This is a genomic window from Cerasicoccus frondis (assembly GCA_031296915.1).
Lineage (GTDB): Bacteria > Verrucomicrobiota > Verrucomicrobiia > Opitutales > Cerasicoccaceae > Cerasicoccus > Cerasicoccus frondis.
This window is the reverse complement of record JAVDPC010000020.1, coordinates 1-57,671: the sequence shown is the minus strand read 5'-3', so window position 1 is coordinate 57,671 and position 57,671 is coordinate 1. Positions and strand designations below refer to the sequence as shown.

30 protein-coding genes and 1 tRNA gene (1 of these 31 running past the window's edge) are annotated in these 57,671 nt (G+C 56.1%); 21 read left to right on the top strand and 10 right to left on the bottom strand.

Going from position 1 to position 57,671, the window contains the following annotated elements:
• Positions 1 to 905: the 5' portion of a LacI family DNA-binding transcriptional regulator gene (locus RBB63_RS15560; protein WP_309385889.1), read on the bottom strand. It extends 115 nt beyond the left edge of the window; the window shows 905 of its 1,020 coding nt (coding positions 1–905); the start codon lies at positions 903 to 905; its stop codon lies beyond the left edge, outside the window.
• Positions 906 to 970: 65 nt separating this feature from the next.
• Between RBB63_RS15560 and RBB63_RS15555 the strand changes: the two genes are divergently transcribed.
• The 3 genes from RBB63_RS15555 to RBB63_RS15545 all read left to right on the top strand — a co-directional run bounded on the left by RBB63_RS15555 (position 971) and on the right by RBB63_RS15545 (position 7,478).
• Complete coding sequence (locus RBB63_RS15555; RefSeq protein ID WP_309385888.1) at positions 971 to 3,829, top strand: FAD-dependent oxidoreductase; 2,859 nt, start codon at positions 971 to 973, stop codon at positions 3,827 to 3,829.
• A gap of 66 nt (positions 3,830 to 3,895) precedes the next feature.
• Positions 3,896 to 5,320 carry an MFS transporter gene (locus tag RBB63_RS15550; RefSeq protein ID WP_309385887.1) on the top strand — a complete coding sequence of 475 codons (1,425 nt, stop codon included), beginning with the start codon at positions 3,896 to 3,898 and terminating at the stop codon, positions 5,318 to 5,320.
• A gap of 55 nt (positions 5,321 to 5,375) precedes the next feature.
• The gene (locus tag RBB63_RS15545; RefSeq protein WP_309385886.1) at positions 5,376 to 7,478 is read left to right on the top strand and encodes a beta-galactosidase; all 2,103 of its coding nucleotides are present in this window, start codon (positions 5,376 to 5,378) and stop codon (positions 7,476 to 7,478) included.
• Positions 7,479 to 7,488: 10 nt separating this feature from the next.
• Here the strand turns inward: RBB63_RS15545 and RBB63_RS15540 are convergent, their stop codons facing one another.
• The 4 genes from RBB63_RS15540 to RBB63_RS15525 form a co-directional block, all read right to left on the bottom strand.
• Entirely contained in the window at positions 7,489 to 8,361 is an 873-nt protein-coding gene (locus tag RBB63_RS15540; RefSeq protein ID WP_309385885.1) for an alpha/beta fold hydrolase, read from the bottom strand.
• 6 nt (positions 8,362 to 8,367) lie between these two features.
• The gene (locus RBB63_RS15535; protein ID WP_309385884.1) at positions 8,368 to 9,075 is read right to left on the bottom strand and encodes a hypothetical protein; all 708 of its coding nucleotides are present in this window, start codon (positions 9,073 to 9,075) and stop codon (positions 8,368 to 8,370) included.
• A gap of 28 nt (positions 9,076 to 9,103) precedes the next feature.
• The gene (locus RBB63_RS15530) at positions 9,104 to 12,481 is read right to left on the bottom strand and encodes a hypothetical protein (RefSeq protein ID WP_309385883.1); all 3,378 of its coding nucleotides are present in this window, start codon (positions 12,479 to 12,481) and stop codon (positions 9,104 to 9,106) included.
• A gap of 327 nt (positions 12,482 to 12,808) precedes the next feature.
• A tRNA-Phe gene (locus tag RBB63_RS15525) sits at positions 12,809 to 12,884 on the bottom strand.
• 122 nt (positions 12,885 to 13,006) lie between these two features.
• Between RBB63_RS15525 and RBB63_RS15520 the strand changes: the two genes are divergently transcribed.
• From RBB63_RS15520 to RBB63_RS15480, 9 genes are all read left to right on the top strand, one after another.
• Positions 13,007 to 13,168 (top strand): YqaE/Pmp3 family membrane protein, encoded by a 162-nt coding sequence (locus RBB63_RS15520; RefSeq protein WP_309385882.1) that lies wholly within the window; start codon positions 13,007 to 13,009, stop codon positions 13,166 to 13,168.
• A 51-nt stretch (positions 13,169 to 13,219) separates the two neighbouring features.
• Complete coding sequence (gene typA / locus RBB63_RS15515) at positions 13,220 to 15,058, top strand: translational GTPase TypA (RefSeq protein WP_309385881.1); 1,839 nt, start codon at positions 13,220 to 13,222, stop codon at positions 15,056 to 15,058.
• A gap of 196 nt (positions 15,059 to 15,254) precedes the next feature.
• Complete coding sequence (locus RBB63_RS15510) at positions 15,255 to 16,301, top strand: hypothetical protein (RefSeq protein WP_309385880.1); 1,047 nt, start codon at positions 15,255 to 15,257, stop codon at positions 16,299 to 16,301.
• Positions 16,302 to 16,522: 221 nt separating this feature from the next.
• Positions 16,523 to 17,884: an efflux transporter outer membrane subunit gene (locus RBB63_RS15505; RefSeq protein WP_309385879.1), complete on the top strand. Its 1,362-nt coding sequence runs from the start codon at positions 16,523 to 16,525 to the stop codon at positions 17,882 to 17,884.
• Complete coding sequence (locus RBB63_RS15500; RefSeq protein WP_309385878.1) at positions 17,839 to 19,065, top strand: efflux RND transporter periplasmic adaptor subunit; 1,227 nt, start codon at positions 17,839 to 17,841, stop codon at positions 19,063 to 19,065. The genes RBB63_RS15505 and RBB63_RS15500 overlap by 46 nt, the downstream gene beginning before the upstream one ends.
• Positions 19,065 to 22,181: an efflux RND transporter permease subunit gene (locus tag RBB63_RS15495; protein WP_309385877.1), complete on the top strand. Its 3,117-nt coding sequence runs from the start codon at positions 19,065 to 19,067 to the stop codon at positions 22,179 to 22,181. Before RBB63_RS15500 ends, RBB63_RS15495 begins: the two co-directional genes overlap by 1 nt.
• 229 nt (positions 22,182 to 22,410) lie before the next feature.
• A complete protein-coding gene (locus RBB63_RS15490; protein WP_309385876.1) occupies positions 22,411 to 33,426 on the top strand; it encodes an MBG domain-containing protein in 11,016 nt (3,671 codons plus the stop codon).
• Positions 33,427 to 33,439: 13 nt separating this feature from the next.
• Positions 33,440 to 34,078 carry a hypothetical protein gene (locus RBB63_RS15485; RefSeq protein ID WP_309385875.1) on the top strand — a complete coding sequence of 213 codons (639 nt, stop codon included), beginning with the start codon at positions 33,440 to 33,442 and terminating at the stop codon, positions 34,076 to 34,078.
• 72 nt (positions 34,079 to 34,150) lie between these two features.
• The gene (locus RBB63_RS15480; RefSeq protein ID WP_309385874.1) at positions 34,151 to 34,951 is read left to right on the top strand and encodes a sulfotransferase family protein; all 801 of its coding nucleotides are present in this window, start codon (positions 34,151 to 34,153) and stop codon (positions 34,949 to 34,951) included.
• A 26-nt stretch (positions 34,952 to 34,977) separates the two neighbouring features.
• Here the strand turns inward: RBB63_RS15480 and RBB63_RS15475 are convergent, their stop codons facing one another.
• From RBB63_RS15475 to RBB63_RS15455, 5 genes are read right to left on the bottom strand one after another with little or no spacing between them, the layout of a single operon-like run.
• On the bottom strand, positions 34,978 to 38,133 hold the full coding sequence (locus RBB63_RS15475) for an efflux RND transporter permease subunit (protein ID WP_309385873.1): 3,156 nt from the start codon (positions 38,131 to 38,133) through the stop codon (positions 34,978 to 34,980).
• 10 nt (positions 38,134 to 38,143) lie between these two features.
• The gene (locus RBB63_RS15470; RefSeq protein WP_309385872.1) at positions 38,144 to 39,343 is read right to left on the bottom strand and encodes an MFS transporter; all 1,200 of its coding nucleotides are present in this window, start codon (positions 39,341 to 39,343) and stop codon (positions 38,144 to 38,146) included.
• Positions 39,340 to 40,587 (bottom strand): efflux RND transporter periplasmic adaptor subunit, encoded by a 1,248-nt coding sequence (locus tag RBB63_RS15465; protein ID WP_309385871.1) that lies wholly within the window; start codon positions 40,585 to 40,587, stop codon positions 39,340 to 39,342. The genes RBB63_RS15470 and RBB63_RS15465 overlap by 4 nt, the downstream gene beginning before the upstream one ends.
• 4 nt (positions 40,588 to 40,591) lie before the next feature.
• Positions 40,592 to 42,088 carry an efflux transporter outer membrane subunit gene (locus RBB63_RS15460; protein WP_309385870.1) on the bottom strand — a complete coding sequence of 499 codons (1,497 nt, stop codon included), beginning with the start codon at positions 42,086 to 42,088 and terminating at the stop codon, positions 40,592 to 40,594.
• Complete coding sequence (locus RBB63_RS15455; protein WP_309385869.1) at positions 42,081 to 42,728, bottom strand: TetR/AcrR family transcriptional regulator; 648 nt, start codon at positions 42,726 to 42,728, stop codon at positions 42,081 to 42,083. Before RBB63_RS15455 ends, RBB63_RS15460 begins: the two co-directional genes overlap by 8 nt.
• A gap of 195 nt (positions 42,729 to 42,923) precedes the next feature.
• Between RBB63_RS15455 and RBB63_RS15450 the strand changes: the two genes are divergently transcribed.
• The 9 genes from RBB63_RS15450 to atzF all read left to right on the top strand — a co-directional run bounded on the left by RBB63_RS15450 (position 42,924) and on the right by atzF (position 57,039).
• Positions 42,924 to 44,654: a sensor histidine kinase gene (locus RBB63_RS15450; RefSeq protein ID WP_309385868.1), complete on the top strand. Its 1,731-nt coding sequence runs from the start codon at positions 42,924 to 42,926 to the stop codon at positions 44,652 to 44,654.
• A 263-nt stretch (positions 44,655 to 44,917) separates the two neighbouring features.
• Entirely contained in the window at positions 44,918 to 45,742 is an 825-nt protein-coding gene (locus RBB63_RS15445; protein WP_309385867.1) for a hypothetical protein, read from the top strand.
• A 76-nt stretch (positions 45,743 to 45,818) separates the two neighbouring features.
• Positions 45,819 to 47,090 carry an urea ABC transporter substrate-binding protein gene (urtA, locus tag RBB63_RS15440; protein ID WP_309385866.1) on the top strand — a complete coding sequence of 424 codons (1,272 nt, stop codon included), beginning with the start codon at positions 45,819 to 45,821 and terminating at the stop codon, positions 47,088 to 47,090.
• Positions 47,091 to 47,195: 105 nt separating this feature from the next.
• Positions 47,196 to 48,890, top strand: a complete 1,695-nt coding sequence (gene urtB, locus RBB63_RS15435; protein ID WP_309385865.1) for an urea ABC transporter permease subunit UrtB — start codon at positions 47,196 to 47,198, stop codon at positions 48,888 to 48,890.
• Positions 48,891 to 48,911: 21 nt separating this feature from the next.
• Positions 48,912 to 50,042, top strand: coding sequence for an urea ABC transporter permease subunit UrtC (gene urtC, locus RBB63_RS15430; protein WP_309385864.1), 1,131 nt, complete (start codon positions 48,912 to 48,914; stop codon positions 50,040 to 50,042).
• A gap of 18 nt (positions 50,043 to 50,060) precedes the next feature.
• Positions 50,061 to 50,870 (top strand): urea ABC transporter ATP-binding protein UrtD, encoded by an 810-nt coding sequence (urtD, locus tag RBB63_RS15425; RefSeq protein WP_309385863.1) that lies wholly within the window; start codon positions 50,061 to 50,063, stop codon positions 50,868 to 50,870.
• A gap of 32 nt (positions 50,871 to 50,902) precedes the next feature.
• Positions 50,903 to 51,598 carry an urea ABC transporter ATP-binding subunit UrtE gene (urtE, locus tag RBB63_RS15420; RefSeq protein ID WP_343218961.1) on the top strand — a complete coding sequence of 232 codons (696 nt, stop codon included), beginning with the start codon at positions 50,903 to 50,905 and terminating at the stop codon, positions 51,596 to 51,598.
• Positions 51,599 to 51,604: 6 nt separating this feature from the next.
• Positions 51,605 to 55,207: an urea carboxylase gene (gene uca / locus RBB63_RS15415; RefSeq protein ID WP_309385862.1), complete on the top strand. Its 3,603-nt coding sequence runs from the start codon at positions 51,605 to 51,607 to the stop codon at positions 55,205 to 55,207.
• A gap of 62 nt (positions 55,208 to 55,269) precedes the next feature.
• On the top strand, positions 55,270 to 57,039 hold the full coding sequence (atzF, locus tag RBB63_RS15410; RefSeq protein WP_309385861.1) for an allophanate hydrolase: 1,770 nt from the start codon (positions 55,270 to 55,272) through the stop codon (positions 57,037 to 57,039).
• Positions 57,040 to 57,671: the final 632 nt, after the last annotated feature.

The window sequence follows — 57,671 nt, the reverse complement described above, 5'->3', positions numbered from 1 at the left end:
GAAATTGAATTCTCAGCCAAGGTCTCGGCCTTCATGTCAAAGCCGGCGCAGTGCTTGGGATTATCCTTGGCATAGCTTTTCCAGGAAAGCAGGGAAAAGCCGATGTCCTGGGGCATTTTTAATTTGGTTTTCCGCAGTAACTGGTAGGTATCGGCCTCAGCCATGACCAAGTCGAGCTTGTGCTTTCGAATCCATTCCAACAACTCTGCGGGCTTGGTGATGTGCTTGCTGAGGATGGGGATGCGCGGTGATTTATTACTGACCTGATCGTAGAGATAGGCGCCGTGCAGCAGGCCGTGTGTGCGTTGGCTCAGGCTGCTGGGCAAGTGTAGGCCGATGCGCCGGTAGCCTCGCTGCCTTAAAATCTGCAGGTGCCGGGTCATGTTGGTGAAGTGATCCTGAACGGCGCGATTGAAATTTGGACTTTGCACCGAATAGCCAAAGGCGACGCAAATCCATTGCTTCCAGTCATCGTCGAGTTCGCTGCCGGCTTTGCCAAAAGAGCCAATCAGCACGCCTTTCAAGCCGCAATTCCACCAGATGGAGCGAAGGCGGTTTAAAGTAATGCCTTTCTCATTCAGATTATAAAACTGTAGGTTGTAGCCTAGCTTGGCCGCTTGGTCGTGAGCGTGTTTAAAGACCATTCCGCCAAAGGCGTCACCGAGTGGTTTGTCGCTCAGGTAAGCTAAGCCGCTGCGAATCGGGTGTGGTCGATTGGCTTCGCGATAAGCGCACAAGGCTTTGAGTGAGGCATTGGGCACATAGCCCAATTTATCCGCAATGACTTGAATGCGCTCCTTCGTTGCCGGGGAGAGTCGGGGATCGTTGCGGAGCGCAAGCGACACCGTGGAAAAATGTACGCCAGCCTCTTTGGCGATGTCTTTGATCGTCACGTTTGCGGCCATTGCAAATGTTTGAATAGCAAGTAGGCTGACGTCAAGCGTGTTGCTGCTAGAGTAGGTAGATTGTTATGATTTCACTTTCCTACCCACCGATAAAATCCAATTCGCTTATCCCCGATCTGTATGCAGAGTCTTTTGACGTTGTGGTCAATGGAGCAGGCTACATTGGCTTTGCTGCCGCCGTAAAACTCGCCGAGTCAGGGCGGAAGGTTCTCCTGTGTGACGCAGGAGGTCAGCTCCTTTGGGAGTCCACGATTGCGTTGGAAAATACATTGGTGGATGGCTCATTCGGTTCCGATTGGGAGCTCTTTTTGCAGAAGCTAAAAAGTCAATCTGCAGTCACGGACACATGTCTTGACGCAGCTTGCGCGGAAATATTCGCCGCGCGCTTACTAACGCAAAGTGACACGATCACGACTCTGCTTTACGCAATGCCAGTTGCCGTGCAATACCAGGATGACGCGTTGGCAGCGGTGATTTACGCCACCAAGGAAGGCTTTAGAAGAGTGCGCGCCAGCAGCTGGGTGGACGCCACTGAGGACGGCTCGCTTTTGGGCTGTCTGCCGCAGTCCAGCGAGGCTCCAGTGCGCGCGCCGAGCTGTGGCTATAGTCGCATCGTATTACAGTCCACGCATTGGGATGAGTTGGACGGACGCTATGCCAGCTTTGCCGAAGCTCGCGGCATGCGCTGGCTGAAGGCTGTTCGTTCGACGGAGCGTCAACTGGTTTGGGAAGACGCGGGAGAGCCTTGGCACAACGCAGTCCTCTCGAGACTTCGTGATTTGCGTGAGAACGTCGTGGCGGATCATTGCCCACTCATCAGCCATACTTCAGTGACGCCATTCCTCACTTATGAGAGCCAGGAGCAATCGCTACCTGATGGTTTGCCGACCAATCTGATGGTGCTGAGTCCCGCATTCACTGGCGTTGCACTTGGTGGGATTGCAGAGCGTCATCAGTGGGGCGCGAGTTCTGTGCTCTCGATCAAGTCCGGCATTGGCCGGGATAAGCTTGCCATACTTAAGGACATAAAGAGCGCCGCGTTGCCGGTTCAGCAGCAGATGCAAAGTGACGTCCTCGTGGCAGGCGCGGGAACGGCTGGTTCGCTGGCAATTCTGTCCGCCGCGTCTCAGGGGGCCAACACTTTGGCCTTGGAGTTTGCGCCGCTGCCTGGAGGCATTGGCGCTGGGGGAGGCATTACTGGTTATTTTTATGGTCTGCCTGGAGGACGGCAAGAAGAGCTTGGCGCGCGGACTTCGACACTCACACAATTATTTCTGGGCGACAGCTATGTCGATGATGGCAGGTCGTGGCATCATGAAGCCAAGAAAATCGCGATCCTCAATGAGTTCGATGAACTGGGCGTTCAATTCTTTGGCAACGCTTTACTTTGCGATGCAGAGTTAAATGAACAGTCTGTTGAATCTGTGCTCGCCGTAGTGAATGGCAAGCTAACGCGCATTCAGGCCAAGGCTTATGTAGACAGTACGGGCGATGGTGATTTATGTTCCTATGCCGGCGCCAGCTTCACCGCAGGCCGGGTCGGGGACAGTCGCACCTTGGCCTTTTCACAAGCGGCGTTTACCTTGGTCTGGGAGAACGAGGATCTGACGTTGCGCGCTCGGAATTTTGATGCGGGCTGGGTTAATGCAACGGATGCGTGCGACCTCTCCCGGGCGCGACTCATCGGCATCACCCAATACCATCAAGAGCAATGGAATGAGTCGATGCTGCCCCTGTTTTTCGCCCCTTTGTTGGGCATCCGCGAATCACGCCATATCGCCACGGATTATATCCTGGAAATGGATGACCTGATCACGCAACGCCAGTTTGACGATAGCATTGGCCGTGCGGGCGCCCACGCGGATACGCATTCGGTTGATTTCGAATTCGAAGACGACGAAACAATCTTCTTCTACTGGGTGTGTCGACTGTTTCGCTATCCACTGCGGGCAGAGTTGCCCTATCGCATGTTGCTTCCGCGCAGCCTTGCTAACGTATGGATTGCCTGTCGTGCGGCGGGCATGCGCGCCAATGTTTTTTATGGTATTCGGATGCAGCGTGATATGCAGCGTCTGGGTGAAGCGGCGGGCATTGCCGCAGCGCTTTCAGTGAAGGATGGGGCCGAGGGTAAGTCCCGCAATGTGAGCATGGAGGAGTTGCGCATGGCCATGGAAGGCGCACCGCAATGCCCGGAGGATAATCCTGTGACACGGAGCGTTGAAGATCCCTTGAAACACTTGGCTTCAGGTGAATCAGGTGTGCCGTTGTGGTTGATCTTTCGTGATCCTGAGCAATACCGTGAGTCGGTGATCAAGCTGTTGGATTCACCCACGTCCAATGCGTCGTTTTACGCCGCCTGCATCTTGGCCATGTGGCGTGATGAGCTGGCGGAGTCGCGCTTGATCCAGGCCATTGACGTTCATGAAATCGGTGATACCGATCCATCGGAAAACATGGGCGCCTACGGTCAGGAAATTGACATCCCGTTTTGGCTGTTGTCTATCATCCTGCTCAGGGTGTGTGGGAGTGCGCGATGCGTTTCAGCACTGGTAAAGACGGCGAAGCAACCTGATAATATTTTAAACGTGCGCAGCGCATTGGCTTTGACGCTCGAGCGTTTGGTCGAGCGTGAAGTTGTTTCCAAAGACGATGCCATCACGATCATAGACCATCTATCGACGCCGCTGACGGACAGCATGCTCACGCCCTCGCATTCCATCGCGCGCACCCTTCGCAAGCAAAAGCAAAAGCGACTGACCAACCACTATCTTTCACCGATACGTGATGAGCATGCCTGGCAACTTCACCTCGTGCTGTGCCGCGTGCGGTTAAGCTTGGGACTGGAGCCGCATGACGAGGCGCTGGCGTATCTGCAGGACAAGCGAAACTACGTGCGCCAAGCCTTTGCGGCCATCGGCGTTTAGGCGCCCCCGAGACCACGCGGAGGATCATCTACGCTGGTTGTTTTTCATTCCTCGTTTCTATTCTTTATGTCTCGTAAAGTTAATATCCCCGAAGCGGATCGGATTCCGTTTGGACAAAAAATCGCATTTTCCATTGGCGGGAAAATGGATTACTTCGCCACCACGGTTACAGTTAGTATGTTGTGGATGCCCTACTTTAATATCGGACTGAAAATCAGTCCAATGTTGGTTGGTCTGGCCTTGATGATCCTACGCGCCTGGGATGCTATTTCGGATCCGTTGATGGGTAATATTTCAGATAATGCCCGCACTCGCTGGGGACGACGACGGCCGTTCATGTTCGTTGGCGCCATCCTGACCGCCTGCATTTATCCATTCTTATGGCGTCCGCCGGAAGGGTGGAGTGAAATGGGGATGTTCTTCTACCTGCTGTTTGTTGGGTGGCTGTTCTTCACGTCGTTTACCTGCTGGTCGATGCCATACTATGGCATGCAGTTGGAGCTGACTCCGAACTACGACGAACGAACCCGCCTGACTGCCTGGATGTCCTTCTTCGGAAAGCTGACTGCGCTGGGTGGCGGGTGGATCATGGCGATTGTCACTGGCCCATGGTTTGCCAATCCAGAAACGGGTGAGCCGGATTTGGTCAATGGCGTCCGTGCGTGTAGTTGGGCGATGGCGATCCTCATTGCCTGCTTCGGTTTGCTGCCTGCGTTGTTCGTCAAAGAGCGCTTTTATGAGAAGGAGGTTAAGCACCAGACCAAGGATCCCTTCTGGCAGAGCATCCGGGAGACCTTTCGTTGTAAGCCGCTCTGGATATTGATTGGGGCGTCGTTCTTTTTGTCATTGGGCAATGCCTCTGTGGCCAGCCTGGGACAGTATGTGAATATTTTTCTGATTAACGATGGAAAGCTGGACGAGGCGTCCATTGTCGACGGATGGCGCTATACCACGATGGTGGCGGTTGGCATTCTTTCACTGCCGTTGCTTACCTGGCTCAGTGAGAAATATGACAAAAAAATCCTGGTGGCGAGCGTGCTGATCATCGCCATGGTTGGGCACTTGCTTTATTACTTCTGCCTGGTGCCAGAGATGCCTTACCTGCAGTTGATTCCTGCCGCGATGCAGGCCGGTGGTTTTTCTGCATTCTGGCTGTTCTTGCCATCGATGAAAGCTGATGTCGCCGATTATGATGAAATGGATACGACGCGTCGACGTGAAGGCGCGCTCAATGCTTTTTACTCCTGGTTTCTGAAAGCTGCGAACACTTTGGCCATGGGCATGGGCGGCGTGATGCTGGAAATATCGGGCTTTGATGTGATGCTTGAATCGCAACCAATAGAAGTGCTTGAGCGCATGAAGTGGCTTTTCCTTTTTGTGCCGGTGATCATCTGGTTTTTCTCTCTCGTGCTGATTCTTTTCTATCCGCTCAACCGGGAGAAACTAAGCGACATCCGCGTGATGTTGGAAGATCGACGCGGAAAGCTTTAGCAGGGCGCTTTCAATTAACTAAGCAAACCGAACAGCATCCTCGGAACTCATTTTTATGTCTGTTAGCCGTAGCGTCGAATCACTGCCGTTAAAATGTCTGCCGGTCGGAGCAGTTTTGCTGATCGAGCGCAATGTGCCGTTGGCAGAGTTACGCCGCGATTTGGAGAACATGGTTAAGCTGGGTTTCAATACCGTCGTCGTCTATCCCAGTGTGAGTCGCTGGGAAGCGCCATCGCCCGGACAGACTGCTTTTGGCGCAATTGATGCGGTTATGGATTGCTGTGCGGAGCTCGGTCTGAAGGTTGTGCTCGAACTGCAAGGCCAGGTGATGCAAGACGCCGATGCGCCAGAATGCTTTGGCTATGCACAATCTGTTGATTATCGGGAGAACGGATTTCACCAGCCGCAGAAGGAAGCCTTGGTGGAGCAGTATCTGCGCGAAGTCAGTATGCATTTCAAGGGACATCCTGCGTTGATGGCTTATGATATTTTTAATGAGATTGGCAACTGCTCGCGCTCGCCAGAGACCATTCAAGCTTTTGTGCGTTACCTTGAGCGACAATACAAAGGCGATATTCAGCTTTTGAATGCGGCATGGGCGACATACTTTGCTTCTTTTGACGACATCAATCGAACGCCTCCAAACTATCGAGTGTGGTCATGGTCTTCCGTGGTCGCGGAGCGAGACTGGCAACGGTTTCGCTCGGTTGATTTTACCGAGCAACTGCACTGGTGGCGTTCCATCATCCGCGAGATTGATCCTGATACTCCGTTGTTTGCCGATGTGCTGGGGAGCGATGTGCTTCACAATCGAACGGGCGACTATTTCGGCGCAAGTGATTGGGATGTCGTGGCCGCGAGCGATGTGCACGGGCTGTCTTGCTACGCCAATATGTTGGGTAAGCGCTGGTGGGAGAGTGACGCTTGGTTGTGGCCTCAATTTTGGCGTCACGCATTGAGTGTCGCTGATGGCAAGCAGACGATCATCTCTGAGTTAATGACGCAGAACCGTAGTCTGTTTCCCACCGAAAATTCATCCATGACGGATGAGCTAGGGCTCTGGAGTTATCAGGCAATATTCCACGGAATCCAGGGGCTCATCTATTGGAAATACCGTCCATTTCGACGCGGACGCCAAGTCGCCGGACGGGGGTTGACGGACTTTGACGGCACTCCAAATCATTTTGCGGAACAGGCAGGTGCGGTTGCTGAGTTTATGCAGAAGCATGCTTCGGTATTGGCAGAGTCGACACCGGATGATTCAGGATGCGGCATTGTTTTCGACCCGGATGTCGAGCGGCTGCTCACAGCGATTGGCGATGGTGAGGCGACGACCCCGCCCGGAACGCGTTACACCGATGATCATCGTGGTTGGTTTCACGCGTTTTGGCGTGAAGGCGTTTGCCCACGTTATCTAGCGCCTCAATGCATTGCTGAATCGGGCATACCGACTGACATGAAAGTATTGGTCGTGCCTTGCCTTCCTGCTTTGACTGAGCGTTTTGCTAATTCATTGAAAGCGTTTATGCAGCACGGCGGCATTGTGGTGTCCGATGCGCGCTTTGGCGTACTCGATATCGATGGCAATCTTCAATGCCGCGTTCCGGGTTTTGACCTGCATGATTTGTTGGGGATTGAAGAGCGCGACTTTGTGTGCCGGGGCAAACGGAGCGTGACAGTTTCGGATGAATTGCTGGTCTTGGACGATGATTATTTTCAGGCGATGCAGTGTGAGTCGCGCGTAGAAATTATACTGCGAACAGACGATGGTCTGCCGGCTTTAATGCGTGCAAAAGTTGGCAATGGATACTACGTGCATGCACCGTTTTTGTTGGGACATCAAGTGGAGCAATCCGAGTGCAACAATGCAGCGTTGGCTTACTTCAAAATCCTCTTTGATTTGCTGCGGCCAGCGCTCAGTCCCACGATTCAGATTTTAGAGAAAGGCCCGCTGACGGACGTGTCTGTGTTGCTGAATTCAGAGGGTAAGCCTTGGCATGTCGGCATCACCAATTTTAGTCCAAAGGCTGATCGAATTCGGCTTACGTTGCAGACTGGGCAATCGCTCGTGATGGCGAATCAGCGGATCGAAGAGCGTGATGATCAAGTCTTCGTTTCGGTGAAGGGGCGTAGCAGTCTATCGCTGTTAGTTGAGTGATCCTGATTGCTTAGAGGTTGGTCTCTAAGAATTCAAACACCACGGGGCGCAGGTCCATTTCCTTCGGCTGCAAGTCGAAGCTGTGGGGGGCGTCTTCAATTTCCACAAAGGTGTAGGTCACGCCTAGTTCCTCGAGTTGAGAGGCGAGTGCTCGGGATTGCTTTACCGGTACGGTTTTATCTGCATCACCATGTAGGATGAGGATGGGAGCGAGCCCGGAGCTGAGATGGTTCTTGGGCGAGGAGACCGCCCAGAGCGCTTTTTTCTCATCCCAAGTCGCGCCCATGATTGGCGAAAGCGGTTGGGAATCCGTATCGTAGGGGCCGTATAAATTGATCATGCATGCGACATCGTTTGACTGGTCCGTGTAAAGGCCGCCCTGATTTAAATCGGCGTCATCGGCAGTGGACCACAGCATCATCGCCAGATGACCACCGGCCGAGGCCCCCATTAACGCGATACGATTCGGATCAACGTCGTATTGGTCAGCATGAGCGCGAATGAAGCGCAAGGCCGATTTACAATCGTATAAATTTTGAGGCCACGCCAGATAGCTAAGAGTGTATTTATTGGTGTCTGGATCGCGCGACCCAACGTTCAATTTATAGTTAATTGAAAATACCGCGTAGCCTTCATCAACGAGTGTTTCCGCGATGGACTCCATTCGCTGCGAAGCTTTGTCTCCATGGGCCCAGCCGCCGCCGTGAATTAAAAGTATGGCTGGCGCTAGTTTGCCCTGCCGATTGGAAGGCAAGTAAACATCCATTTTCTCATCTCGGTCGGGCCCCAGATAGGCAACATCTTTGTCGGCGCCGAAGGCATGCAGTGAGGTGAGCGCGCTGCCCAATGTGAGGCAGGCAATGAAGCAGGTTGTCTTGAACATAGTAACTTATTGATTGGGCGCAGACAGTGTCACCGGCTCAACGTCGACGATTTGATAATACTTGCGAATGCTGGGTCTGGACCCCGTTTCCTGATACACAAACACCCATGCGCGACGATGTCCCGGAGCAGCCCACCTGGATTGATAGATGAGGGACCAATTCGTGTTGTCGGGGTTCGAAGCCATTTGCACGTCGACATTTTTAGAATCGTTTTCAGAGAGCTGAAGCACCTTATTCGCACCAGGCTTGAGCTCGAATTGTGAGCCGCCAATGCGGACGGCCATCCTGGCGTCAGTCAGGTTATAGAAGTTCATGGCATTCGCGCCAAAGCCATTGGCATTGTCGTCCAAGGGAAGTATTTTATAGCGTGGCCCGCTGTCTGGTGATTGTGTGGGGAGGAAAAGCAATAGGCATTTACTGAGCCCTTTACTTAGCTTGACGGATGAGCTGAGTTGGTAGCTTGCTTGCGCATCTTCACCAAGGTGCTTGGTGTAAAAGCCGAGGGTAGGGGGGCCAGTGTATGTTTGCGTTGAACTCGGAGCGCCATTGGGCACAAAAATTTTAACTGGCTGACCGCTATCGAAATAATACAGGTCCTGAATTGATTGCTGCCAAGATAAGGTCTGAAATTGCAGCGTGATTGTTTCTTCTTCTTGTGCCGCGCACGGTTGAGATGTGGCGACTAACAGGGCCAATAGACCGCTTCGCCACATTAATTGAAATGAATGAAAAATATTTGAATTAAACATCGTCGTTGTTCAGCCAGCGAAATGCGATCACTCTAAATTGCCGCCCAAACTCAGTTGGTGGATTGGCAAGCTCGGAGCGGGTTGGCGTTGAGGTGTTGATTACCGGGTCGGGAATACGCTGAACAATCGCTTCGCACCAGGCTTGTGATTCGATTTCGCCGGTCAGCGGGTTGGCGTGGTCTCCGTAGGCGCGCACGCGGAAAGTGTCTGAGCGCACTGTCATGAGCGGGGCGAGGGGTTGCAAGAGGTCACCTTGCATGATCCACCCAGGCATGCCCATTCCGGCGGCGTCTTCATCATTGAAAACATCGGTGGCGAAGGTTGGCGTCGTCAGCGCAGTCCCACGTTCCGAGCCGATGAGGTCTTCACTCAAGCGCTGGTTGACTGATTTATCCAATGCTGCTTGCAGGGCGCCGCGGCGTCTTTGCTCCGGATCACTTGAGCCGGGGCGGCGGTTAATGAAATCGCCCATGGATGAGAATGGCCCGCGTGTTTGAACTTCATCGACAACGGCTTGCGCTAAGTCTGTCAGCTCAGCATCGGTAAGCCGCCGATAGGCATTCCAGAAATTCTGGCCATTTTCCTCGGTCGCGAATCCGGTGTCGTAGGAGACTGGCGTGCGGAAGAAGACGGCGCCGCTCTCTGACTCATGCGACGCAATGGCCTGCGTCTCGGGATTATACACCGGCACGGCCAAATGCGAATTGCTGGCGAGAAACGCTTTCCACGCATCCACCGATGTGGAGTTGACGTTGAACATACCGTCGGCGAACAGGAAGGCGGCGCTTAAATTGGCGGTGTCGGTTGCGGACTCGTCAGTGAGCAACGTTGCGAGGCCAGCATTGTCCAATTCGAATCCGGCGGGCGAATGCAACGCAAAGCGTGAATTCGGCAAGGTGTCGACGTTGGCGTTGAGGTCGTCGATTGCTTCTTCGGCGTCATCGGCTGATTGCGGAATGGTCGAAAAGAAATAGCTGTCCCACACTGCGTTGTTGATGGCGTAAGACCAGTCGTAGGCGTAGCGCGTTCGGGAACCTTCGGTGTAGGTCGATTCAGTTTGATCGGAAGGGATCTTGGAAATGGCGTAGCTGTTGCCGAAGATATAAGCCGGGTCGCGCGTATAGCGACTCAGGCCAGCGTGTTGAAAACTTCCCAGGGATATCAGCGGCTCACGCGGTATGTGAAAGAGGACCACCGAGGCGCCTCCCAGCGCGCCACCGCTTGAGATGTTACGGGTGTTGCCCCAGAAGCTTGAAAAGCGATCCAGGTCGGAGACGATTGGCTCCGGCGCCGCGCCGGGCGCATAATCCCGAATGATCCAGCCAGAATATGTGGAAAGGCCATTGCCGCTGCGAAAGCCTTCTTCTTTGCCCGACATCATGATGGGACGTGGGTTGGAGTCGATGAGCTGTCGGTGGGCTTCATGCGAGTCTTCCGTTGTGCGGAGGCTGAACTCGACGGCCGTAATCGTGAAGGGGCCGGCCGATAGTTGCGTCAACGGCGAGCTCCAATTAACTTCCGGCGGGCGCATTTCATCGACGTATTCTTGAAAGTAGCTATCGCCCAATTGCGAGGCTTGGTTGGAATCGCCAATGGGACCCGTCCGCATGTAAAAGGCGCCATGCGGGGACTTGTAGGTTTCGCCTGCCACATTAATTGGCTCGTAGCTGATTTGCACTTGCACGTTGATGTCGCCGGTCGATTCGCCATCGCCTAGTGTAACCGTCAGGTTATCCAGCTCCTCAGCGGTAAAGCCGAAGCGATCACTCTTGGCGCTGGAGGAAGTGCTGCGCGTCGATTGATGGGAATAGGGCGAGGCCGTGTTGCCGTTCTGCAAGGCGGTTACGATGTGGCTCGATTGCGTTAGATCCACGTAGTAAGCCCCGTCTTCATTCCAATCCGCCTCCATTTGGGCGAAGTCACTATTGGAAGTGGAATCGACTACTGCGTAAGGCTGGTCCAGTGAGTAGTAACGCGTTTCGCCCGGCAGCAATTCCGTATCGTTTTCAATGCGCCAACGAAACAGCGAACCATAGGCGCTCGATTCAGGAAGCGTCTCCTGCATATTAAACGTCACCGTTGGCTGTCCACCAACCGTGATGCTAATTGTTGGCTTAAACTCCCAATTGTAATTGTACTGCGTCGCGTTCAATTTCACATCGTAGGGATTATAGAGCGCGATGAGCGGCTTATAATGAATGATTGGTCGGTAAGTGGTAATGCTTTCGCCGCTGTTGTCCGTATCCAGAGTCGCTTGAAACTCCAAGGCCACACTGAGCCCGAGCATGGACGTGACCGCGTGGACGGGTTGGTTATAGTGATAGATCTCGTCAGCATCGTAATAGCTGACTGCGCTTGCGGCGGCCCCGGATACGTTCGGCAGCGGCGGCGTTGCCGTGAAGGCGCCGTTGTCGACGTCTTCATAAAGCCGATAATAAGAAGCGAGCGTGCCCCAATTAGGCGAACCGTAGGGGAAGGCATAACTGTTGTCGTAGGCGCGAAAGGCGTATGGCTCATCCCAATTGCCGATGGGGGATTGGGTCGGGCTTACCCCGAAGTAGCGCTCGAAGGCCGCGTCATTTTCGAGGAGGTGGGTGAGGTCGGTTTTCAAACCGCCGTTTTTCGCATCCGTCATGATGCCCCGCGCGTGAAGGGAAAGATCGTGGAAATACCGCGTGCCGACCGTGCTATTCGACGCTAGGTTGTTGAGGTTTTCCAGCGATGTTAGGATTTTCAGTCGGGCGTCGTTTGGTTCCAGGGCCTCGAAGGCAGAGTCCAGGTTGACGAAGCCGGTGTAGCGCGGCGCGGACAGATTGATGTCAGTTGCGTCGACTGCTTCAGGGACGGGGAAATTAATGCGGGCCTTCGTGTTTTCTTCGCCAATCCAAAACGCGTAGTGATTGTAATCGTCGAGAGGCAGTCTGCCGACGGCAACGGCGTCGGCCCCCGCAGCATTGTCCACCGATCCGGCGCCGACGATTTGCACCCAATTTGAATTGGAGGCAACGAGATCGATATTGTCGCTTTGGCTTTCGCCGTAGACATTGGTAACGCCGGTTGGCAGCGAGACCAGCCACCCTTCAAAGTCGGTTGCGTTCGCGCCGCCTTCGCTGCCCGACTGCCAAACGCCGGTCCAATGGCCTTTGCCCAGCACGGCGTTGTCGATGTTCGCCGGCGCGGTAATGCGCGTATCGGCTCCAGCCAGCTTTTGCAGTTGCCCCAATGCGAGGTTCAAGCCGAGTAATGCATTTTGGCGAGCCGTGTCCTTATGCAGTTGTTGTGACGCCGTCGCTGTCTCGATTCGCACCAGTGTGCTCAAGCTTAACATCAGTAGCATGATAAACGCCATGAGCGCGAGCGCGACAATCAAGGCGAATCCTGGGCTTTGCTGATGGGATTGCCGAGATTTCTCAGCTCTCCGGGAGAGTTCTCGGGTAGGTGTGAGTTGGGTAACCAAGTGACTGCGAAAATTATTCAGCCAAGGCGCCAGCGATCTTCTCGAAAGCCCATGCATCCTGACTGTAAAGTTGAGGGGTGCGTTATGCTTATTCGCCCTCTATGCTGTCGACAAACCATTTTTTTGCAATGGGCGGGTTATTCAAACATTTGAAACCGGTAAGGGCAGGCAGCGGGAGCAGATTTTGACTCGATGAAACAAAAAAACCGCCAGCCGTAGACTGCGCGGTTTCTTTGAAAATGGTGGCCAGACCGTGAATCGAACACGGGACACAAGGATTTTCAGTCCTCTGCTCTACCAACTGAGCTATCTGGCCAATTTGGGAAAGAGGGCGATAATTGCACTCAATCAATTCGGGTCAAGGCGTTTTTCGGCAAATTTTTCTTATTTTTATCGAGAATGGACAACGGCTGGTTTTGTGCTATGTTGGTTCCTACCATGAGCTTACTCGAAATTCTACTATGCATTTTCCTGCCGCCAGTAGCTGTCGCGATGAAAAAAGGCGCTGGCGTCGATCTGATCATCAACATCCTGCTTTGGGTGGTCCTATTCTGGTTAGGAGGCGTGATTCACGCTTTTTGGGTGCTAAATCAAAAATGAATCTCGCTTATTAGCGAAAATTTGTCAGCGTGACGCGCTATTTTTCTTTTTATGAGCGCGCTCGCAGAACCAACACGCACTGCGGAGAAGATCCGCAACATCGCAATTATCGCACACGTTGACCACGGCAAGACCACCTTGGTGGACTGCTTGCTGCAACAATCCGGGACTTTCCGTGAAAACCAGGAAGTGCAAGAGCGCGCCATGGACAGCATGGATCTGGAGCGCGAAAAGGGCATTACCATTAAGGCCAAGAACACCGCCATCCAGTGGAACGGCTATACGATTAACATCGTGGACACCCCCGGGCACGCCGACTTCGGCGCCGAAGTGGAGCGTGTGATGAAGATGGTTGACGGCGTGCTGCTGCTGACCGACGCCGTGGGCGGCCCGCAGGCCCAAACCCGCTGGGTGCTCCGCAAGGCGCTCAGCCATGGCCTCAAGACGATTTGCGTGATTAATAAGGTGGACCGCGACACCGCGCGCCCCGAGTGGGTGCACGACAAGGTGCTGGAGTTGTTCCTCGACCTCGAAGCCGACGAAGACCAGTTCAACGCGCCTTTCCTCTACGCATCCGCCAAGAATGGCTTTGCTGACCGCGAGGAAGACGGCCCGCGCGAGAACATGACCGCGCTGTTCGAAACCATCGTGGAGCGCATTCCGGCGCCCGTCGTCGAAGAAGGCGACTTCCGCATGCTCGTTTCCAACATCGACTGGGACGCCTTCGTCGGTCGTTTGGCCATTGGCCGTATCCTCTCGGGTAAGATCGAGAGCGGCGCCACGATCCACGCGCTCCGCAAGGACGGCAAGGTCGACCGCGTGAAGATCACCAAGCTAATCCGCTTTACCGGCCTCGGCGTGCAGCCCGTTGAATCCTGCGAAGCAGGTGACATCGTGGGCATCGCCGGCTTTGAAGACGTCGACATCGGCGACACGCTCGCGGCCAATAAGGACGCCGAGGCGCTGCCGTTCATGGAAATCGACCCGGCCACCGTGCAGATGGAATTCCACGTCAACGATGGTCCCCTCGCCGGCAAGGATGGCAAGAAGGTGACTTCCCGCCAGGTCCGCGATCGCCTGATCCAGGAAACTAAGGCCAATATTTCAATTAAAGTCGCTGACACCACTGAAGGCACCCGCTTCCTCGTCAATGCCCGTGGCGCGATGCAGATCGCCGTTCTCGTGGAAACGATGCGCCGCGAAGGCTACGAAGTGATGGTTTCCCGCCCGACGGTGCTCTTTAAGGAAATCGACGGCAAGCAGTGCGAGCCTTTCGAGCAGGTTTGGGTGGAAGTGCCCGAAAGCATGATGGGCGCTGTCATGGAAAACCTGTCCAACCGCAAGGCGCAGATCACCAACATGGAGCACCACCACGCTGGCGTGACCATCGAGGCGACGATCTCCACCCGCGGCTTGATCGGCTTTGAGAGCGACTTGACCACGCTGACCAGCGGCCATGGCGTTTGCTCGCACATGTTCCTGGAATACCGTCCGAAGGGCGCCGAGATCATCACGCGGAACACGGGCACACTCTGCTCGGTGGCGACTGGCCCGGCTATGGGCTATGCGCTGAACATGATCCAGGCGCGCGGCAAGCTGTTCGTGGCCCCCGGCGACGAAGTTTACAACGGCCAGATTGTTGGCGAATGTCCGCGCAAGGAAGACCTCCCAGTCAACCCCTGCAAGGCCAAGCAGCTCGACAACATGCGCTCCTCCGGTAAGGACGACAATGTGCAGTTGGCGCCGCCGATCCGTTTTTCCCTCGAGCGCGCGATCGAATACATCGCGGCCGATGAGCTGGTTGAAGCGACGCCGAAGTTCCTGCGCCTCCGCAAGCGTGTGCTCGACTCGGAAGAGCGTCGCCGCATCGCCAAGCGTGGCGCCAAGTAAGCACGGCAAGCAGCATTATTTTTCGACCGGCGGTTCCATATGGAGCCGCCGGTTTTGGTTACGAAGATCACGATTTATCGGATCAGTGTATCTTTTAGGCGTATTGAGGGGGAGGGTTCCTGCTTTCTGGTTCGCAGAAAATACGGCAAACTGGAGATGTTTGAATTTACTCCCCAACGAAAACCGAAAGATCTCGATGAAATCTGTTTCCTTCATGCTCCTTGCGCTGGCGCCGCTTTGCGTGCGCGCCGAAGAAACGCTGAACGTTTACTTTATCGGCAATAGCCTGACTGCCAGCACGACGCTTGACCGCGTGCGCACGCTGTTCGGTGAGCGGGGGATTGATCTACAATTCGGCTCGCAGCTCTCGGGCGGTAAGTCGCTGATCCGCCACTGGAATTATAAAGACGAGCCCAGCCAGAAGTGGATTGCCTGGGAAACGAATGTGCCTAGCGGCGACACGTTCACTGTTGACCCGAATCCCTACGACAAGCTGGAGAACCCGCGCTTTGGCCGCTACGAAACCGGTCTGACTGAGCATCAGTGGGACGCGCTTGTGCTGCAGCCCTTCCTCAGCAAAATCAAGGACACCTACGCCGGCGCGTGCAACTTCATCGACCTAGCGCTGGAGCATAAGGCGACGGATACGTTTTATGTCTATGCAACTTGGCCGCGGCGAGACCGGGAGAAGGGCACGAAAAGGCCGCTGAATATCGATTACCCTGCTGCTTGGGAAGCACGCTACACGGCTACGCTTGAAGACGATGACTGGACAGCCGCTAAGAGCGCCGCATCGCGCGACTTTTATGGCCAACTCTTGGATTACCTGAACGCCCAATATCCACAACTTAAGTCGCCAGTGCGCTTGATTCCCGTCGGCGAAGTGCTCTTTGAGCTGGATAAAAAGATCAAGGCGGTCGAGCTGCCTGATTTGCAAAAACTAGCCGATCAAGATCCGGATTGGTTGCCCGGCCTGGACGAGGACACGGACTTTGCCGATGGCGTGAACGTGCTCTATGCCGATGCGATTCACCTGAATCCAATACCGCACAAATCTAGCACGCTGGGCATTTTTGTGTCAGGCTCGACAATCTTTACGGTGCTGAGTGGGCAGAATCCCGTGGGCATGTCTGCGGAACCTTATGGCTTGGACAAGCCCGAGTATGCAGAACTCGTCCGCGTTGTGCAGCAAACGATATGGGATGTCGTAAGCCGTGATCCGCGCACGGGCGTGCAGCCGTAAAATAAGGAAAAATAGTTGACCGCCCTTGCTTGATTTTTTGTTGACTTTGTCTATCGTTCGCAGCGTCCCTTACTGGGCAACCACGCTGCATGCATTCAGATGAATCACAACGAAAAAGCCAGTTTCGTGCTAACCGATGGGTTCGGTTAAGCGCCTGCTTGTTGGGAGTATGGTTCTTGCCGGGTTGCGTTACGGAAACGGAAATTACGCCGCCGGTGCAGATGCCGACGGCGTTTAGCGACACTGGCTCCGTAGTCATACCAGACAACTGGTGGACGGCTTTTGGCGATGAAGCGCTCAATGATCGCATGGAGCGCGCGCTGTCTTTTAACCTCAGTCTGGAAGCGGTCTGGCTGCGACTCATGGAGGCGCAGGCAGTGATCACGCGTGAATCGGCGTCGCTGTATCCAAGCGTCGATGCATTTTTCGAAGGAGCGGCTGGATCAGGTTCTGGGGGGAGCTCTAGCTTTCAGGAATTTGGCGCTGGGCTAAACGCATCCTACGAAGTGGATTTGTGGGGGCGCATTCGCTCGCTGGTCGATGCCGAGCGCTTTCGTGCGGAGGCGACGTTTTATGATTATCAGACTGCCGCGCTCACGCTCACGGCGCAGGTTGCGGTGACTTATTATCAGTTGGTGGAAGCACAGAATCAGCGGGACCTGTTGCTCGAGCAAATCAAGGTCAACGAGCAGGTGTATGGCTCACTGAAAGCGCGCTTCAGCAGTGGCTTGATTCGTAGCGCTGACCTTATCCGGCAGCAGCAATTAATCGAAGCCACGCGCGAGCAAGTGATTGTTGTTGAGGCGCGGATTGGCGTTTTGGAAAATGCGCTCGCCGTGTTGGAGGGCAAACCGCCGGAAGTGGGTGAACCGGTTGCCGACGAACGATTGCCTGAGCTGCCGCCTATGCCGTCAACCGGCGTGCCCGCCGCACTGGTGCAACGCCGACCGGATGTGCAAGCCGCCTATTTCGTGGTCAAGGCGGCGAATGCGGATTTGGCCGCCGCCATCACCAACCAATACCCACGTCTGTCGCTGGATGCGGCGATTTTCACCGTGGGCGAAACGCCGTCTGATTTGTTTGGCTCATGGATTCGGTCCATCGCGGGGCAGATTGTCGCGCCGGTCTTTGACGCCGGGCGTCGCGCAGCCGAAGTCGACCGCAACCAAGCTCTGCAGCAACGCCGTGTAATGGAATACGGACAAGTGGTGTTAGACGCCTTTCAGGAAGTAGAGGACGCGCTGGTGCGGGAGCAAAAACAGGTCGAGCGGATTGCGAGCATTGAAGAGCAACTGCGCCTTGCGCGCATGTCGTATCAGCGTTTACAGATCGAATATTTTAATGGCGTCACCGAATACCTCGACGTGCTCACCGCGCTTATTGAAGAGCAGCGTTTACAACGTCAGCTTTTGGAGGGCCGCCGCACGTTGATCGAGTTCCGCATTGCGCTTTACCGGGCATTGGCGGGCAGCATCGAGACGGACCGCGAGGTCGTCGCCGCACTTATTCAGGAAACCGAAGACGAGGAATACGCAACATGGCTAAGCAGGCAGAGACCGGGGAACCCAACCAGAAATCAATAAACTGGAAGCTGACCCTTTTCCTATGTGGACTGATCGCGCTAGCGGCCATCGGATTGACCGCGTTTATTCGGTCGACGCAGCCCAAGGCGCAGCGCACCGGCGCCAGTAAGAAAACGGCCATGTTGGTCGAAGTGATCGATGTGGAGCGTGGAGACTTCAGCCCGGAAATCGTCGTGATGGGACTCGTCCGTGCGCGTGACGATGTGATGCTGAGCCCGCGCGTGAGCGGCGAAGTCATTGAGCGTTCGTCCAATTTTTCTTCAGGCGCGCTGGTGAGCAAAGGCGAGGTGCTGCTCAAGCTGGACCCAGCGGATTACGAGAATGCGGTTGCCCAACGGCAGAGTGCGTTGCATCAGGCTGAGGCGGATTTACAGATCGAAATGGGGCGACAAAACGTTGCGAAGCTCGACTACGAGTTGCTCGATAAGGACATTGTCGCTGGTAATGAAAATCTGGTGCTGCGCAAGCCTCAGCTTAGCGCTGCACAGGCGGATGTCGAAGCGGCGCAAGCAATGCTGGATCAGGCTAAGTTGGACCTGGAGCGGACCACGATTCGTGCGCCGTTTGATGCGCAAGTCTTGTCGCGCCGGGTGTCGGTTGGTTCGCAGGTTTCGCCCGGTGATGACCTCGGTCGGTTGGTCAATGTACACCGATATTGGGTGACTGCGACGGCGCCATTGGACAAGATTCCCTATATTAACTTTGCATCGCAAAGTGAAGGCGCAGGTGGCTCAGCGGCTGAGTTTCGCAATCGGACCTCGTGGCAGTCAGGCGTTTATCGCGAAGGCGCGGTGGATAAACTCATTGGCGCACTGGATGAAGGCACGCGACTGGCGCGCATCAATATTTCCGTGGAGGATCCCTTGGCCTTGGAAGAAGCCAATGCGGGCAAGCCGCCGTTGATCATTGGATCGCTGCTCGAAGTGACGATCCACGGGAAGCCGATTGAAAATGTGTTGCGTCTGGATCGCGCCTATTTGCGTGAAGACGACACGGTGTGGATCATGGAAGATGGCTTGTTGAAGATCACTCCGGTGGCGGTTGTCTTTCGTGATGCACAGTACGCCTACATCAGCGATGGTTTATCCGAGGACGCCAAGGTTGTGACGACGAGCTTGAGCTCAGTTGTCAATGACGCGCCGTTACGCACCGAAGGCGAAGCGAAGGAGGCAGCGAAGTGATGCGTGACGCCCAGACGCCAAACGAAGGCGGCGCGATCGGCTGGATGGCGCGCAACTCGATTGCGGCGAATCTTCTGATGGCGATCCTGCTCATCGGCGGCATTTGGACGGCGTTGACGATGCAGAAGGAAGTTTTCCCGGAGTACGAACTCGACGTCGTTTCCGTGAGTGTGGGTTACCCTGGCGCCGCGCCAGCCGAAGTGGAGCAGGGAATATTGCTGCCAATCGAAGAAACGGTTCGTGGCGTGGATGGGATTAAAGAAATTACCTCTGTCGCACGCGAAGGCTCGGGCTCGGTTTCGATTGAGCTGGTGGTGGGGACGGACCGCATGCGCGCTTTTCAAGACATAGATCAGGCCGTTAGTCGCATTCGCACTTTTCCTGACGACATCGAAGAACCGGAGGTCAGCCTGCAATCTCAGCAGCGCGAAGTGCTGGAAGTTGTGTTGTACGGCCATGTGGATCATTGGGTTTTACGGAAGCTGGCGGAACAGTTGCGCGACCACATGCTCAGCGATGCGCGCGTGACGCAGATCGAGCTTGGACGCGCGGCGGACTACGTGACGCATGTGGAAATATCCCGCGCCAAACTCCGGGAATATAAACTCACCCTGAGCGATGTGGCGGACATCATTGAGCGATCCAGTGACGACGTTGCCGCAGGCGTCGTGGAAACGCGCACGGGCGAAATCCTACTTCGCGTGAAAGAGCGCAAGCAATGGGCTGACGAATTCGGCGACATTGAAATTCTCGCCACGTCGGAGGGCGCCAGCGTACGGCTGGCGGACATCGCCGAGATTCGCGATGGCTTTGAGGAAGGCAGCTTTCATTCGCAGTTTAATCAGACGCCTTCGATGGAGTTGAATGTCTACCGCATCGGCGATCAGTCGCCACTGGAAATTGCGGAAGCGGTCGAGGATATCATGGCGGATTTTGAGACCACGCTGCCGCCGGGCGTGGATTGGCGCATTGATAACAATGCGGCTGAAGAATATCGTCAGCGGCTTTCTTTGCTCGTGGAAAATGGGGTTATGGCTGCGGTGATCGTGTTGTCGATTCTCGCGCTGTTTCTGGAGTTTCGCTTAGCGTTTTGGGTGATGATGGGAATGATTATTTCGTTCATTGGAGGCATCATGTTCCTACCACTCATCGATGTGAGCATCAACATGGTTTCGATGTTTGCGTTCCTCGTGGTGCTGGGGATCGTGGTGGACGACGCGATTGTTGTCGGCGAAAATATCTACGAATATCGTCAGCAGGGCATGGACTTCATGACTGCGGCGGTGCGGGGCGTGCGCGACATTACCGGGCCGGTGGTCTTCAGTATTTTAACCAACATTGTCGCATTCATTCCGCTTTTGTTTATCCCGGGGACGACGGGTAAATTTTGGTGGCCGCTGCCAGCGGTGGTCATCATCGTGTTGACGGTTTCACTTTTCGAGGCGGTCTTTATTTTGCCTGCGCACTTGGGACACGCGAAAGAGGGGGGGCATGGGAACAAGCTTGGAGCGAAGCTGCACGACATGCAGCAAGCATTTTCACGCGGTTTCACCTGGCTGATTGATAATTACTTTCGGCGATTGCTGGACTTGAGTTTACGCTTCCGCTACGTGACGATTGTCGCTGCGGTTGCGTTGTTGATTGTCGTGGGCAATTACGCGACAAGCTCGCACATGGGGATGATCAATATGCCCGAAGTGGCGGCAGATGAGATTGAGGCGGGCATTCGTCTGCCGGTTGGCATTACGCCGGATCAGGCGGCGCGCATGGCTGAAGATGTGACGGCGTCTACGCGTCGTATGTTTGATGAGTACAACCTCGAAACGGTTGCGGAGGGAATTAAGACGAACGTTCGCCGCGGCAACTTCATCGATGTTGAAATTGTGATGCGTCCGCCCGATGAGCACAACATGACCGCAGCGGAAATTATCCAACTCTGGCGTGATGAGATAGGCGACATTCCCGGGGTGAGCCAAATTACGTTTGAGGCGGAGAGCGGGCCAGGTGGCCATCGACAGGACATCAGCATCGACCTTAGCCATAACGATATCGAGGTGTTAGAACGTGCGAGCAAGGCCTTTGTCGAGCGCGCCGAAGCATTTGAAAACACGCTCGATGTGAGTGATAATTACAACAAGGGCAAGAAGCAGATTGACTTCAAGTTGCGTCCTGAAGGCCGTGCGCTGGGGCTCACTTCCGAAGATGTCGGACGGCAGGTGCGCGATGCTTTTTACGGCGCACTGGCCAAGCGGCAACTGCGGGGCACAAACGAAATTGAGGTGCGCGTGAAGCTGCCGTTGCATGAGCGCAAGGACCTGCATAATCTGGAGGATCTGGTTATCCAGGCGCCCGATGGAACGGAGACGCCGCTGCTCGATGTGGTCGACGTTTCCTACGGTGAGGCATTTACATCGATTAACCGTCGCGATGGGCGGCGGGTGGTCAACGTTTCCATGGACGTCGAGCCGAAGCGCACGATGTCGCAGGTGATGGATGTTTTTCAAACTGAAACACTGCCGCAATTGCGCGCTGATTTTCCCGGGATTACCTGGACGTTTGAGGGCAGTCAGGCGGAAATGCGCGAGTCCACCCATGTGCTTTACGGTGGTTTGTTGTTGGCGCTTTTCGTGATTTACGCACTGCTCGCGGTGGCGTTTAGTAGTTACATTCAACCGCTGATCGTGCTGGTCGCGATTCCATTTGGCGCCATTGGCGCAGTGATCGGGCACATCATCCTTGGCTATGATTTGTCGTTGATCAGCCTCATGGGCATCATTGCGCTGGCGGGCGTGGTGGTGAACGACTCGCTGATCATGGTGGATTACGCGAATCGACAACGCTCCAAAATGGATGCTTTCGAAGCTGTTCGCCAAGCCGGTTTACGCCGCTTTCGTCCCATTGTGTTGACGACAATGACGACGGCAGGTGGATTGATTCCGATCATCCTGGAGCGCTCGATGCAGGCGCAGTATTTGATTCCCATGGCGGTGTCTTTGGGCTTCGGCATTGTGTTCGCCACAGCCATCATATTGCTGCTCGTGCCGTGTCTTTATCTCGCACTGGAAGACTTGAAGCGGTGGTTGGGTGTTGACGAAGGCACAGTTGGCACTGATTAAAACTTCAGTGAAATCAATGATTTATCGCCGAAATCCGCGTTTTGAGTGGGTGGATGTTCACGGCCAAACGACGTTTTTTCTTCTCAAATTCTGTTAATTGTAAAATCCCTGCGTTAGAGGTTTAAGGGATTGCCAGCCTACTGGATTCTCTGTAGTTTCGTGAATAGAATTTAAGATCACGGCTAACGTTTCCGGCTGTGTTTGTCTTTTTATTTTACTGCTTGCTGGTATGAAAAACCTCTACTGCTTTCCGCGATGGCGGGTTCTTTGCAGCGCTTTGGCGACGCTGACTTTCTCACACTTGTCGCATGCGACGAACGCCACTTGGGTTGGGGGTTCCAGCAGTTGGGGCACTGAATCGAATTGGTTCGATTTTCAAATTCCCAATAGCACCGATTTCGATGTCTTTATCGATGGTGGCGCAGCAGGCGACTCTGCTGTTTCTTATAACATCAGCGCCACGATTAACTCATTGAACATTTCAGTTGGCGACAGTCTGAACCTCACCAACAACCGTTACCTTGGGCTGAACCTGGAGGGCAACGCATTGCATAATGACGGTTTGCTGAGCCTCAGTAGCGTAGGGAATACCACGCAACTCCAGTTTATCCATGCGGCAACCATCACCGGCAGTGGCATCATCAATATTGGAACTAGCGGCGCGAACTTACTGACCACATCAAGTATTCTTACCAATGGATCGGGGCACACCATTCGCGGCAGTGGCAACTTTCTCAATAACGCTGGTGGTGTGATTAACCAGGGGCGTGTGGAGGCGAATCAAAGCACGCCCATGTCCATCGACCCAAGCGCCGATGGATTTATCAATCAGGGCGTGTTAACGGCGACCGGCAGCGGCGGCTTGAATCTATACGCTTCTACTTACACCAACACCGGGCACGTGATTACCGCAGACAATGGCTCTGTGGTGCGGTTGAACAGTAGCGTGGTGATTGACGGGGGCGAACTGCAGTCAATTGGCTCTGGTTTCTTTCATACGGCGGGCACTCCTCATTTGGTCGGAGGCGTTCGCGTGAATGGCTTTCTGCAGATCACAAATAACCGCACGGTGAATATCGAAGACAACTTGGTTAACGATGGTTCGATCACCCTGGGTTCGGTGGGGAATACCACCGCCCTTGCTTTTAATAACAGTGGCGATCAGACGATATCCGGCACGGGTTCGATAACGCTATCGAATAATGGGGCGAACTTTATTTTCTCCAATAGTTCAGTCCTTACAGTCGGTAGCGGGCAGACGATTTCCGGGGCTGGAACTTTACTGAATAACGGTGGGGGCATGGTCAACCAGGGAACGATTATTGCCAACCGCACGGTCCCGTTGTCCATCGATCCCAATGCTTCGGGCTTTGTGAATGAAGGTGTGTTGCTGGCGACTGGCTCTGGTGGATTATCGTTGTATCCTGCGAACTACACGAACACCGGGCACACCATCGAAATTGGAGACGCTTCATTGCTGCGCCTCTTCTCTGGCACGGTCATCACCAATGGAAACATATTAGCGACTCCGGGGGGCTCAGGCACGATTGCGCTGTCGGGTGATCCGACGCTGGACAACGTCATTCTGGATGCTCCGTTGCCTGTGCCGAATAACCGCAATGTCACCTTCAATACAGAGATGACGAATAACCAGCTCATAACGCTGAACTCTGTCGGCAACACAACCTCGCTGGTGTTCAACTACGATGATCCAGTGCTGAAAGGAGATGGTGAAGTCGTCATGAGCAACAATGGGGCAAACTATATTTTTGCCAACGGCAAAGTGCTGACGCTGGAGGCTGGGCATCGTATCTCCGGCGCGGGTAATCTGCTGAATAACTCTGGCGGCATGATCAATCAAGGAACGATTCTGGCCAACCGGTCAGTGCCCTTGAGCATAGACCCGAATGCCAGTGGTTTTTTGAACGAAGGTCTACTACGGGCGACAGGCACAGGCGGTTTGTATTTGTATCCCGCGACCTATGAGAACGCCGACAACACCATCGAAATCGGCAACGACTCGCGGGTGCAGATGTTTAGCGGAACCGTCATTAATGGCGGCTCGCTTGAAGCTGAAGGCACGGGTTTTATTGGCATATCCGGCAATCCAACTTTAGATAAAGTCACGCTGAATGCACCGCTGCCGGTGCCTAATAATCGTTCGGTTTTCCTGATCGATAACGTCACCAATAATAATGCAATTAGCCTAAATTCGGTGGGCAATGTAACCTCGCTAACCTTTTCGGGCGCTGACCCCGTGCTGCAGGGAACGGGTGAGGTCATCATGAGCAACAACGGTTCGAATTACCTTTTTGCCAATGGCCAAACCCTGACATTGGCTCCCGGGCAAACCATCCGTGGCGCCGGAAATCTCATGAACAATGGCGGCGGCTTAATCAACGAAGGGACGATCATTGCCGACCGCAGCATTGCGCTGGCGATTGATCCCGATGCCCGCAACTTTGAAAACCAGGGCACGATGCTTGCAACGGGGACTGGCGGTTTCGCCTTTTACGGTGGCAATTTTATCAACACCGGCAATGTGATCGAGCTTGGCAGCGGGTCACGCCTCACGCTTTACAGTGGCACGAATCTCATTGGTGGTGAAGTTGCGGCGACTGGCGACGGCTCGGCGATTATTTCCTTGGCGGGCACACCGACATTGACCGATGTGACAACCAGTGCGTCGATGTCGATTGCGAACAACCGCTCGGTCAATCTCGACGGAACAACCATCAACAATGCGACCTTCAGCTTGAGCTCGGTCGGCAACACGACCTCTCTGAATTTCATTGGCGCAAGCCCGATGATCACAGGAACTGGCGAGATCATCATGAACAATCATGGCGGGAATTTCATCTTTGCCCAAGGCGGAGTCTTGACGGTTGGCCCAACTATGACGATCCGCGGCGCGGGTAACTTGCTGAACAACGGTGGCGGCCTCATTAACCAGGGGACGATCAACGCCACTCAGACCACACGGTTGACCGTCGACCCGAATAACGATGGTTTTCGCAACGAGGGCACCTTGCTTGCGACTGGTTCAGGTGGCGTCTTCTTCAATGCCGGGCCATTCGTGAATGCTGAGGGTGGCGTGCTTGGCGGCACGTCGACGATCGATCTGGCCAATGCGACTTTCACGCACGAAGGATCGATTGCGCCAGGCATGTCGGCTGGGCAGTTGACCATTGTTGGCAACATCCCGTGCGAGGCAACGTCGACTCTGGAAATTGAAATTGGAGGCGATAGCGCAGGCTCGGAGTATGATGTGTTAAACGTCACGGGATCCGGAAATGTGACTTTGGCCGGCGACCTGAATGTTTCGCTGATCAACGACTTCCTGCCGCCATCAGGCAATGTCTACACGATCCTACAAACGACTGGCACGGTCAGTGGCGCCTTCGACAACGTGATTGGCGGCACCGTGATTTTTGCCGAAGGGCAGTTCGATGTCGTGATGAATGCGAATACCGTGCAGCTCACCAACTTCGTTCCTGCCGCCGATCCGACCAAGATGGTGGCCGACGTGACGATCAGCAACCTCAACCAGATTTTCGACGGCAATTCGAAGCCGGTCACCGTCACCACCAATCCGTCAGGATTGAATGTCATCGTGACCTACGATGGCTCGACCTTGGCGCCGAGCGCGGTGGGCAACTACGAGGTGCTAGCGGAAATCGACGACCCGCAATACCTAGGCCGTTCCACTGAGCGGCTCAGCATCGTGGCAAACCAGACGCTGACTTTCGATCCAATCACGCCTGCGACCACGGTTACTTTAAGCGCAACGGCTTCGAGCGGTTTGCCGGTGGTGTTTTCGGCCACGCCATCCCGCGTCGCAGTGATTGATGGCAACACTTTGATCGCACGCCGCGGCGGTGAAGTGGTGGTTACAGCGGCTCAGGAGGGCAACGGCGAATTCCTGCCCGTCTCGGAATCGCAGACCGTGCGCCTGCCTCCGCTCATTACGGGGCTGACGACGGGCGGAGCCTTGATCGAAAATGGCCGGATGTTCCAAACGGGCGCGCCGTCGGTTGAGCTGGTTGTGCTCGACGACATTGGCATCGACAACGTGGTCTTTGCACTGCGCAAGGACGGTGAAGCAAACTTCACTGACTTTGCGACGGACACGAATGCCGCCGGTGGTTGGACTGCCACGTTACCGGTTACCGCGCAAGGCGATGGAATATTTGAACTGCGGGCCATTGCGACTTCGGTCGACGACATTGCGGTGGAGATTACGCGCTCGGTCGTGTTCCTCATTCGCCCGAACATCACACTCGCAGTCGACAGTCCGATCTACATGGAAGGCGATGAAATTACGGGTGATGTATCCATCGATGTTGTGCGCACGGTCGATACCTCGCTGACATTCTCCATCGCGCCAACAGGCCTTGTAGCCGCGACCTCGGCGGTGGTCATTTCAGCGGGCAGCTTAAGCGCGCCATTCACGTTGAATCTTTTTCAGGACGAAATTATCGAGCCGGATGAATTGCTCACCATTCGGGCGCAGACCTCCACCGCGCAGAGCAACACCGTATCCGTTGAAGTGCTCGACGACGACTTACCCGCCATCGTCCTCACCATCGATAAGGCGACGATTGCGGAAGACGCCGGTGAGAACGCTGCTTTTGGCACGGTGACTCGCGCGCCAGTCAGCAGCCTGCCGCTCACGGTGCAACTCTACTCCAGCGATCCTACCGCCGCCACGGTTCCCAGCACTATTGTGATTCCGGCAAATCAGTCCAATGCACGCTTCCCGATCAATGCGGTGGACGACGATAACTTTGACGGTTCGCAGACTACGGAGATTTCCGGTGCCTTGGTCATCTCGGGGGAGACCGTGGCGACGACGGATGTGGTTTCCCTGGTCGTGACTGATGACGAGGAGCCCCGCCTCGAATTGGTTGGTCCTGCCTCGGGATTTCTGCCGGAGGGAGGCGAGGGCACGTTGACGATTCGCCGCGTGACGCCAGACTTGTCGAGCCCGGTTGAAGTCGCTCTGGCGGATGTCGCCGGTCTGTTCAATTTACCGCCTACGGCAACCATTCCCGCCGACTCGGCTGAGACCACTATACCGCTAATCGCCGTTGCCGAAAGCGGCGACCAAGGCGATCGCGTCGGTGAGATAACCGCGACGGCGACAGCGCTTGCATCGGCGAGCCTCGAACTCTCGGTGACGGATCGCGGATTGGCGGACTTACGTATTTCAGGCGGCACGATTCCAGCGACAGTGAAGACTGACGCGTTTTTCTCTTTCACCTTCAAGCTTGCAAACAGCGGTCTTGGCCCGACGGATTTTCCGTTCTCCACGCGCGTGTATCTGTCGCGTGACGCGGTGTTGGATTCGGGGGACGAGCAGGTGAAGGAAATCTTCACGAGCTCACAACTCGGGGTGGGCGAGCTGACGCGATCAGAGACCATTCGTGCGCCGCAAACGGCCGGTTTGTTCTACCTGATCCTCGTTGTCGATGCGCGTAATGCACAGGAAGAAATTTTCGAAGACAACAATGTGTTCTTCTTCCCACAGCCGATTACGATCGAACCCGCCTACACGGCAACGGTTTCGACGGACACCGTGACCGCGCCTGCGACGCTGCCCGTGATTTTCAATGGCTCTGCGATGAGCAACGGCCTGCCCGTGCCGAATGTCCTCGTCAATGTCCACATCTCGTCAGACGGTGTGACGCGCATGATTTCGGGCTTCACGAATTCGGCGGGCAACTTCCAGATGACCTGGGTTCCACTGCTGGGCGAGTCTGGTTTTTATCAGGTGGGCGCGGCGCATCCGGGCGTTGCCACAGCGCCGATTCAGGATCAGTTCACGTTGCTCAACCTCGAAGTCGACGGCTTTCCGGATGGCGTCACGCGGGTGGAAGAGGGAACAACGAAAACGATTAGCGGCAGCATCATTAACCCGAATGATGTCGACCTGACTGGCGTCGAGGCGATGGTCGAAGGCTTCCCGCCGGAGATCTTGGCAACGCTGTCCAGTGTGCCCGAAACGTTGGCCGCCGGTGACAGTTTGCCGCTGGATATCGACCTTGCCGTGGACGACGATTTTACTGGCAACTTTGAAGGCGCGCTCATCGTGCAAACGGCGGAAGGCGTGATCATCGACGTGCCGATTTACCTGCAGGCTTTTGCGGAAGAGGCAGTGCTGGTCTTCACACCCTCTCGCGTAACGGCGTCGGTGCTGCGTGGTGGTCAGCGCATTGTGCCGCTCAAGGTGACCAACGATGGCGGCGCGCCGAGTGGCGAACTGACCGTTTCCTTGCCGCCACTGCCATGGATGAAGCTATCCACGCCCGCGCGCATTCCGTCGATCGAGCCCGGTGGCACGGCCGATGTGAACCTGCTGCTCATGCCTGGCTCAGCTGTTTCGCTCACGGAGTTTACCGGCACGATTGCGGTGGGCAGCACCACCGTTCGCCCGGCCTCGTTACCTTTTAATTTCCGCGTGGTTACTGATGAACGAGGTGACCTGAAAGTCGATGTGGTCGACGAGTTTTTCTACTTCTCCGAAGAGCGCCCGCGTCCGAAAGTGGCTGACGCCAATGTTGTCGTGGCGGATGCGATTAGCGGCGAAACAATTGTCAACGGAACCACGGATGAATTCGGTGAAGTGCTCTTTACGAACCTGCGTTCCGGCTACTACACCGTGCGTGTCAACGGTCCCAAGCACGCGGCGGAATCGATCAATGTGTTCATCGAGCCGGGCGAGGAAAATTACCGTCAGGTGTTCATCTCACGTCAGAGTGTTACGTATAATTTTAGCGTTCGCGAAATTTCAATTGAGGACCGTTATCAGATTACAATCGAGTCCACCTTTGAGACGAACGTGCCGAAACCGGTGGTGACGATTGAGCCTGCGGTGCTCGAGGTCAGCGACCTCGTGGCGCTTGGCCAAAGCAAGGTGGTGAATTACCAGGTGACGAATCACGGTCTGATTGCGGCGGAGGCGGGCAGCATCGATTTTCTGGATCACCCATTCTTCGAGATCACGCCATTGGTCGATGACTTCGGAACGATCTCAGCGATGGGCTCGGTCACAGTTCCAGTTACGGTGCGGAGAATTGGTGAGTTTGACGACGAGGGTAATCCTCGTTACCTGGCAGAAATCTCAGCTGATTCCTTTGCACGAAAAGCTCCCAGATCAGGTGGCGTGCCATGCAGCTTGAGCGGCACGCTGCGCTACACTTATATCTGCGGTCCGATTGAGATCGATAAAACGATCACCATACCGGGCAGTGGCCTGGGCTGTCCCGGTGGCGGTGGAGGTGGTGGAGGCATTTACATCGGTGGCGGCGCTGGTGGCGGAGGATTCGGCAGTGGGGGTGGCCCTGGCCGGCGGTATTTTCCAACCCCAGATGTGGTCTACAATTTTACAGCTCCCGCCACGCAAAACGAGTGCCCGTGCTTCCCATTGGATGAGCTTTGCATCGATGGTTCGGCCTCGGTCAATTTAAAGGCGCTGGCCTCGCAATTATCTTCGGCGGTTAGCGCTGTTCTGCCGCCTTGGGCGAAAGTCCAGGACGTGGAGATCACCGTTAGTGGTGACGGAGAGCTTTGTTTTTGCTGTGACTCGATGGGCAACATCGGGCTTAAGGGCGGCGGTTCGGCGACGGCCTCCGTTTCGGGCTCGATCATCATTGGTTACTCTGGAGGCTTCGAGTTGGAGGAAGGCGATGGCATCATCGACGGTAGTATTAGCTTGAGCGCGCTTGCTGGCGTGAAAACCGACTTGAGCGGCTCCGTCAGTCTGAATGTTAACAAAGAATGTGGCGGCGAGACCAAGGCCTGCATCACTGGTTCGGTTTCGGCGAATCTCTTTGCCGGCTTGCAAGGCGAGGGTGGTGCGACGTTGACGCTGCTGTCCGAGTCGGGGGTTGAGCAAACCGTTTCGGGTAAGGCGTCGGGCACGATCGGCACCAACGGCTCGGCCATGGCGACCGTGACTGGCTGCTTGGATGGCACGGTGAAGTTTGAAGCCTGTGCAAGCTTGCAAGTTCTCGCGAACGCTTCGGTGAAGATCGAGACTCCGGCAGGCGAGCAGGAAATCGGTGTTAACGGCGACGGACCCAAGCTGGAAATCGGTAGTTGTGGAGGCGGTGATTCCCCGGGCGCCACGGCGCGCTTGGTGAAAATTGCCAAGAGTGGAGAAATCGAAATTCTGGCTGACGATATCATCGAGCCTGAGCCATTCATTTTGGAAGTGTCAGGAGAGGAATTTGTGGTGCCCGAGCAGGACCTGATTGACGAAGTCTTCAACGACGACCTCGACTTTGGCAACGGTGTTTGCGCGCAGGTCAAGTTGCGTATCAACCAGGACCTCGTTATGACGCGCTCCGCTTTCGAGGCCACGCTTGAGTTGGAGAACAACGACGAATTCGCCCTAACCAATGTTCTCGCCGATATCGAAGTACGCGACGCTGAGGGCAACGACGCAAGTGATAACTTCAACATCCGCGTGACTCGCACGAGTGGTGTCGACCTTTCTTCTGGCCCGGGCACGATTGCCGGTGGCTCGGCGGGTGCGGTTGAGTGGACTATTATTCCGCGCGACTCTGCGGCGCCTGAAAGCGACACCGTCTACACGATTGGCGGCCTGTTGCAATATGACCAGGACGGCAACACGATTTCCGTGCCGGTCGAGACGGTCGAAGTTACCGTGATGCCCGACGCCTCGCTTTACCTGGAATACTATCATCAGCGTGACGTGGTGTCGGACGATCCGTTTACGAGCGTGGTTGAACCAGCGATCCCTTATCAGCTCGCGGTTATCGTGGAAAATCGCGGTTACGGTGCGGCGCGTTCGCTGTCCATCACCTCCGCGCAGCCGGAAATTGTGGACAACGAAAAGGGCCTGCTGATCGATTTCCAAATCATCGCCACGCAGGTCGCAGGCGAAAATTTAATCCCCTCGCTCAATGCGGACTTTGGCGACATCGCACCCGGCGAGCGCAAGGTCGGCACTTGGTTCCTCACCTCGACGCTGCAGGGGCTGTTCCTGGATTATGAAGCAACCTTCGAGCACGTAACTGGCCTCGGCGATCCGCGTCTGTCGTTGATCAAGGAAGTCACGATTTATGAAATGATTCATGCAGTCCGCGCACTCGGCGAACTGGACGACGGTTTGCCGGACTTCCTGACCAACGATGTTGCCGATCCCGAAGACTTGCCGGACACCGTTCACCTGAGCAGCGGCGAAGTGTTCCCCGTGGCCGTCGTCGAAACCGCAACGCATCCGCAAGTAACTTCGGACAATTTAACCATCGAACTTAGCGTCGCCATGGGCGCGGGTTGGAACTATGTGCGCATCCCCGATCCCGGAAAGGGTATTTTCCGCCTCGTGAGCGCTACGCGTTCCGACGGACGCGTGATCCCGCTTGACGTCAACATCTGGAAGACAGACCGCACGTTCCGCGGGCTGGGGCGCCCGCCAGTACGTGAGAACATTTTGCATCTGGTCGATGACGACAGCACCGGCCTTTACACACTCGAATACGTGCTCGACGAGGCTGACGAAAGCGCCCCAACGAGCACTATCGTGGAACTACCTAGCACGAGCCCGGAGACCTTCGTGGTGAGTTGGGACAGTGACGACTCCAATGCGCGCTACGACATTTATGTGTCCGAAGACGGCGGAACCTTCACGCTCTGGCAGCAGCGCACAGCCGAGCGCTCTGCGCTCTACATGGGTGAGATCGGCAGCACCTACGGCTTCTACTCGGTGGCGGTGGACAACTTCGGCAACGCCGAGGAAAAGCCCGTGACTGCGGAGGCGACGACGCTCGTGCAGGCTGGTGCAAATCAGCCGCCGGTCTTTACGTCACCCGCCAGCTTCACGCTGGCGGAAGGCGGCACGCTCAACACCTTCCTCCGAGCAACCGACCCTGATGGCGCGGCCTCGTCGATCCGCTATTCGCTCGTGTCCTCGAACCATCCGAACCTGATCCTTAATGAGTCCACTGGCGCATTGAGCTTCGTGAGCAATGAAGTGGACGGCGGCGAAACGGTCACGCTCTTAGTGGCGGCGACAGACACTGGTTTGCCGCAACAGCAGACGCAGCAGGAAATCACTATTGCGATCAGCGAGAGCAACAGCCCGCCTGAGGTCATTGAGCCGCCGCTGCAGATTGCCGAAGTCGGCGAGCCGCTCATGGTCGAGCTTGAGGCGATGGATGCTGACCAGCCAACGCAGACCCTGAACTTTACGCTGCTGAGTGGACCCGAGGGTATGGAAGTCGATGCTGATACCGGCGTGCTGACCTGGACGCCCGCAGCTAGCGATGTGGGCGGAACCTTTACCGCCACGGTAGAAGTCAGCGACGATGGCGAGCCACCGGAAGCAACCCTAGTTGAAGTGACGATCAGTGTGGACGGTGATCCGATTCCGTTACTCGTCGTCAGCGATGGAACTGGTCAGCTGAGTCGCGGCGCATCGGTCGATGTTGGCGGCCTGAATGACAGCGTGACGATTACGCTGGAGAACACCGGCACGGCTTCGCTGAACATCGAGCGCATCGTGCTCGAAGGCGGGCTCGTCTCGTCGTTCGACCTCGATACGGCGTCCACGAATTTCAATCTCGAAAGCGGGCAAAGCACGATGTTTGACATCACACTGGTTTCGGGCGGCGGGTTCCTTTTTGCGAACTTGCTCATCGACTCCGATGTCGACGATTTCAACCTGAGTATCGAAGGCACGATCAACCGTCCTCCACTGTTTAGTCCCTACCACGCGGCGACGGATTTTGAAACGCCAGTCGAGCTGGCCGTGGCAAAAATCCTTGCACGCGCCTCGGACCCGGATGGGCAGGTCGTGTCGATCAACGCGGTCGATGCGTCTTCGACTGAAGGCGGTTTGGTTGAGTTGATTGGCGGCGTGATTCGTTACACGCCGAGCGATGGTTTCAGCGGCGACGACAGCTTTGCCATCACCTTGGCTGACTCGCTGAACGCGACGACGCTGGGGCAGATATTGATGGAAGTTCGGCTGGATCGCAGCAGCGGTGGAGTGGGGCGGAATGCACCAAGCATCGAAGTGCTCGACGGCGGCTCCATCGAAGTCACAATCCATGGTATACCCGGCCGCACTTACGTGATTCAACGCAGCCAGGCGCTCGACAGCGGTTGGGGCGATGTTGGCTCGATCACCATCGATGATCAGGGCCGCGGTGTCTTCACCGACGACTCACCTCCTGGCGGCTCCGTCTTCTACCGGCTACTCGTGAACAACCTTTAAACCTGAAACCAACATGGCATTTATCAGCATTATTCCGCTTGCGGCGCTCGGCGCGCTTTCGGCCACGCCTTTTAGCGAAACTTATACGCTCGGGCAAGTGATCCCCGATAACTCACCGACTGGTTTCAGCGACACACAGTTTATTGACGCGCCATCGATCACGAGTATCGAAACCCTTGAGATCGAGCTTGTGCTTTCGGGCGGCTGGATCGGCGATCTCTACGGCTACGTGCAGCACGACTCGGGCTTCACGGTGCTGGTCAACCGGCTCGGACGGACCGAAAGTGAACCATTTGGTTCCTCGGCCAGCGCGCTCAACGTGACCTTCACTGCCGACGGCCCAGACATTCACGTGTCAGATGCGCCTTACACCGGCATCTTTGGTCCCGATGCGCGTACGACCGATCCGGACACCCTACTCGACACCGACCCGCGCGTGGCGGACTTCTCGTCGTTCATCGGCCTTCCCGCCAGTGGCAATTGGACCCTTTTCCTTGCCGATGTATCCCCAGGCGAAACGACGACCGTCGACAGTTGGTCACTGAGTATTACCGGCGTCCCTGAACCGCAAACCAGTATCGTGATGCTCGGTCTGGCGGCTGGCGCTGTTGTGCTGACTCGGGCATATATGCGCCAGCGTCGCAAAGTTTGATGGCGGGACAGTAGTAAGTCAGGCGTAATATTTGGATTGGCATGTGCCGACGGCTACCTACGTTTGAGTCGCATGAGTCAACGATATTGTATCCTCGCCGGTGTTGGGCGTTCAGGAACGACGGTGATGCGCAAGTCGTTTGGGCGTCATCCTCAAGTTTACTATAATGGAGAGGAGAATAATACTATTCAGGATATTGTATCGGTGGCGCATCGGAACCGACATGAGGGCTTCCGTGGGTCTTCGCATGTGGTCAGAAAGTCGACTTACCTGCGGGCGTTCCGGCGCTTGATCGATGATCTCATCTGGCCTTCGCGGATGGAGCGCTTCAAGAATTCGATTTGGTTGTGTTCGATCAATCCGGAGCCGGAATTTACACCCTATCTCTTCGAGCTGATGCCCGGAGCAAAGATGCTTTACCTAGTGCGGAATGGCATCGACGTCATTGCATCACGACAGAAATATGAAGGCTTCAAACACGGAACATTCAAGAGTCATTGCGAGGTTTGGAAGCGATCCGTTCGGATGGCTGAGTGGGTCCAGGCACATCCAGAACAGGCAATGGTTTTTCGTTATGAGTGGCTGATGAATCCAGAGGTTTTAACGCAGGAGCTGGCGAAGGTGTTCACTTTCTTTGGGGTAAAGCCAGATAGCGTCGTTGCGCAGAATATTTTATCAAATCGCTATCATCCCACCAGTGGCGGCAAGTCTGATGCTGAGTGGAAGCAAGCTTCAGAAAACGAGCGCAAGCAGCTTTTAGACGTGAGTCTGAAGAAGTGGCAGGCATGGTCTCTGGATGAGCGCGCGATGTTTGAAGCTGAATGCAAAGAAGGCATGGACGCGATGGGATATGCCTGGCCGAAGAGCGCATAGTTGCATTGCACTCTATTGAAGCTGCATTAGGCCTGAAGTCCGTGGGCGCCGCCAGTGGTTTCTGTTGTGCTGCTGGTCTTAATTGCTGGAGTGCGGCTGGCTTTCAAGTCCTCCAAAATAACGTAAAGGCAGGGCACAAGGACCAAGACAATTAACGTGGCAAAGAGGATGCCGAAGCCGAGCGAGATCGCCATTGGGATCATGAAGCGTGCTTGTCGCGATGTTTCCATGATCATTGGAAACAGTCCGCCAAAGGTGGTTAGCGTCGTCAACAATATCGCACGAAAGCGTGAAGTTGCGGCTTGGATAATGGCCTCTAACGGCGGAAGTTGCTGGGCGCGAAATTGATTTGTGCGGTCGATGAGGACCAGTGAATCATTTACGACTACGCCGCTCAAAGCGACGATGCCGAACAAACTCATCAAGCTTAAATTATAGCCCATGATGATGTGACCGATCACAGCGCCTACGATGCCAAACGGGATTGCGATCATGACAATAGCCGGCTGGGAGTAGCTGTTGAACGGAACAGCCAGGAGGGCATAGACGCCACAAACGGCGAGCAGCAGGCCAATGATCATTGCTGACACGCTTTCCTGCATGTCTGCCTGGCGCCCTTCAAAACCGTAGGTGAGTCCAGGATATTCCGCGGCAAGTTTAGGCAGCACAGTTGCTTTTAAATCTGCCGTGATCGGGCCCGCGTCGGCCGGGTCGTTGGTGTCGGCCGTGACGTTGAGGACGCGTCTTCCATTGCGGCGCGAGATGCTGGTAAATGCGCGGTCGCGTTCGATGTCGACTGCTTCGAGCAGCGGGACTTCGCCACCATCGGGCGTCAACAGGATCAGGGAATCAACGTCGGCTTCCGAAGTACGCTGTTCTTCGGGGAGGCGCACCATGATTTTGATTTCGTGCCGACCACGGAGTTGGCGGATCGCCTCAGCGCCGTAGAATGACCCACGCACTTGCTGGGCGACATCGCGTGACGTGAGGCCGAGGCTTTGCGCTTCGGGGCGGACGGTGAAGTTAAACTGCTCCTTACCCGGTTGAAAACCGTCGTTGATGTCCTTGGTCTGCGGGTATTCACGAAGCTCATCTGCAAGGCGTTCGGCGGCGGCTTCGAGAATTTCGATGTTGCGATGACTGAGCTCGACGGTGATCGAGTCGCCTGAGCCGGGACCGCCACGGTCGGAGGCAAAGCTGCTAGTGTCGATGCCGTAAAGCTCGCCTACTTCTTCGCGCCAGAGTCGGGTGAACTCCATTGTGGAGAGGGGGCGGGTTTTGGCGTCGGTCAGGAAAACGCGGAACTGTACTGCGTGACTGCCACCACTGCCGACGAGCGAGTAGATCCCTTTGGACAATTTGTCGCCGCCGTTTTTATCGATCACACGTTTTGCAGCGCTGAGGACTTGCTGGCGGATTTGTTCGGTTTGTTCCACTGGAGAACCATAGGGTAGCTCGACAGAGGCAAAAGCGAAGTCTGACTCTACACGCGGCATGAGGATCATGTGCATGCGACCGCTATCGACGTAGGCAAAGATCAACGCCATGAACGAAAGTCCGATGACGACCACTACATAGCGCCAAGCCAGCACGCGGCGAAGCCAGGGGTTATAGCGATCGTTTACGAAGCGGGTAAACGCAGTACTGAATCGCTGTTGGAGAGCATGCAGGCGGCCGCGAATACCGTGCGGATGGATGTCCTTTTGATGAGACAAATGCGCGGGCAAAATGAAGAGCGACTCGACCAGTGACACGCTGAAGACGGCGATGATAACGACTGGAATCACGCCAAAAACTTTCCCCATAAATCCCGGGATGAAGAACAAGGGCATAAATGCGACGATGTTCGTCAATACACTGAAGACCACGGGCATGGCGACTTCACGGGTGCCGTCAACGGAGGCTTGCAGGAAGTTTTTCCCCATCTGGTGATGGCTGTAAATGTTCTCGCCAACTACGATGGCGTCATCGACCACAATGCCCAGTGTGATGATAAACGCGAACATCGTAATCATGTTCAGCGTCGTGTCGAAGGGCGGGAAGAACAGAAAAGCGCCGAGGAATGAAATGGGAATGCCGAGCGTGACCCAAAATGCGAGCCGCGCTTCCAGGAATACGCCGAGGACGAGCAGCACGAGCACCAGTCCCATGAGCAGGTTTTTCGTCAGCAGCTCGGCGCGCTGGCGGTAGACCTCAGAGTTGTCATCCATGACCTGCAAGTGAAGTCCCTCCGGCAGGGTGGTGCGTAATTCATCGACCACTTCCATTACCGCATTGGAGACGCCGATGGGAGTCTGATCGCCAATGCGGAAAACTTGCAGCAGCACTGTGGGTTCGCCGTCGAAGTGCGCGTAAAGGTCGGTGTCTTCAAAGCCGTCTTCAATCGTGGCGATGTCGCCCAACAGCACGCGCACGCCGTCGTCGCCGCTGATGATGGGGATGGTTGCAAACTCGCGTGCGTAGTCACGACGCTCTTTGACGCGGACCAGAATCTCTCCTGTGGCGGTTTTGACGCCGCCGCCAGCGAGGTCCAGTGACGAGGCGCTGACGATGCTGGCTACGTCGTTGAGAGTCAGTCCGTATAAGCGAAGGGTTTCGCGCGGCACATTGATGGTTACTTCGTAGTCACGTGCGCCCTGCAGTTCGACTTGGGTGATGCCGCTGTTGCTGAGCAGGGTGTCGCGTACGGTTTCGGCGACGCTGCGGAGGGTCCATTCATCGAGGTTTCCGTGGAGCGCAAGCGTCACCACTTCGCGTTTACGACTGACGATGGATACATTGGGTTCTTCGGCTTCGTCCGGGAAAGTCGTGATGCGGTCGATTTCGTTTTTGATCTCGTTGGCGAGCTGTTGGAGGTCGGCGCCTTCGGCCAGTTCCACGCTGACTGAGCCACTACCTTCGCTGGCGGTAGAGGTGACTTCCTTTACGCCATCGAGCCCTTCCACGGCTTCTTCCACAGGCAGCACAATGCTTTGTTCGACTTCTTCCGGGGCGGCTCCGGGATAACTCACGCTGACCGAAACCGTATCGAGCGCAAACTCAGGAAAGACTTCCTGTTTGACCCTGGAGATCACTAGGCAGCCGCCCACGAGGAAAACGAGCATCAGCAGATTGGCGGTGACGGAGTGTTGGGTCATCCAGGCGATGGCGCCAGTGCGGGTTCTGGGATCAGTGGTATTCATCGGGTAATGCTCAGGCGGCTTGTTCGACAGCGGTAAATTGAAGGCGGCGTTGGATGAATGGCCATGCGGCTAGCACTCCGCCAGGCACGGCCAGCGTGAGTAATCCAAGCGCGGCGACAGGGTGCGCCCAACCGGCAGTGGTGTAGGCCATGCAAATGGCGCCTGCCATGAATTGGGTGAAAATAATGGTCGATGATGCGGCGCCGATGTCGCGGTCAACTTGCTCCAGGACAAGGTGGTTAGCCAGCGGGCGTGTGACGCCGGTGAAGAATCCGAAGAAGCTAATGCCAACCAAGAACGCCGAAACGTGCAGCGGCCCAATAGACAGCACTATAATGCTTGCGCCAACGCATCCACACAGACCAATGAAGATCAGCGAGCGATCCGTCATTCGGGTTAACAGACGGGAGCAGGTGTAAGCGCCAATCATGGAGCTCAGCGGCACGGCGGCGAACAGCACCGCGAAGGTGGATTCGCTGAGGTGAAAGTGCTCCATGTAAATAATGCTGGCAATACCGACATAGCCCAGCACAGGCGCTGCGATGAGGCACATGCTGCAATTCGCGAGCATAAAATTTCGGTTGCGGGTCAGGCGGACATAGCGGCTGAGTGCATTGAGCACGCCGCCACTTTCCCGGCTGGCCGAGCTTTCATCAAAGTAGAACCACGATAGTGTGAGCAGTGCGCCGCTGATAATTGCCAGCAACACAAAGATGGTTTGCCACGGCGCGTAGTGCATGATGAATGCGCCCATGGACGGCGCCACCATTGGCGCGATGGCGATGATGATGCCGAGCCAGGCGAGCAACTTTTGCCGGGCGACGCCTTCGAATTTATCCCGGCAATAGGCCATCGTCATCGAGGATGGCGCGGCGGCGGCGACGCCTTGCAAGATACGAAAAATGATGAGCTGTATTGGCCCCGTCGCCATTGCGCAGAGTAGGGATGCCAGGCTGAAGAGCGCCAGGCCGCCAAGCATGATTGGGCGTCGACCCCAGCGGTCCGACAGCGAACCGAAGACGAGCAAACTGATGCTGAACGCCACGAACCACAACACGAGCGACAGGTTGATGACATTCGTGGGCGCATGCCATTGCTCCGCCAAGTGTGGGATGGCGACCAGATACATATCCGTCGAAAGCGGCGGCATCGCGCCCAATGAGGCAAGGAATAGCACCCGGGCAAATGGAGGGGAAGCTGCTTCGCTCATGAGCCACCCTCCGATTTTGCGGGGGGCATGGATGCGGAAAGCACATTACCATCCTCATCAGCCACGACGAGCTTCAAACCGGGCGTCGGCATAGGCAGATTACTGAGAACCAGGCGTTCGCCCTCCTTGAGATCAGCGTCGACCAACACATATTCATCGCCTTGCCAAACTGGCGTGACTGGACGGATTTCCAATTGGTCGTTGTTGGCGGCGAGCCATACACGGCCACCGTCGCGGAAGGACTCGCGGGGCAATTTGAAAATGTTTTCCAGCTCGCGTCCGATTAGTTCAATGCGTACATAGTCACCCAACAACAGCGCTGGCTGGTCTTTGTTTTCCGGCTTGAGGGAGAGGGGATCCTCGATGGCAATTAACACGCGGGCCATGCGGCCGGCTGGATCAAGATCGCCCAGGAGCGAGATGATTTTCCCCTCGCGAAATGCGTTGCGATCAGCATTGGGATAAACCCTCGCGCTGCTGGCTTCAGCTTGATTTGGGCCGGGAATGGTGAGCCATTGTAGCTGGGCCTTAGGCACGGCGGCGCGCACCCAGTAGGTATCCGAGCCCGCCAGGCTGGCGACTGTCGTTTGCGTGGAAACGAAGGAGCCGACATCGACAGTTTTCTCCAACACGATGGCATTGAACGGCGCCGTAATGCGGGTGCGGGCCAGGTCGAGTTCGGCTTGTTCGAGTGTTGCGCGCGCCATCGCGACTTCGGCTTCGGCGGATTTCAATTGAGGCTCTCGCAAGGCAAGGGAGGCATTGACGCCGGCGACTTCACTGGCTTCCTGAATGAGCTCCCATTCGCGCTTGGCGATGGATTGATTGCCGGACTCGATGGCCATGTCGCTCAGCTCAAGGTCGAGCGTTGCCTGGGCGCTGGCTAGCGCAGTCTGGTAGTCGCGATCATCGATTTTCAAAATGTAATCTCCCTGATGCAGGAATTTGCCTTCCGCGAAGTTCTCCCCTAGCTCCAGCACCTCGCCGCTGACTTGGGCGTTTAGGTCGATGCTACGTTGCGGAATCACGCTGCCCATGACGTCAATGATGACCTGCGCATCTGTGCGCTCGAGCGAGTGCACTTTGACGTTGGCCTGCATTGGGGCGGGGGGCTTGCGCGTTGCCTTCGGGCCTGTCTCGATCAGGACCACGCAGGCTGCGGTGCATACGGCGATGATGACAACGATGGCCAGGATTCGTCTCCACGGGAAGCGCTTAGGGGAATTGTCGGCTGAGTCAGGCATGGTGTTAGTTCTCGGAAAGGTTGGTTGAATCGGCGGTTTCGTTATCGATTAATTCCGCAAAGACGGGCACGAGGGGGATCATGTCTTGGGGCGTGATCACGGGGTCTGGATCTGGGTTGGTGAGTGGAATATCTCCGCCAAGTGCGAGGTGGAGGTCGACGCGAGCCTGTAATAAATCTGCGACCAGCGAAATGCGTTCGCGCTGCAGGGATTGCAGAGATGAGAGCGAAGACGTGACATCCAGATAGTCCGTGAGGCCGCTGAGGTAGCGCGATTGCGCTTCACTGAATTCATTCTGTGCGGCCTGCATTTCGCGGTCCATGGCTTTGAGTTCTTCGTAGAGCCAATGCTCCTGGACCAGCGCGTCGCGGACTTCCTTGTAGGCAGTGAGGACGGTGCTGCGGTATTGCAAAAGTGACTGCTTGGCGAGGGCGAGCTGACGTTCGACTTCAGCTTGACGGGCGCCCGCGTCAAAAAGTGGTTGGGCCAAGCCGGCGAGGAATGACGCTGACCAACTGTCGAACAAATCAGCGAACGCGCCAGCAGTGGTTGTTGCGTCGACGCTCAGGGTGACGCGCGGCAGTCGGTCGGCCCGGGCCTCTGCGACATTCCACTCTGCGGAGTTCAGTGATTCATAGGCGGCTCGGATGTCCGGGCGTTGAAGCAGTAGATCGGATGGCGTCCCTGTGGTTGGGGCGGGGGGCATGCTGGGCATGCTGAGGCCGTCGACCGCAAATTCCCAATCTGCTGGTTGCCCGAGCAAGAGCGCAAGCTGGTGTTGGTAAAGGCGGGCTTGTCGCTCAATTTGCGGCACGAAGGTTTCGGCGCCGGCGAGCAATTGCTTTTGTTGATAGACATCCAGTGCGCTTGCTTGGCCGTTGCCAAAGCGCAGAAGCACAAGCTCAAGTTGAGTGCGGTTGGTGGCGACTTGGTCTTGAAGCAAGCGCATGCCGTCGGCCAGGGACAAGATGTTGAGCCAGGCACTGGCGACGTCGCCGCTGAGGACCAGCGCGGTCGCCTGCACGTCGTATTGACGGTACTCAACGAGCGATTGAGCGCTTTCAGATTGAGCGCGTATGCGGCCCCAAAGGTCTGCTTCATAGCCAATGCTTGCGCCCAGCGTCCATTGCTCCGTCGTGCCGCTGGAGTTGGGCGACCTCTGATAGCCGCGGCTCCAACTGCCGTTTCCATCAGCAGAGGGGAGGAGGGACGCACCGGAAATAACGGCCTGCGCCTGCGCCTGGCGTAAACGCGCCCAGGCTTCGGCCAAGCTGAGGTTGCCAGCCATGGCCTCGGATTCCAGATCGTCCAGGTCTGGTCGATCAAACGACGCCCACCAGCGGTCATTGCGCGCTGCCTGAGACACGCTGGACTCGGATGACCCATACGAATCTGGCAAAGGTTGCGGCGACGTGCGGGCTGGCGTTTGCGCTGTATATTGGCAACCAGACCATAGCGTTGCGGCGGTAAGCGCCGTTAATTGAAGGAAATGTTTAAGCACGGGCTTCGATCTCCGCTCGTTTGCTACGAATGCCAGCCAGGGCAAAGCTGACTGTGTGGTTGATGGTCAGATCGACGTTGGGCGGAAGCTTGCGCTTCTTGCGTTCCATGAGTTGGCGAATCGAACGGCTGAAATTATAAAACTGAAACAGCGCCACGACCGAAAGGTGGGTCAGCATGACGTCTTCATCGGTTGCCTGTGGGCCCAAGCTGTCGCGGACAATGCCAATCAGCGTGTCGCGTTCATGGGCGATCAGGTCAGCCAGGATGGTTTCCAGGGCCTCAGTCGGCTCCGCCATTTCTTTGACGATGAGCTTGGGGAAGAGGCTGCCATCGCCGTCGTCAAATATACGGCGGCACAAGGCGGTCATGAGTTGTTCCAAGCGTTTTTCCGCAGGCAGGGTGCTATCGGAGGGGAGGGGGTACTTGCTGCTGGCGATCTTCAGGGCATGACGCAGGCAACTGACGTAGAGCTCATACTTACCGCCAAAATGATAACTAACGGCAGCCTGGTTCGCATCAGCGATTTGGCAAATGTCCTGAACACGCGTCTGGCGGAAGCCATGCAACGCGAAGTGCTCTGCGCCTGCATTGAGCAGTCGTTCGCAAGTATCCTCCGCTTTTTTAGTCTTGGTTATCATCTCTCGATTAAACAATCATATAAAACGAAAGTTTCAAATCATTATTTGAAAAAGGGTAAGTTATTTTTCTATTGGCTATTCGCAGGCGTGAATCCTTAAAATCTGGTGCATATGTGGGTTGAAATTAGTAGGTGAATACTTCATGTGGATTAGATGGCCGGTTTATCTAGGTACCGATTAGTTTGGATTGTTTGTATGCTATTGTTGGTTGGGTTTCTGACCAATAGCATCAGCAGCTACTACGTATCCCGGGCCAATGTGCGCGAGACGATCACCGATAGTTCGCTGCCACTAACCTCGGATAACATCTATTCTGTCATCCAGCGGGACTTGCTACGACCGACGTTTATTTCCTCTATGATGGCGAACGACGCATTTTTGCGTGATTGGGCCATATCAGGTGAGCAGGATGTTGGGCAGTTGCAGCGTTACCTGGAGGAGATTCGCCGTGAATACGGCACAGTCACGAGTTTCTACGTATCGGAGAAATCGCGTAACTACTATTACTGGGATGGCGTCTTAAAGAAAGTGGACGCAGATGAGCCGCGCGATATCTGGTATTTCCGCGTGCGGGAAATGGATCAGCCGTTCGAGATAAATGTGGATATCGACATGGCGAACGATGACGCGTTGACCGTGTTTGTGAATTATCGTGTCTACGACTATGATCAGAATTTCATCGGGGTCACTGGCACCGGGCTTACGGTGAATCGCGTGAATGCGCTGATTGAGGACTATGAGTCGCGCTTCAATCGGGATATCTTTTTCGTGGGAGAAGACGGGCGCATCATGCTCAGCCCTCAGGAAAGTCGGTTGGCGAACTACGATAATTTAGTGGAAGTTCCGGGCATTGTCGACCAGGTGAGTAAACTGCTGGCGACAAAAGATGAGTACAAGCTGCGCTACGAGCGTGATGGAAAAACCTACTTCCTGAATAGCCGTTGGGTGCCAGAATTGAATTGGTTTTTGATGGTGGAGCAATCGGAGGACGAACTTCTCTCGCCGCTGCGCAATACGCTGATGTTCAATGTCTTATTAGCGCTGATTATTACGATTGTCGTCTCGGGGATGTGCATATCGGCAATCAGTATTCACCAAAAGCGTTTGCAGGCCCGAAATATAGAGTTGGTCGCGAAGAACCAGGAAATTGAAAACCAGAAGCATGAGCTGGAGCGCACTGCGGCGGAGTTGGCCGAGGCAAACGAAGCGCTATCGGCTATGAATCATGAGAAAGATGAGTTTCTTGGGATTGTCGCCCATGACTTACGTGGTCCGGTCGGGAACATTTTTGGGCTCTGTGACTTGTTGAAAGACGATTTGATGCATGGTCAAACGCGCATCAATGAACTGTTGCAGGACATGCGCACGTGTAGCACCCAGATGCTTGAGCTTATCGGGGATTTGCTGGATGTCAGTTCGATTGAAAGCTTTCATGGGCCAGTTGATCTGGAGCCTTGCGTCTGGAATTCGCTCGCCGTCAACGTGTATGACCGGTTTCACGTATCGGCGACCGCTAAGGAAATCCAGCTGGACCTGCGTCTTCATGAATCGGCAGACCAAGAGGTGATGACTCGCTCGAAGTGGTTGGATATCTGCCTGAATAACTTGGTAAACAACGCGATAAAATATTCGCCTCGAGGCAGCAGCATTTCGCTTGAAACGTCCGTATTGGCTGACGATGTTTTCGAAATTCGAATCGGAGACTCAGGCCCGGGAATCCCGGAGACTGAGCGTGATCAGCTCTTTCAAAAATTTCGGCCACTTTCTTCCCGGCCAAGTGGGGGAGAGCATTCGAGCGGACTTGGCTTATACATTGTCCGAAAAATGTGCCAGCGTTTGGGCGCTACGGTGGAGCTTGAGTCTGGTGATTTGCCAGGGTGTTCGTTTGTCATCCGGCATCCGAAGCACAAAGTTTCACGAATTTAATAAGTCCCACGCGCGCGAGGGGATGCTGCGCGTTCTCAGGTTTTTGGTCGGTCGGCTGCATCCTCAGTTGGAGTGGCTTATTTTGTTCAGACCGTCTCTGCGTGGCTTGATTTTCGACATTTGTCATTGAACTTACCGGTTAAGTGCTGGTTGGCATAGATTGTGCAGTATACCTGATTGTATACAATATAGAATCCAAAACGTGGGCGGAAACGCCCTCTCTACTAACAATGACACGACCTATGACAACCTATATGCAGAACATGAAAACGACCATCGGCGCATGCGCACTGGCGGTGTTGGCTGGGGCCAGCGTTGCGAGCGCTCAAATCAATGAAGAACTCACGGGTGACGAAGCAACCAGCGTTGCGCCTCCCAGCGAATCCAGCGTAGGCGGCGCCATCAGCGGCTCCTTGAGCTTCGATTTCAATTCGCACTTCATCTCTTATGGTGCTGACGTCTGGGGCGAGGGTGGTTCTTGGAATAACCTCCTGTTTAATCCATCCCTGAGTCTCACGATGGACTTTGGCGATGGTTTCTATGGCTTCGTTGGCACTTGGTGGGATGTGAACGACATCGGCACTTCAGGCATCGGCGATGACATCCAAGAAGTCGACCTCTGGATTGGCGCTGGTTACACCTATGAAAAGTGGAATTTTGAGCTGATCTATCAAGAGTGGATCTATGCTCAGGACGCCGAGCGCATCCTCGACATCGTCATCAGCTATGACACGCTCTTGAATCCTTCGCTCGTCATCCACAATCGCGTTGATGGCAACGGCACGCAGGACACCGGCACGGTTTTCGTCCTCGGAGTATCGGAAGGCTTCACCTATGAAGACCTGGCAGTAGACTTCGGCGTGGACGTCGCATTCAACACCGACAACTACTATGGCGGCCAAGGCGGCTTTACGTATCTGGCTCTTGGTCCGCAGCTTAGCTATCCGCTGTCCTTTATTGGCGAGCAATACGGCGCCTGGAACATTCACGGTGGCCTGACCTTCTACTACACGCCGGACAATACAGTTCCTGGCAACATCACCGAAACCTTCCTCACTGGCAACGTCGGTATCGGCGTGGACTTCTAAAGGAATCCGCCAGTCGTTCAAAGTTGGCTTAGTCTTAGCTAAACGGACGTCAAAATCCTCAACATAAACGATCAATATGATAAAATTACTCATGACTTGCGCGCGTCGCTCCGCCATCGCGACCGCGCTACTCCTCACTCTATGCGCGAGCCTCGTCAGGGCGGACGATGACACCGTCAAGGTGGGCATTCTTCACTCGCTCAGCGGCACCATGGCCATCAGTGAAACGTCACTCCGCGACGTGCTCCTGTTCGCCATCGATGAGATCAACGCCAACGGCGGCGTGATGGGCAAGCAGATCGAACCTGTCGTTGTTGACGGCGCTTCGGACTGGCCGCTCTTTGCCGAAAAAGCCAAGCAACTGCTCGTGCAGGACAAGGTAGCCGTTGTCTTCGGCTGCTGGACTTCCGTTAGTCGCAAATCCGTGCTTCCGGTCTTCGAAGAATACAACGGCCTGCTCTTCTACCCGGTTCAATACGAGGGCGAAGAAATGTCGCCGAATATCTTCTACACCGCAGAAGCCGTTGGCCAACAGGCCATCCCGGCCGTGGACTTCCTCCTCGAAGAAGGTAAGAAAAAGTTCTACCTGATCGGCACCGACTACGTTTACCCGCAGACCACCAACCTGGTGCTCCTCGAGTATCTCCTCTCCAAGGGTGTTCCGCTGCGCAACATCGGCGGCGGTCTCCGCAAGGACGCCAACGGCGAAGTGATCTCCGCTGGCAAATACACTCCGTTCGGCCACACTGATTACCAGCAGATCATTGCGGAAATCAAGCAATTCGCCGCCTCCGGTGACGCCTGCGTGATCAACACCATCAACGGTGACTCCAACGTCGCGTTCTTCAAGGAATACGCCGCATCCGGCCTCACTGCTGAAGATTGCCCGGTGGTTTCCTTCTCCCTCTCCGAAGACGAATTCCGCAGCCTTCCCGCGAAGGACCTGGTTGGCCAGCTCGGTTGCTGGACTTACTTCATGTCCCTCGATACGCCGGAGAACGAGCAGTTCGTGAACAACTTCCAAAGCTGGCTCAAGACGACCGATGTCGACGGCATCGAGCGTGAAGGCCGCGTAACTTGCAGCCCGATGGTGCTCTCCTACGATGGTGTATACCTCTGGAAGAAGGCCGTTGAAAAGGCAGGCAGCTTTGAAGTGGACAAGGTGGTCAAGGCGCTGGAAAGCGGCATCTCCTTCGATGGTCCCGGAGGCGAAGTGACGACCCAGGAAAACCACCACCTGACTAAGGACGTCTACATCGGCGAAACCATGCCGGACGGACAGTTCGAAGTCATCGAATCCTTTGAAGATGTTTATGGCGAGCCATTCCTGAAGGGCACGTTTGAGTAACCGAAAAGTCAGTTAGGTTCAGTAAATTCAGGAATCGGGTTCCCGGGGGGCGTGGTTAGCCCCCGCCTCCCGGGTAACTTTTTTCAAACAGAAATCTCTACGACTATGCGCCGAAATCTAACCCACATACTTCAACTGATGCTGCTCACGGTCTGTGTGTTAAGCACGACTAGCCTTCGGGCGAATGAAGCCAAGGCGCGCGAAATCCTCAACGAGGCAATTCTGAGTAAAGGCAATGAGCAAGTAACGCTCGTCGAAAGCCTCGCTAAGACCGGCGAACCCATCATCGTCGACAATTATTTGGAAGCCTGGAAGCGCGGCGACATCTACCTTTACGCTGCAGACGATGGCTCCGAAATCCCCCTTTATATTCCCGCCGCAGAAGGCGTAACCGGGCCGCGCGAAGCGATCGTGGTTGCGACCGGAGACGTGTTTACAAACAGCATGGGCGAGCCGACGCTGCTCGACCCCGAAGCCCTCGATTCCGCGCGTCCTGCACGCAATACACGCAAAGTATTTTCCCGAGTAAGCGACTTGGTTGCGCTCAGCGCTGAGCAAGCCGACGTCCGCGCGGCCGCCGCACTTAAACTCGGCCTGAAGCAAGATGCGGACTACCTGCCGATCCTCATCGAATTGCAGAAGGAAGAAACCGACGACGATGTCCAGGAGGCATTGGCCGAAGGCATCGCGGTCAGTCACCTTGGGCTCGGCTCGAAGGAAGAACGCCTCGCCGCGATTCAAACTCTGGAAGACATGAATTCCATCGCGGGTTTGACTGCGTTGGAAAACCTGAAGTTCGACTTAAAAGACGGCATCGCCGATGTCGAATTTACCGACGGCGAAATGGCGCGGTTGGACTCAGCGATGAAGTCCATTGAAAGCTATATCTCCGTCATCGATTTCATCGGCACTTGCTTCCGTGGACTGAGCCTTGGCGCGGTGCTGGTCATCGTGGCGCTTGGCCTTGCGATTACGTTTGGCTTGATGGGCGTCATCAACATGGCGCATGGCGAGATGATTGCCATCGGCGCCTATAGCGCCTACATGAGCCAGCAGATTTTTACGTCGATCTTCGCCAGTTCGGACATGGCCTACGAGACGTATTTCTTCTTTGCGATTCCGTTTTCGTTCATCATCGCTGCGCTCTGCGGCTTGGTGCTTGAGCGCAGCGTAATTCAATTTCTCTACAAGCGTCCGCTCGAATCGCTGCTCGCAACGTGGGGCGTGTCGTTGATCTTACAACAAGGATTCCGCTTAGTCTTCGGCGCAGCGAACCGCCAGGTAAACTCCCCCTCTTGGCTTCTGGGTAACATCGAAATCTTCGACATCACTTTTGGCTACAACCGCATCTTCGTGATCGGCTTTGCCGCGTTGATCGTCTTCGGAACCTGGCTTCTCATGACCAAGACTTCGCTCGGCCTCGCAGTGCGCGCGGTGATGCAAGACCCGATGATGGCGTCCGCTATGGGCATCCGCATTGAGCGCGTGCGCATGATGACGTTTGCCTTCGGCTCCGGCCTTGCGGGCCTGGCGGGTGTGTTCCTTTCGCAGATCGGCAGCGTTGGTTCCAACCTTGGCCAGAGCTACATCGTCGACAGCTTCATGGTGGTCGTGGTCGGCGGCGTCGGCAACATCTTCGGCACCGTCATCTCGGCGCTCGGCATCGGCGTAACGGACCAAGCGCTACAACCCGCCTTTGGCCCGGTGATGGGCCGCATCACGGTCCTCGTGTTAATTATCATTTTCTTGCAGTGGAAGCCAGGCGGCCTCTTTCCGAGCAACAGCCGCAGCCTCGACTAATCACTGCCAATATTTTTCCCAATGCAATCCAGCGATAGCAAAAAATCCCTCGTGGGCATGTTTGTGGTGGCGGCCATTATGTTTGCGCTGCCTCTGCTCAACGCCTTCACACCCGAAAGCTTCTTCCTCCACGTCAGTGATTTTCGACTCAATCTATGGGGAAAATATTTGTGCTACGCCGCGCTCGCCATTTCGCTCAATCTACTCTGGGGCTACACCGGTTTGCTTTGCTTGGGGCAGGGGCTGTTCTTTGCGCTTGGCGGCTATGCGCTCGGCATGCACTTGATGCTGATGACCTCGCAGTCCGAGTCGGACGCCAGCGGCTTACCCGACTTCATGGACTTCATGGGCTACACCGAACTGCCCGCCCACTGGGTGCCGTTCAACAGCTTTGGCTTTGCAGTGCTCGCGGTGATGATTGTGCCGGGGCTGCTTGCTGGGATCTTTGGTTTCCTGGCCTTCCGTGCCCGCATTAAAGGCGTATATTTCGCAATCATCACCCAGGCGCTGACCTACGCGGCGTGCCTGTTGTTCTTCCGCAACGAGTTCACCTTCGGCGGCAACAACGGCTTCACGGATTTTAAAACCATTCTCGGTCACGGCGTCTTCGAGCCCGGCACTCAGCGCGGACTTTATATACTCACCGCGCTTTATGTGACCGCCTGCATGTTCTTCAACTGGTGGCTAACGCGCACTAAGTTCGGCCGCGTGCAGCAGGCCATCCGCGACAGTGAAAACCGCGTGCGCTTCTCCGGTTATTCCACGACGACTTACAAGCTCTTCATCTTCATCGTTGCCGGTGTGATGGCCGCCATCGTCGGCGCGCTGTATGTGCCGCAGGTCGGCATTATCAACCCCACGGAAATGCGTCCCGACAAGTCGCTGGAGATCGTCGTGTGGGTCGCCGTCGGCGGTCGCGCCACGATCATCGGGCCGGTGATTGGCGCCGTATTCGTCAACTGGCTCAAGAGCTTCACGACTTACCATTACCCGGATTATTGGCTGATCATTCTCGGCGCGATGTTCGTCTTTGTCGTGCTCTTCATGCCCAACGGCATCGTCGGCCTGCCTTTGCAACTCAAAGCGCTGTGGGCGAAGCACAAGCACCGCTTCATCAAAACCGAGCCCAACGGCGACACCGCCAAAGCATAACTCCAATTTTAAAACCACATGTCTGAAACTGAGGAACACAAAGACAAAAAGGAGTTCGTCCTGACGGTTGAGGGGCTGAACAAAAGCTTCGATGGCTTTCAGGTCATCAACGACCTCAACCTCTACATCGACCGCGGCGAGCTGCGCACCATCATCGGCCCCAACGGCGCCGGCAAGAGCACGTTTCTCGATTTGATTACCGGGCGCACGCGGCCCGACTCCGGCATCATCGAGTTCGGCCCCGACCACAAGATTCAGCTCACCAAAATGCAGGAGTATGAGATCAACCGCCTCGGCATCAGCCGCAAGTTTCAGACGCCCACGGTCTACTCGCAGCACACGGTTTACGAGAACCTCATGCTCTCGCTCAACTTGAAACGCAGCGTCTTCGCTACCTTGTTCTACCGCGAAAGCAAAGCCGACAAGGAACGCATCCACGAGATCCTGGAAACGATCCGCATGACCGAGAAAAAGAACCTCATCGCGGGCTCGCTTTCGCACGGTCAAAAGCAGTGGCTGGAGATCGGTATGCTGCTCGCGCAGGACCCGAAGCTTTTGCTCGTAGACGAGCCTGCCGCCGGCATGACTGACGAGGAAACCGAGCGCACTGGCGAGCTGTTGCTCAGCCTCGCGGGCAAGCACAGCTTGATTGTGATTGAGCACGACATGGTCTTTGTTCGCCAGATCGCGACGAAGGTTACCGTGCTGCACCAAGGCTCGGTCTTGCGCGAAGGCACGATCGACCAAGTGCAGTCCGACCCGAAAGTGGTCGAGGTTTATCTGGGTCGCAGCGCCGCTGGCGGCGAGGACGAGGAGAAGGCATCATGAGCGTCGAGACCGCCGAACCCGCAACCGACACCGTGCTCTCCGTGCGCGGCATGAAGGCCTACTACGATCAGTCGATCATCCTGCGCGGCATCGATCTGGATGTGCCCGAAAAGAAGGTCGTCTCTCTCATGGGCCGCAATGGCGTTGGCAAAACAACTACGCTCAAGTCGATCCTGGGCCTCGTGGAATCGGTCGAGGGCGACATCATCCTCGCCGGAAAAAAGCTCAACGGCCAGGCGCCGGAAAAGCGTGCGCGTCAGGGCATTGCCTACGTGCCGCAAGGCCGCCACATCTTCCCGACGCTGACGGTGTGGGAAAACCTGCAAACCGCGATCGTCGTCCACGGCGACAAGGCGCGTGAGCAACTGGACTTTGTTTACGAACTGTTCCCGGTCATCAAAGAGATGGGCAAGCGCAAAGGGGGCGTGCTTAGCGGCGGTCAGCAGCAGCAGCTCGCGATTGCGCGCGCGCTCCTCACGTGCCCGAAGCTTTTGATTCTCGATGAGCCTACGGAGGGCATTCAGCCCAACATCATCGATCAGATCGAGGACACCATCAAGCTGCTCCGCGACTCCGGCCGCATGAGCATTCTGCTGGTGGAGCAGTATCTGGACTTTGCCAAATCGGTGAGCGACGCGTTCTACGTGATGGACCGCGGCATGGTGATGGCCCAAGGGGACATTGCCGAGCTCTCCGAAGAAATCGTTACGAAATACCTGACTGTTTAAGTTGCTATGCTGAAAAAAGTTTTAATCGCAAACCGCGGCGAAATCGCCTGCCGCATCATTCGCTCCTGTAAGAATCTGAACATCCCCACGGTCGCCATCTACTCGGAGGCAGACCGCCACACGCCACACGTGGCGATGGCTGATGAGGCGTTTTACATCGGGCCAGCCGCGGTCTCCGAGAGCTACCTGAAGGCGGACAAAATCTTGGAGCTTTGCCTCGAGCATGGCGTCGACGCCGTGCACCCTGGCTACGGTTTGCTGAGTGAAAACCTGCACTTCGCCAAGGCCTGTGAAGACAAGGGCATCAAGTTTGTCGGCCCCTCGCCGGAGCAGATTGATAAGTTTGGCCTCAAGCATACCGCGCGCGATTTGGCCGAGGCTTCCAACGTGCCGATGCTCACGGGCACGGGTCTCTTGGAGTCGGCAGATGAAGCACTCGATAAGGCCGAGGCGATTGGTTATCCGGTCATTTTAAAAAGCGTCGCCGGCGGTGGTGGCATCGGCATGCGCGTGTGCGAGGAGCCGGGAATTTTGCGGGCGGCCTACGAGCAGGTGGAGCACCTGAGCATGGCGAACTTCGGCCAAGCGGGCATCTACGTGGAGAAATTTGTCAGCCGCGCGCGCCACATCGAAGTGCAGATTTTCGGTAATGGTGAAGGAGACGTCGTCACGCTCGGTGAGCGCGATTGCTCGTCCCAGCGCCGCAATCAGAAAGTGATTGAGGAGACGCCGGCGCCGAACATTTCGGAAGCCTTGAGAGACGGCCTGGCAGATGCTGCCCGCAGGCTCGCTTCATCGATCAACTACCGCTCGGCGGGCACGGTCGAGTTCCTCGTCAACGCCGAGACCGAGGAGCTCTACTTCCTCGAGGTCAACACGCGCTTGCAGGTGGAGCACGGCGTGACCGAAGAGGTGACGGGCGTCGACCTCGTCGAGTGGATGCTGCTCCTGGCCGCTGGTGAAGATCCGACGCAGGGCAAGGAAAGTATGCCGACTTCGAGCCACTCGATCCAAGTGCGCATTTACGCGGAAGACCCGCGCAAGGATTACCAGCCGTCCTCCGGCGTGCTCAACGAAGTCATCTTCCCAGAAGGCGTGCGCTGTGATACGTGGATCGAGCGCGGCACGGACGTGTCGCCGAACTACGACCCCTTGCTCGCCAAGCTGATTGTGAAGGGCAGCGACCGCGCCGACGCGATTGCCCGCATGCTTGACGCGCTGGCGAAATCGTCGCTCTGCGGCATCGAGACGAACCTCGAATACCTTGGCAAGATCGTGGCCGATGCGACCTTCGGCGAAGGCAAAATGACTACGGCCTTCCTCAAGACTTTTACTTACGACACGACCGCGGTCGACGTCATCGCGCCGGGCACGCAAACGAGCATTCAGGACTACCCGGGCCGCCTCGGCTACTGGGATATCGGCGTGCCGCCCTCGGGTCCGATGGATAGCTTGGCCTTCCGTTTGGCCAACCGCCTGGTCGGCAATGAGCCCGGCGACGCCGCGTTGGAAATCACCCTCATGGGGCCGACGCTCAAGTTTAACCAACACGCCACGCTCGCGCTGACCGGCGCGCCGATCACGGCGGAGCTCGACGGACTGCCCGTGCATCTGTGGCAGGCCTTCACGGTGGAGCCCGGTTCGGTGCTCAAGATCGGCAAAGCGACGGAGACGGGTTGCCGTTCCTACCTCGCGGTGGCGGGCGGATTCAACGTGCCGGACTACCTGGGCAGCAAGTCGACGTTCGCCATGGGCCACTTTGGCGGCCATGCCGGGCGCACGCTTTTGCCCGGCGATGTGCTGCACCTCAACGAGGGCGCGACGACTTGCGAATCCCACGCGAAGCTGGAGGAGTCGCTCATCCCGACCTACGCGAGCGAGTGGGAAATCCGCGTGACGTATGGTCCGCATGGCGCGCCCGATTTTTTCACGGAAGACGACATCGATGTGTTCCTCGGCTCAACCTTCGAAGTGCATTACAACTCCGCACGCACGGGCATCCGCCTCATCGCGCCGCACAAGCCGAAGTGGGCGCGCAAGGACGGTGGCGAAGCTGGCCTGCACCCCTCGAATTTGCACGACACGCCGTATGCGATTGGCGCGATCAACTTCACCGGCGACATGCCGATTATCCTCGGGCCCGACGGACCCAGCCTCGGCGGCTTCGTATGCCCGGTCACGATTATTCAGGCCGACTTGTGGATGATTGGTCAGCTGCGGCCCGGCGATAAAATCCGCTTCACCTGCGTCTCGCAGTTTGCGGCTAACGAACTTGAGGCCAAGCAGGACGCCGCCATCGAGTCCATGTCGACGGCCCCGGTCACGGTGTCGAAGCCCGAGTATGTGAAGCGCGGTTCGTGCATCGCCGCCACGCTCAGCGAGGACGAAAACCCGATGCAGGTCACCTACCGCCCCTGCGGCGACAAATACCTGCTGATCGAATATGGGCCCATCGTGCTCGACCTCAATTTCCGCTTCCGCATCTACGCGCTCATGCAGTGGCTGCACGCGAATCCCGTGCCCGGCCTGATCGACGCGACGCCCGGCGTGCGCTCGCTCCAACTGCACTACGATTCGCGCATCACGCCGCTGGACAAACTTGTCGCCACGCTGGTGGCGGCCGAGAAGGAGCTGCCCGCGATCGAGGACATGGTCGTGCCGACGCGCGTCATCCACCTGCCGATGAGCTGGAACAACGAGATCACGCAGGAAGCCGTCCGCAAGTATGAGAAGTCTGTGCGCAAGGATGCGCCGTGGTGTCCGAGCAACATCGAGTTTATCCGCCGGATCAACGGCCTCGATTCCGAGGAAGAGGTGCGCAAGACGGTCTTCGACGCGAGCTACCTCGTCATGGGCTTGGGCGATGTTTACCTGGGCGCACCAGCGGCGGTGCCGGTCGATCCGCGCCACCGTTTGCTGACCACGAAATACAACCCCGCGCGCACGTGGACGGCGGAGGGCACGGTCGGCATTGGCGGCGTTTACATGTGCATCTACGGCATGGACAGCCCGGGCGGTTATCAGCTGATCGGGCAGACGCTGCCCATCTGGAATCGCTACCTGAGCACCGGCCCCTTCGAGGAAGGCAAGCCCTGGCTGCTGCGCTTCTTCGACCAGGTGCGCTACTACCCAGTGGAGGAGGAAGCGCTCGTGGAAATGCGCCGTGATTTCCACTCCGGCAAGTTCCAGATCAAGGTCGAGCAGGAGGACTTCAGCCTCCGCGATTACAACCAATTTCTTGCCGACAACGCCGAGTCCATCGCCACCTTCAAGGCGCGCCAGCAAAAGGCTTTCGAGGAAGAGCGCGACCGCTGGGAGGCCGCAGGGCAGAGCGCCACGGTGGACTCGTGGGACACCTCCGAGCCGGAGGAAGTCACGCTGCCCGATGGCCATGAGGCCGTGGCCAGCCACATCAACGGCAACGTCTGGAAGATCGTGGCGAAGCCGGGCGACAAGGTCGAGGCCGGCCAAACACTGGTCATTCTGGAGGCGATGAAGATGGAAATTTCTGTGCAGGCGACATTGACCGGCGAAGTCACGCAGTTATTCGTGGAAGAAGGCGCGGCGGTGAAATCCGGACAGCAATTGCTCGCACTAGCGCCAACCTAATTGCTTCGCGGAGGACGATGCGAGCAATGCTATTTTCTTAATTGTAACAAAATTTGTTTATAATGGATTTTTCGATACCCACATTACGCAAGCAATACGCCGATGGCGCGCTGACTCCAGGCGCCGTGGTGGAGCAGGTCTTGGCGCTGATCAAAGCCGAAGACCCCAAGATATGGATTCACGTGCTCTCGCCGGAAGAGCTGGCGCCCTATGTAGATGCGCTGGCGGGCAAGTCGGTCGACGATTTGCCGCTCTACGGCATCCCGTTTGCGATCAAGGACAACATCGATTTGGCCGGTGTGCCGACCACGGCAGCGTGCCCGGAGTTTTCCTTTATTCCGGAAAAGTCGGCCTTCGTCGTCGAGCGACTGATCGCCGCCGGGGCCATCCCCATTGGCAAGACGAACCTCGATCAATTTGCTACGGGGCTCGTGGGCACGCGTTCGCCCTACGGGATTCCGTCCAACTCGTTTGACCCGCGATATATTTCCGGTGGCTCCAGCTCGGGCTCCGCAGTGTCAGTCGCCAAGGGACTCGTGTCCTTTTCCCTGGGCACGGATACGGCGGGCTCGGGCCGGGTGCCGGCATCTTTAAACAACCTCGTTGGCCTCAAGCCGAGCCGCGGCCTGCTCAGCACCACGGGGCTGCTCCCGGCGTGTCGCAGCCTGGACTGCATTTCGATTTTCAGCCTTAGCTGCAGCGACGCCAGCACCGTGCTCGATGTGGCTCGCGGCTTCGATGCGGAGGACCCGTATTCCGTCGATTACGAGCTGAGCATCGCCGCGCCAAAGCGTGTCATCGGCATCCCTCAGGCGGACCAACTGGAATACTTTGGCGACAAGCAAACGGAGGCCATTTTCCTCAAGGCCGTTGACCTGCTGCGCGAGCTGGACTACGAGGTCGTCGAGATTGACTTCGCGCCATTTCAGGAAGCCGCGCGCCTGCTCTACCATGGCCCTTGGCTGGCCGAGCGTTACCTGGTGCTGCAGGATTTGATCGAGAAAACGCCCGAACACCTGCACCCCGTTACGCGGGAAATTGTCTGCCAGGGCGGCAACTCGACAGCGGTGGATTTCTTCCGCGCCGAGTATCAGCTGAAGGCGTTCAAGCGCACGGCCGACGAAATCCTGGCGACGGTCGACGCAGTTATGACTCCCACTTGCGGCACGGTCTACACGATCGAGCAACTGCTCAAGGACCCGATCCAGCTCAACACCAACCTGGGACACTACACCAATTTCATGAACCTCTTGGACCTCTCCGCCATCGCGGTGCCAGTTGGGTTCCGCAGCGATCGTATCCCCCACGGCGTGACGTTCTTTTCGTTCGCCGGTGAAGATGCGAACCTGCTGGCGCTCGCCGGAGAGTTTCACGCCAAAACGGGGCTCAGCATGGGCGCGGGCAAGGTGCCCGTCCCGGCCTACACGCACGCAATTGCCGACTCGGAAGACACCGGCACGCTGGTCGTCTGCGGCGCGCACCTGAGCGGCATGCCCTTGAATCATCAGCTCACCGAGCGCGGTGGGGTGCTCCTCGAAGCCACGGAAACCGAGCCGGTCTACCGGATGTATGCTTTGGATGGCAAAGTAAAGCGCCCGGCGCTGGTGCGCGTGCCCACAGGCGGCGCAGCAATCGAGGTGGAGGTGTGGCAACTGCCGCTGGAAACGATTGGCAGCTTCCTGGCTGGCATCGCCGAGCCCTTGGGGCTGGGGAAGGTCTTCCTGAGCGGTGGCCGCCAGTCGATGGGCTTCATCGCCGAAGCTCACGCCCTCGGTGACGCTGAGGAAATCACCGAGCTGAAGTCCTGGCGTAATTACGTCGCCCGCGGCTAGCCGCAAATTTGAGAAAGGACGCAAACCCACCTAAGGGTTGGGAGCAGAACTCACTAGGGCAATCTGCCTCTGCCCGATTGCGTTGCCAATATATGTGTGTGGGGCAGCAGCCAGAGTCCCAGCTGGCCAGTTTCACCAGCATGGTCCTCAGGCGTTGGCCCTGACATTACACCGAACCAAGTCGTATGCGTTCCCAAAGCTAGCCGTTTGTTGGCTTGAAACAGCCACCATTGTTGGTCCTTACGCCCATGGGCGTAGGAGAGCTATGTCCACGGCCGTAACACACCTACGTCCCGGGACGAAACGGGTCTACGTCCATGGACGTAAGCAGCAGCACACGGGGCTAGGTTCATCCAACACAAGGGGCTATGTCGAAGCGACAACGCCTGGAGTCTAGGGCAAAGGACATTCACTCTGAGCGCCAACGGCGCGGATTCCTACTAGCCTAGGAGCAGTGCGACCAAATCCGACAGGTGCTAGCCCGCTTCGCTACTGGCGCCTTGCTGGACACACCAAATCACAGCGGCCTGAACAGACAATCAATACTGAAATTGCTCTAGTGTTCCGTTAGCTTAGTTTATTGCAAAATTGATTAATTTTGTGGAAGATGTCATCAGCTGAAGCGGTCCATT

What these genes read in the sequence shown, in the direction of transcription:
- urtD (WP_309385863.1), top strand. Translation starts at nt 50,061, where the DNA reads ATGTCTGAAACTGAGGAACACAAAGACAAAAAGGAGTTCGTCCTGACG.
- RBB63_RS15450 (WP_309385868.1), top strand. Translation starts at nt 42,924, where the DNA reads ATGCTATTGTTGGTTGGGTTTCTGACCAATAGCATCAGCAGCTACTAC.
- RBB63_RS15465 (WP_309385871.1), bottom strand. Translation starts at nt 40,587, where the DNA reads ATGCCTGACTCAGCCGACAATTCCCCTAAGCGCTTCCCGTGGAGACGA.
- urtB (WP_309385865.1), top strand. Translation starts at nt 47,196, where the DNA reads ATGCGCCGAAATCTAACCCACATACTTCAACTGATGCTGCTCACGGTC.
- RBB63_RS15480 (WP_309385874.1), top strand. Translation starts at nt 34,151, where the DNA reads ATGAGTCAACGATATTGTATCCTCGCCGGTGTTGGGCGTTCAGGAACG.
- RBB63_RS15485 (WP_309385875.1), top strand. Translation starts at nt 33,440, where the DNA reads ATGGCATTTATCAGCATTATTCCGCTTGCGGCGCTCGGCGCGCTTTCG.
- RBB63_RS15555 (WP_309385888.1), top strand. Translation starts at nt 971, where the DNA reads ATGATTTCACTTTCCTACCCACCGATAAAATCCAATTCGCTTATCCCC.
- RBB63_RS15500 (WP_309385878.1), top strand. Translation starts at nt 17,839, where the DNA reads ATGGCTAAGCAGGCAGAGACCGGGGAACCCAACCAGAAATCAATAAAC.
- RBB63_RS15550 (WP_309385887.1), top strand. Translation starts at nt 3,896, where the DNA reads ATGTCTCGTAAAGTTAATATCCCCGAAGCGGATCGGATTCCGTTTGGA.
- urtA (WP_309385866.1), top strand. Translation starts at nt 45,819, where the DNA reads ATGATAAAATTACTCATGACTTGCGCGCGTCGCTCCGCCATCGCGACC.
- RBB63_RS15495 (WP_309385877.1), top strand. Translation starts at nt 19,065, where the DNA reads ATGCGTGACGCCCAGACGCCAAACGAAGGCGGCGCGATCGGCTGGATG.
- urtC (WP_309385864.1), top strand. Translation starts at nt 48,912, where the DNA reads ATGCAATCCAGCGATAGCAAAAAATCCCTCGTGGGCATGTTTGTGGTG.
- typA (WP_309385881.1), top strand. Translation starts at nt 13,220, where the DNA reads ATGAGCGCGCTCGCAGAACCAACACGCACTGCGGAGAAGATCCGCAAC.
- RBB63_RS15520 (WP_309385882.1), top strand. Translation starts at nt 13,007, where the DNA reads ATGAGCTTACTCGAAATTCTACTATGCATTTTCCTGCCGCCAGTAGCT.
- RBB63_RS15535 (WP_309385884.1), bottom strand. Translation starts at nt 9,075, where the DNA reads ATGTGGCGAAGCGGTCTATTGGCCCTGTTAGTCGCCACATCTCAACCG.
- RBB63_RS15540 (WP_309385885.1), bottom strand. Translation starts at nt 8,361, where the DNA reads ATGTTCAAGACAACCTGCTTCATTGCCTGCCTCACATTGGGCAGCGCG.
- RBB63_RS15455 (WP_309385869.1), bottom strand. Translation starts at nt 42,728, where the DNA reads ATGATAACCAAGACTAAAAAAGCGGAGGATACTTGCGAACGACTGCTC.
- RBB63_RS15475 (WP_309385873.1), bottom strand. Translation starts at nt 38,133, where the DNA reads ATGAATACCACTGATCCCAGAACCCGCACTGGCGCCATCGCCTGGATG.
- RBB63_RS15470 (WP_309385872.1), bottom strand. Translation starts at nt 39,343, where the DNA reads ATGAGCGAAGCAGCTTCCCCTCCATTTGCCCGGGTGCTATTCCTTGCC.
- RBB63_RS15545 (WP_309385886.1), top strand. Translation starts at nt 5,376, where the DNA reads ATGTCTGTTAGCCGTAGCGTCGAATCACTGCCGTTAAAATGTCTGCCG.
- RBB63_RS15505 (WP_309385879.1), top strand. Translation starts at nt 16,523, where the DNA reads ATGCCGACGGCGTTTAGCGACACTGGCTCCGTAGTCATACCAGACAAC.
- atzF (WP_309385861.1), top strand. Translation starts at nt 55,270, where the DNA reads ATGGATTTTTCGATACCCACATTACGCAAGCAATACGCCGATGGCGCG.
- RBB63_RS15510 (WP_309385880.1), top strand. Translation starts at nt 15,255, where the DNA reads ATGAAATCTGTTTCCTTCATGCTCCTTGCGCTGGCGCCGCTTTGCGTG.
- RBB63_RS15490 (WP_309385876.1), top strand. Translation starts at nt 22,411, where the DNA reads ATGAAAAACCTCTACTGCTTTCCGCGATGGCGGGTTCTTTGCAGCGCT.
- RBB63_RS15445 (WP_309385867.1), top strand. Translation starts at nt 44,918, where the DNA reads ATGAAAACGACCATCGGCGCATGCGCACTGGCGGTGTTGGCTGGGGCC.
- uca (WP_309385862.1), top strand. Translation starts at nt 51,605, where the DNA reads ATGCTGAAAAAAGTTTTAATCGCAAACCGCGGCGAAATCGCCTGCCGC.